This window comes from bacterium, from assembly GCA_024228115.1.
In the GTDB taxonomy this organism is placed as follows: Bacteria; Myxococcota_A; UBA9160; order UBA9160; family UBA6930.
Genome location: JAAETT010000333.1, coordinates 1 through 44,605, shown reverse-complemented (window position 1 = coordinate 44,605; position 44,605 = coordinate 1). Strand labels below are relative to the sequence as shown.

General features: G+C 64.4%; 40 protein-coding genes. 32 read left to right on the top strand and 8 right to left on the bottom strand.

Going from position 1 to position 44,605, the window contains the following annotated elements; genetic code table 11:
* Positions 1 to 159: 159 nt before the first annotated feature.
* Positions 160 to 453, top strand: coding sequence for a DUF3626 domain-containing protein (locus tag GY937_14800; GenBank protein MCP5057972.1), 294 nt, complete (start codon positions 160 to 162; stop codon positions 451 to 453).
* Positions 454 to 491: 38 nt separating this feature from the next.
* Here the strand turns inward: GY937_14800 and GY937_14795 are convergent, their stop codons facing one another.
* The 4 genes from GY937_14795 to GY937_14780 all read right to left on the bottom strand — a co-directional run bounded on the left by GY937_14795 (position 492) and on the right by GY937_14780 (position 4,587).
* A complete protein-coding gene (locus GY937_14795; protein ID MCP5057971.1) occupies positions 492 to 1,229 on the bottom strand; it encodes an MBL fold metallo-hydrolase in 738 nt (245 codons plus the stop codon).
* Positions 1,226 to 2,149: an NTP transferase domain-containing protein gene (locus tag GY937_14790; protein ID MCP5057970.1), complete on the bottom strand. Its 924-nt coding sequence runs from the start codon at positions 2,147 to 2,149 to the stop codon at positions 1,226 to 1,228. The genes GY937_14795 and GY937_14790 overlap by 4 nt, the downstream gene beginning before the upstream one ends.
* The gene (locus GY937_14785) at positions 2,146 to 3,183 is read right to left on the bottom strand and encodes a phosphotransferase (protein MCP5057969.1); all 1,038 of its coding nucleotides are present in this window, start codon (positions 3,181 to 3,183) and stop codon (positions 2,146 to 2,148) included. Before GY937_14785 ends, GY937_14790 begins: the two co-directional genes overlap by 4 nt.
* A 147-nt stretch (positions 3,184 to 3,330) precedes the next feature.
* The gene (locus GY937_14780) at positions 3,331 to 4,587 is read right to left on the bottom strand and encodes a spore maturation protein (protein ID MCP5057968.1); all 1,257 of its coding nucleotides are present in this window, start codon (positions 4,585 to 4,587) and stop codon (positions 3,331 to 3,333) included.
* Between the two features lie 227 nt (positions 4,588 to 4,814).
* Here GY937_14780 and dacB point away from each other — a divergent pair, with 227 nt between their 5' ends.
* Positions 4,815 to 6,230: a D-alanyl-D-alanine carboxypeptidase/D-alanyl-D-alanine-endopeptidase gene (dacB, locus tag GY937_14775; protein MCP5057967.1), complete on the top strand. Its 1,416-nt coding sequence runs from the start codon at positions 4,815 to 4,817 to the stop codon at positions 6,228 to 6,230.
* 373 nt (positions 6,231 to 6,603) lie between these two features.
* A complete protein-coding gene (locus GY937_14770) occupies positions 6,604 to 7,155 on the top strand; it encodes a hypothetical protein (protein ID MCP5057966.1) in 552 nt (183 codons plus the stop codon).
* 187 nt (positions 7,156 to 7,342) lie between these two features.
* Here the strand turns inward: GY937_14770 and GY937_14765 are convergent, their stop codons facing one another.
* Both GY937_14765 and GY937_14760 read right to left on the bottom strand, forming a co-directional pair.
* Positions 7,343 to 7,729: a hypothetical protein gene (locus GY937_14765; protein ID MCP5057965.1), complete on the bottom strand. Its 387-nt coding sequence runs from the start codon at positions 7,727 to 7,729 to the stop codon at positions 7,343 to 7,345.
* Between the two features lie 119 nt (positions 7,730 to 7,848).
* Positions 7,849 to 8,088, bottom strand: coding sequence for a bacteriophage CI repressor (locus GY937_14760; GenBank protein MCP5057964.1), 240 nt, complete (start codon positions 8,086 to 8,088; stop codon positions 7,849 to 7,851).
* Positions 8,089 to 8,239: 151 nt separating this feature from the next.
* Between GY937_14760 and rsmD the strand changes: the two genes are divergently transcribed.
* From rsmD to hflC, 8 genes are read left to right on the top strand one after another with little or no spacing between them, the layout of a single operon-like run.
* On the top strand, positions 8,240 to 8,836 hold the full coding sequence (gene rsmD / locus GY937_14755; protein MCP5057963.1) for a 16S rRNA (guanine(966)-N(2))-methyltransferase RsmD: 597 nt from the start codon (positions 8,240 to 8,242) through the stop codon (positions 8,834 to 8,836).
* Positions 8,833 to 9,330, top strand: coding sequence for a pantetheine-phosphate adenylyltransferase (gene coaD / locus GY937_14750; GenBank protein MCP5057962.1), 498 nt, complete (start codon positions 8,833 to 8,835; stop codon positions 9,328 to 9,330). Before rsmD ends, coaD begins: the two co-directional genes overlap by 4 nt.
* Entirely contained in the window at positions 9,327 to 10,763 is a 1,437-nt protein-coding gene (locus GY937_14745) for a hypothetical protein (GenBank protein MCP5057961.1), read from the top strand. Before coaD ends, GY937_14745 begins: the two co-directional genes overlap by 4 nt.
* Complete coding sequence (gene coaBC, locus GY937_14740; GenBank protein ID MCP5057960.1) at positions 10,696 to 12,096, top strand: bifunctional phosphopantothenoylcysteine decarboxylase/phosphopantothenate--cysteine ligase CoaBC; 1,401 nt, start codon at positions 10,696 to 10,698, stop codon at positions 12,094 to 12,096. Before GY937_14745 ends, coaBC begins: the two co-directional genes overlap by 68 nt.
* Positions 12,093 to 13,466 (top strand): nodulation protein NfeD, encoded by a 1,374-nt coding sequence (locus GY937_14735; GenBank protein ID MCP5057959.1) that lies wholly within the window; start codon positions 12,093 to 12,095, stop codon positions 13,464 to 13,466. The genes coaBC and GY937_14735 overlap by 4 nt, the downstream gene beginning before the upstream one ends.
* A 48-nt stretch (positions 13,467 to 13,514) precedes the next feature.
* Positions 13,515 to 14,297, top strand: coding sequence for a slipin family protein (locus GY937_14730; GenBank protein ID MCP5057958.1), 783 nt, complete (start codon positions 13,515 to 13,517; stop codon positions 14,295 to 14,297).
* Entirely contained in the window at positions 14,298 to 15,245 is a 948-nt protein-coding gene (hflK, locus tag GY937_14725; protein ID MCP5057957.1) for an FtsH protease activity modulator HflK, read from the top strand.
* Positions 15,245 to 16,207, top strand: coding sequence for a protease modulator HflC (hflC, locus tag GY937_14720; protein MCP5057956.1), 963 nt, complete (start codon positions 15,245 to 15,247; stop codon positions 16,205 to 16,207). Before hflK ends, hflC begins: the two co-directional genes overlap by 1 nt.
* 246 nt (positions 16,208 to 16,453) lie before the next feature.
* On the opposite strand, the gene GY937_14715 is transcribed toward hflC, so the two are convergent.
* Positions 16,454 to 17,533: a YjgP/YjgQ family permease gene (locus GY937_14715; protein ID MCP5057955.1), complete on the bottom strand. Its 1,080-nt coding sequence runs from the start codon at positions 17,531 to 17,533 to the stop codon at positions 16,454 to 16,456.
* Between the two features lie 20 nt (positions 17,534 to 17,553).
* Here GY937_14715 and GY937_14710 point away from each other — a divergent pair, with 20 nt between their 5' ends.
* The 15 genes from GY937_14710 to GY937_14640 all read left to right on the top strand — a co-directional run bounded on the left by GY937_14710 (position 17,554) and on the right by GY937_14640 (position 36,682).
* Complete coding sequence (locus GY937_14710) at positions 17,554 to 18,504, top strand: bifunctional riboflavin kinase/FAD synthetase (protein ID MCP5057954.1); 951 nt, start codon at positions 17,554 to 17,556, stop codon at positions 18,502 to 18,504.
* Positions 18,501 to 19,586 carry a flippase-like domain-containing protein gene (locus tag GY937_14705; GenBank protein ID MCP5057953.1) on the top strand — a complete coding sequence of 362 codons (1,086 nt, stop codon included), beginning with the start codon at positions 18,501 to 18,503 and terminating at the stop codon, positions 19,584 to 19,586. Before GY937_14710 ends, GY937_14705 begins: the two co-directional genes overlap by 4 nt.
* Positions 19,587 to 19,704: 118 nt before the next feature.
* Positions 19,705 to 21,405 carry a type IV-A pilus assembly ATPase PilB gene (gene pilB, locus GY937_14700; GenBank protein ID MCP5057952.1) on the top strand — a complete coding sequence of 567 codons (1,701 nt, stop codon included), beginning with the start codon at positions 19,705 to 19,707 and terminating at the stop codon, positions 21,403 to 21,405.
* A 9-nt stretch (positions 21,406 to 21,414) separates the two neighbouring features.
* Positions 21,415 to 22,512, top strand: coding sequence for a type IV pilus twitching motility protein PilT (locus tag GY937_14695; GenBank protein MCP5057951.1), 1,098 nt, complete (start codon positions 21,415 to 21,417; stop codon positions 22,510 to 22,512).
* A gap of 15 nt (positions 22,513 to 22,527) precedes the next feature.
* A complete protein-coding gene (locus GY937_14690) occupies positions 22,528 to 23,739 on the top strand; it encodes a type II secretion system F family protein (protein ID MCP5057950.1) in 1,212 nt (403 codons plus the stop codon).
* Between the two features lie 45 nt (positions 23,740 to 23,784).
* A complete protein-coding gene (locus GY937_14685; protein MCP5057949.1) occupies positions 23,785 to 25,476 on the top strand; it encodes a PAS domain S-box protein in 1,692 nt (563 codons plus the stop codon).
* On the top strand, positions 25,473 to 26,858 hold the full coding sequence (locus GY937_14680; protein MCP5057948.1) for a sigma-54-dependent Fis family transcriptional regulator: 1,386 nt from the start codon (positions 25,473 to 25,475) through the stop codon (positions 26,856 to 26,858). The genes GY937_14685 and GY937_14680 overlap by 4 nt, the downstream gene beginning before the upstream one ends.
* A complete protein-coding gene (locus tag GY937_14675) occupies positions 26,859 to 28,382 on the top strand; it encodes a HAMP domain-containing protein (protein ID MCP5057947.1) in 1,524 nt (507 codons plus the stop codon).
* Between the two features lie 163 nt (positions 28,383 to 28,545).
* Entirely contained in the window at positions 28,546 to 29,256 is a 711-nt protein-coding gene (locus GY937_14670; protein ID MCP5057946.1) for a prepilin-type N-terminal cleavage/methylation domain-containing protein, read from the top strand.
* The gene (locus GY937_14665) at positions 29,244 to 29,702 is read left to right on the top strand and encodes a hypothetical protein (protein ID MCP5057945.1); all 459 of its coding nucleotides are present in this window, start codon (positions 29,244 to 29,246) and stop codon (positions 29,700 to 29,702) included. Before GY937_14670 ends, GY937_14665 begins: the two co-directional genes overlap by 13 nt.
* 9 nt (positions 29,703 to 29,711) lie before the next feature.
* The gene (locus GY937_14660; protein MCP5057944.1) at positions 29,712 to 30,839 is read left to right on the top strand and encodes a prepilin-type N-terminal cleavage/methylation domain-containing protein; all 1,128 of its coding nucleotides are present in this window, start codon (positions 29,712 to 29,714) and stop codon (positions 30,837 to 30,839) included.
* A gap of 17 nt (positions 30,840 to 30,856) precedes the next feature.
* Positions 30,857 to 31,468 carry a hypothetical protein gene (locus tag GY937_14655; protein ID MCP5057943.1) on the top strand — a complete coding sequence of 204 codons (612 nt, stop codon included), beginning with the start codon at positions 30,857 to 30,859 and terminating at the stop codon, positions 31,466 to 31,468.
* A gap of 30 nt (positions 31,469 to 31,498) precedes the next feature.
* Positions 31,499 to 32,506 (top strand): hypothetical protein, encoded by a 1,008-nt coding sequence (locus tag GY937_14650; GenBank protein MCP5057942.1) that lies wholly within the window; start codon positions 31,499 to 31,501, stop codon positions 32,504 to 32,506.
* A gap of 188 nt (positions 32,507 to 32,694) precedes the next feature.
* The gene (locus GY937_14645) at positions 32,695 to 36,297 is read left to right on the top strand and encodes a hypothetical protein (protein MCP5057941.1); all 3,603 of its coding nucleotides are present in this window, start codon (positions 32,695 to 32,697) and stop codon (positions 36,295 to 36,297) included.
* Between the two features lie 55 nt (positions 36,298 to 36,352).
* On the top strand, positions 36,353 to 36,682 hold the full coding sequence (locus GY937_14640) for a hypothetical protein (GenBank protein ID MCP5057940.1): 330 nt from the start codon (positions 36,353 to 36,355) through the stop codon (positions 36,680 to 36,682).
* Positions 36,683 to 36,834: 152 nt separating this feature from the next.
* Here GY937_14640 and GY937_14635 read toward each other — a convergent pair whose 3' ends face one another.
* Positions 36,835 to 38,208 (bottom strand): sigma-54-dependent Fis family transcriptional regulator, encoded by a 1,374-nt coding sequence (locus GY937_14635; GenBank protein MCP5057939.1) that lies wholly within the window; start codon positions 38,206 to 38,208, stop codon positions 36,835 to 36,837.
* A gap of 227 nt (positions 38,209 to 38,435) precedes the next feature.
* Here GY937_14635 and GY937_14630 point away from each other — a divergent pair, with 227 nt between their 5' ends.
* Genes GY937_14630 through pilQ form a run of 6 tightly spaced genes read left to right on the top strand, consistent with a single transcriptional unit; the run spans position 38,436 to position 44,471 of the window.
* Complete coding sequence (locus GY937_14630; GenBank protein MCP5057938.1) at positions 38,436 to 38,684, top strand: helix-turn-helix transcriptional regulator; 249 nt, start codon at positions 38,436 to 38,438, stop codon at positions 38,682 to 38,684.
* Between the two features lie 21 nt (positions 38,685 to 38,705).
* Positions 38,706 to 39,773: a type IV pilus assembly protein PilM gene (pilM, locus tag GY937_14625; protein ID MCP5057937.1), complete on the top strand. Its 1,068-nt coding sequence runs from the start codon at positions 38,706 to 38,708 to the stop codon at positions 39,771 to 39,773.
* Positions 39,773 to 40,363, top strand: coding sequence for a PilN domain-containing protein (locus GY937_14620; GenBank protein MCP5057936.1), 591 nt, complete (start codon positions 39,773 to 39,775; stop codon positions 40,361 to 40,363). Before pilM ends, GY937_14620 begins: the two co-directional genes overlap by 1 nt.
* A 9-nt stretch (positions 40,364 to 40,372) precedes the next feature.
* Positions 40,373 to 41,044: a type 4a pilus biogenesis protein PilO gene (locus GY937_14615; GenBank protein MCP5057935.1), complete on the top strand. Its 672-nt coding sequence runs from the start codon at positions 40,373 to 40,375 to the stop codon at positions 41,042 to 41,044.
* A complete protein-coding gene (locus tag GY937_14610) occupies positions 41,044 to 41,574 on the top strand; it encodes a pilus assembly protein PilP (protein MCP5057934.1) in 531 nt (176 codons plus the stop codon). Before GY937_14615 ends, GY937_14610 begins: the two co-directional genes overlap by 1 nt.
* Before the next feature lie 2 nt (positions 41,575 to 41,576).
* Positions 41,577 to 44,471 carry a type IV pilus secretin PilQ gene (pilQ, locus tag GY937_14605; protein ID MCP5057933.1) on the top strand — a complete coding sequence of 965 codons (2,895 nt, stop codon included), beginning with the start codon at positions 41,577 to 41,579 and terminating at the stop codon, positions 44,469 to 44,471.
* Positions 44,472 to 44,605 lie beyond the last annotated feature (134 nt).

Below are 44,605 nucleotides of genomic sequence, written 5' to 3'. Positions count from 1 at the left end.
GGCTCTCGATCGCGAACTCGACACCGATCCGACCGACACCGATCCGACCGACACCGATTCGCCGTTCTGACGAGAAACCAGCACTCGCGCGCGACCACGGCTAGATGATCAGATTTCTACGGTTTCTCGTGATCGCCAACAACCGAGGAGGCGCTTGCTGTGCTCTGTGAGCGCTACGACGTGCAACTGCTGTGGCATGGCGGCTTCGCACTGCGGGTCCAGGATGTGCCCACCGATTTTCGTGGTCCGAGGATGCCGGCGTTGGCCCGGCGGGTCGCGCCAGCGGGTGTGGTCACAGCTGCTGAGATCGGTGTTGCAGCGGCCGAGCTGGTGCACGCTCCCGATCCTTGGGCGGCATTTGGGCCCCCTGCAGATGCGTTGCAAGCCCTCAAGCTGCTGTGGCATGTCCTGCTGCGCTACGGCCACTACGGCCGGTGCTTTGAAAAAAACTGAGCGAGCGCTGGCTGCTCGGAACTCACGAGCAACGTCCCCTACAGCTTGATGACCCGGCCGTCGTCGGCGATGTCGAAGCCCATGTGGTCGGTGAGGTTTCGCATCTCGTCGCCCATGTGGGTCAGGATCAGATCCTTGACGTCGAAATTCCGGCGCTGCTCGGCGAGTTCGTCGAGAGAGAGGTGGTACTCGAAGCTCTGGCTGACCTGGGTGCATTCGCAGAGGAAGAGATCCGTGCCGGCGACTTCTCCGGGAAGCTCGTCGAACCAGCCCGTATCGCCGGAGTACGCAATCCGGTGAGCGCCCGTATTGATGATCAGCCCGTGGGGGCAGGAATCCGGCGAATGTCGGGTTTCGAACGCGCGTGCGCGGATCGGTCCGAGCTCCGTCTCGGAGCCGGCCACCAATTCCTGGAACTGGATCGGGAAGCTCCACTCGTGGTCTTCGATCCCGTGGCCCAGGGCCATGGCGACCCGTCGTACCCGCGTCTCGACGGTCGGGGGGCCAACGATACGGATCGGCTTGCGACGGGCATCTTGATATTCGGCGGCGAGCAGGAAGAGCGGGATGCCGCCGAAGTGGTCGGCATGGAAATGGGAGATGACGATCACGTCGATCTCGTCGCGAGAGATACCGAGAGCGGCGAGGCCGGAGCCCGTGGTCTGGCCACAATCGATCAACGCGCCACCGGAGGGAGCGCGCACCAGGTAGGCGGATTGGCGCCGGCCGCCAGAGCCGAAAGCGTCGCTCGTGCCGATGAGTACGACTTCGCTCATGCCGCTGCCCCGCAAGGATGGAAGGTGCCGCCCGCAAAGACACCGTCGTGGCCGTGGAAGCCGTCGGGCAGCTGTTCGTTATCCCAGACCACGACCCGATCGAGCTCGGCGTTGGCAGGGACCCCTGCGCCGGCTCCAATGACACGATCCTTGGCGAGCACGACTCCCCGGGCCCGGGCGAGAGCAGGGACGTCGAGGTATCGCAGCTTCGGCTCGGCGAAATTGGCCACCAGGTACTCCTCGGCCGTCCCTACCGGAATCCAATGCGTGTCCGCCTCGCCCCCGATTTCGGCACCGACATCGCCTAACGCGCCAGCTCGCGGGGCGAGCCAGTCGTCGAGATGGTTGAACACCTCGCGATCGGGCAGGCTGTCGAAGGCTTTGGGCGAAAGGATATTGAGCCAGGTGTAGACCCCTGCCGCCTTCTCGCCGCCCAGGTCGAAGCGCCCGGCGATGCGCCGCAGGCGTCCCTGGCCGTCGACTCCGATCGTCCCGAAGCGAGCCGCACGGGGGTCGTCGCGCAACGACAACGTTGCTGCCCAGCCGCTCGCCCTGTGACGCTCGATGAGCGCCGCCAGGTCGAGATCGAGAATCATGTCGCCCCCGAGAACCAGGCAGGGATCGCTCTCTCGGAGGAACTCCCTCACGCGGCGGATCGCTCCCCCGGTATGGAGGAGGCTCTCCTCGTGGGAGAAGTGCAGCTCCATGCCCCCCGGACAGTTGGCGATACACGCCTCGCGAAGTGCCTCGGGCAGGTGATGGGTGTTCACGACGACTTCCCGCACACCCACCGATGCGAGCAGTGCCAGCGGGTAGGCGACCAGGGGCAGACCGCGCACCGGCACGGCCGGCTTGGGGAGCAGGTGGGTCAACGGCTGTAGCCGGGTTCCAAGTCCAGCACCGACGATCATCGCCCTCATCGCGGGGCACCTGCGTCTTCCGGCAGGGTCCGAACCAACTCGGCCAGTCGGGAGAGTTCCGGTGCGAAGCCCGCGCAGGCGTCTGCTGCACGGTGCAGCATGCGAACCGTGGCGGGGACGTGCTCGAGCTCCGCATCTCGACCGCGATTCGCCGCCGCATACAGGAAGCGCGCGTGATCCTTCCCCTTGCGGGTGAGCGTCAGGAGATCGAAGCGTTGCCGGAGCGTGCCCGGCAGGACGGCCTCCGGGAGCGTCGACGCGACCTCCCGGAGCAGCGTGTCGACCTCGGGTTCGGGCACTGGCAGATAGGAATCGCGAAGCAAGCAGACCAGGTCGTACTCGGGCGGAGCGAGAAACGCGCCCTGCAGGTCGATCCATGTGATGCGTGCGTCCGCCGTGGGGGCGGAGAGCAGGAGATTGCGGCTCTGGAGATCGCGATGCGCGAGCCGCATGGGAGCGTCGGCGACCTGCCCGGCAATCCACTGGAACGCTTCACGTACGACCGCGGCTTCGCTCTGGGTGGCGGTACGGCCGAGGCCCGTGGGCAAGCTCCACTTCTGGAAGAGCTCGGCCTTGTAGCGGAAAAGGGCTTCGTCCAGGCGCCGACCGAAGGCCGGAATGGCGGGATCGGCGGGCACGGACTGGAGGCGGGGAATCGTGTCGACGACACGGCGCGTCCAGACGGCGCGATGCTCGGGAGCGAGCGTAGCGGCGCGTTCGAGGCTGAGGTCGCCGCAATCTTCGAGGAGTTCGATGCCCAGGTTCGCGTCGCCACCAAGCCTGCCCGGTACCGGGAGGCCATGCTGTTCGAGGTGGGAGCGCAGCGGCTCGAGCGGGGGCTCGGGCACTGCATTGGCGGGGCGCCCGGCCGGGTCTTCGGCAGCTTCGACCCGGGCGATGACCGAGGCCGGAGTTCCACGAACCTGAACCCGGTAGAAGCGACGCAAGCCGAGGCCGGCCGGGATTTCCTGGATCGAATCCACATCGCTTCCGAGACACTCGGCCGCGAACGCTGCAACGCGTTCAGGAGTCATCGTATGACCGGAGGAAGGCGGCTCCGTCATCGGCACGTTCTGCGACTGGGGCGAAACGATATGCATGGCAGCCGAACTTCCGACCCCTCCGCCGCTTGCGGGTACAACACGGGCTCCGCGCTGAGCTTCTCCCATTTCGGCCGGCTGTCAGCCGAAGAAGAGATGGCAAGCCACCACGGCACCGACGAATCCTGCAAAGTCTCCCGCCAGGCACGCCGGCAGGATGTGACGTGCATCACCGACTCTCGCCGCACCCAGGTAGACGGCGAGCACATAGAACGTGGTTTCGGTCGAGCCCATCAGTGTGCTCGTCACCAGGCCGGTGAAGGAATCCGCGCCGTGCGTCTGGAGGATCTCTGCCATGACCCCAAACGAGCCGGAGCCGGAGAGGGGGCGCAGCAGCGCCATCGGCAGGCTTTCCGCTGGAACGCCCACGGTAGAGGTCAGGGGTTCGAGCCAACCAATGAAGAGATCCAGAGCACCCGAGCCGCGGAACATGCCGATCGCGACCAGAATGGCGACCAGGTAGGGAGCGATGCGGACGGCCACATCGAGGCCCTCGCGCCCAGCGTCGACGAGTACGTCGTAGACGCGTACGCGTCCCGCGACGCCAACCAGCACCATTCCGGCGATCAGCAGCGGGAGCATCCAATGCACGATGAGTTCATCGCGCACGAAGCCCCACGCACCGATTTCCGGGATGCGTTCGTTCAGGCGCCACACCAGGCCCGCGAACAAGGCGATTCCGAAGGTGGTCAACACGACCGCGCGCTGTCGGCCCATCGGCTCCGCCGGTGCGTCGACATCCGGCAGTTCGATGTCGGGAAGATTCTCCTCCTCCGGCGGCTCCTCTTCGACAGCGTCGCGCCGTTCCGGTGGGTTGGGACGGAACATGGGGAGCCGTTGGAGCATCAAGCACACCGTGATGGCGACGGTGGTCGAGCAGAAGGTGGCGAATAGCGTCGGAACCCAGATGGCGAACGGCATGCTGGAGCCGGCCTCGACGCGAGCGAAGACGGTGCCGGTGGGCGGGAAGAGGACGATCGAGGAGGTGTTGATCGCCAGGAAGAGCGCCATCGTGTTGGTGGCCGAGCCTTGAATCGGATTGAGCTTGTTCAGCTCCACCATCGCCTTGATGCCAAAGGGCGTCGCTGCGTTTCCGAGCCCCATGATGTTCGCGGCGAAGTTCATGATCATCGCCGCCATGGCGGGATGGTCGGGCGGAACGTCCGGGAAGAGCCGGCGCAGGATCGGCCGCAACCCTCGCACCACCCAGCGCAACATGCCGCCATCCGCCGCGACGCGAACCAGGCCGAGAAAGAGCACCATGCCGCCCGTCAGCGTGATGACGAGCTCGATCGCGCTCTTGGCGGCTTGCAGGGCACCGTTCGAGACCGCCTCCATGCGGCCGGTAAAAGCAGCCGCGACCACGGAGACGAGCACGAGGCCGATCCAGATGACGTTGAGCACCGCAAACCCCCCATCGGTGCGGACCCCCAAGAGACAAGCGGGCAACGGGCAAAGGTGCAAGGCGAGACGACCGAGGGGCTCCCGGACGGCCCTGCATCGCGAGGCCCGATTGCAGGCGGTCGGGCCCGTGGATAGGTTCGGCAACGCAAGGGAGGTTGGGCATGCGGCGACGATCGTTCGGACAGGGTTGGGTGCTCTTGCTCCTCGGGCTCATCGCTTCGAGCGTCGATGCCTCGGAAACGATCGATCGGGCCCTGGCGGCTCCGGGCCTGAAGAGTGCGCGTCTCTCGGTGCTGGTGGTCGATCGCGAGAGCGGTGAGCCGCTCTATTCCCGGCACCCGAATCGGCCGCTGGTGCCGGCTTCGAACCAGAAGCTGCTGACCGCCGTCGCCGCCCTCGCGACCTGGGGCCCCACCCACCGCTTCGAAACGGAAGTGCTCGCGCCGGGGCCGGTAGGGGCCCACGGCGAGCTTGCCGCACTCTATGTGCGGGGTGCCGGCGATCCCTCGATGACCTCCGAACAGTGGTGGAGGTTGGCGGCCGATCTTCGTGCGCTCGGCGTCGTCCGGATTCGTGGGCCGCTCGTCCTGGATGATCGGGCCTTGGATGACGAGCGCTGGCATCCGAGTTGGCAGCCGATTTCCGCGCGCGCGTACCACGCACCCGTTGGCGCCTTGTCTGCGAACTACGGAGCGTTCCGCGTGCGGGTCGCGCCGGGTGCCAAGCTGGGGGAGGCGGCCCGAGTCACCCTGGATCCCCCTGTTCCGTATCTGGAGCTCCGCAGCCAGGCGCGTACCGGTCCATCCGGTAGCCCTGCGGCGCTGACGGTGGATCGGGTTGCGCTCGGAACCGCCGAGGAAGTGCGCGTCTCCGGCTCGCTTCCCTTCGGCGGGGACGCGAAGGACGTCTACCGCTCGGTTGCGCACCCCACACGCTATGCCGCGGCCGTGCTACGCCAGCAGCTCGCCGCCAATGGGATCGCATTGGAGGGGGCGACACGGCGAGCACCGGTGCCAGAAGATGCGCAACCCCTGATGGCTTTCGAAGGGTTTGCGCTGGGTCGCATCGTCACGCTCTTCGTGAAGAACAGCAACAACATGATTGCCGAAGCCCTCGTGAAGTTGCTTGGCCGCGGGTCTGCAAGCGAGCCCGGAACCTGGCCGCGCGGGCTAGCCGCCATGCGTGCACAGCTCACGAGCATGGGAATCGACCTGGAGGGGATGCGTCTGGCCGACGGTTCCGGGCTCTCTCGTGACAACCGGGTCTCGGCCCGCGTTCTTGTCGAGGTCATGCGGGCCGCAGATCAACGCTTCGAAATGGCTCCGGATCTGCTCGCGGCCCTGCCCATTGCGGGACGGGATGGCACCTTGAAGAAACGCGCATCGACCACGCGAGATCGGATGCGTGGAAAGACGGGGTTGCTGACCGGCGTCACCGCCCTGACCGGGATCGCCCAGACTGCAGGCGGGCGCGATGTGGTCTTCTCGATTCTTGCCAACGGCTACACCCGTGGCGACCGTGCGGCCATGAACGCGGTGGATGCGTTCGCTGAGGCGGTGGTTGGCGAGAGCTGGTAGGGGCTGGCGGCCGGTCGCGTGAGCGGTTCGATCGCCACCTGCGGTGCGCGGTGATTGGCCGGCCTGGTTCTCGCGGGGCTGGTGAGGGGGGACGGGTTGGGGGTGACGGCATCCTTTCATCCTGCGGTGGGTACTCGTCCGGCCGACGCGTAGGCGCGGCGCTCTAGCCCGCCTGGTCCATGAGTTTTCCTTGACATCAAGAACAAACAATGCCAATATCAACACCATGGTGCGTCGGACTTCTCAGCTTGATCTTCCTCTTCATGGCTGGGGTGGAAGGCGCGAGGGCGCGGGTCGCAAGCGCGGCCCGAACCCGCGAGTGGCCCATCTCCAGCGAGCGCCTTTGGCTTCGCGGCATCCGTGCCACGTGACCATGAAGGTTCGACCCGATGTCCCGTCACTTCGCGATGGGCGGCTGGTGCGGGAGGTGGAGCGGTCGTTTGCCTGTGTGCTCGAGCGCACGGACTTCCGGCTCGTGCACTACTCGATCCAGTCGAATCATCTGCATCTGATCGTCGAGGCCAAGGATGCGGGGGCGCTCGGCAGGGGGATGAATGCGTTGGGGGCGCGTCTGGCGCGGGCGGTGAATCGGGTGTTCGGGCGAAAGGGGCGTGTCCTGTTGGACCGCTTTCACCATGTGGTGCTGCGGACGCCTACCCAGGTACGGAATGCGATGCGCTACGTGCTTCTGAACGCTCGTCGACACATGAAAAAGCAGCCCAGGACAACGAGGATCGACCCCGCTTCTTCAGGGCGTTGGTTCGAGGGTTGGCCGCGCGCTGCCATGGGACTCGTCGCTCAAGCACGGGAGCGGCCTGGGGGAAATGTGGTGGCGGTCGCCACGCCACATACGTCGCTCCTGGCCGAGGGCTGGCGTAAGGCTGGCCCCCGCCTCGATCCGGCCGAGATCCCGGCAGCCGTCTAGCGGACCCACGGGCCAGAGCCGGCATCCGCTTCATCTATGTGGGCCAAGGCGCCGCGCCCGCCCGTCGGCCGCCCGGAAGAGCCCCGCAGGATCGAAGGAACCCCCGCACCCCCCGACCGATCCCCCTCAACAGCCCGCGATACCCAAGCTGGCCAACCACCGCAGCTGGCAGGCGGCAGAAACTCCTCTACCCGCCGAGCACCGACAAACCCAGCTGTTGGATCGCGCCCAGATTGTTGTGCACTGCGTAGCCGGTGCCGAACAACACCACGCTGAGGAACAACACCTTCAACTCTTCGGGGACGAGGGGGGTCTTGACCAGGAAGGTCATGCCGAGGAGGGTGACCAGGCTGTCGAGCCAGAGTCCGGGTGCCAGGCCGATTCCCGCGAAGAGCCAGCGGGAGATGGGGTTGGCTTCCGTGACGCCTTCCAATGGGTTCTGGAGGCAGACGAAGGTGGTCCAGTGGTCGGCCGCGGAGGCCAGCAACACGAGGAGAGCGAGAACGACGACCATGAGCGCCGGGAGTTCAAGTTTCGTGCCCCGAAGTGGCCCGTATTCGAAGTTCCCTGACACGACACTTGCTTGTGCCTGGGAGCTGCTCGTTCGTGAAGCTATGCAGTCGCTTGCGAGGCCCGCACGAAAGGAACATGGATTACCCATGAGCGCCGTTGGGATCGCTCCTGGCGATCGGCTCAGCGTCCGCGACGCATTCGCCCCTTGCCGAGGAGCAGCCAATCGATGGAGACATTCTCCTTCAATGCGAGCTGGATCAGGAAATCGGTATGGGGGGTGGTGCCACTCTCGTAGCGGTTCACGTTCTGTTGGAAGACGCCGAGGTCGCGCGCGAATTGTCTCTGGGAGCGAATGCCTCGCACCTGGGAGAGGCGCTCCGGCAGGTTCTTCTTTGCGCGATCCACCGTCGTCTTCGACATCCTGTTCTCCTGGCCGTGCCAACGCCGCAAGGGTTCCGCGATTGCGTCACCGAATAGTGTCAACTCCGAAGGCCGCGAATTCTAGGCAAGGCTGTTGGCTTGCTGCAATTCAGAAGTTGTGCATCCAAGCCGCTCGCGCGAAGTTTTCCGAGTGCGCGTGACAGGAGGAGAGCTCGTCGGCCGACGTGTCGAAATGCCGCGTCGCGGGGAAGTGCGTCCCACTTCCGATCGCGTCCGCGAATCCCTGTTCATGCGCCTCGGATCCCAGCAGGGGAGACGTGTACTCGACCTCTTCGCCGGCTCCGGCGCGCTGGGCATCGAAGCGCTCTCGCGCGGAGCCGAATCCGCGGTGTTCGTGGATCATGCCGCCGTCTGCGGGGCGACCGTTCGCGCCAATCTGGAGGCGCTTGGCCTCGAGGAGAGGGCCCGGGTTGTGCGGAGTCCGGCGCGAGCTGCGCTGCGCCGTTTCGCTCGCAGCAGCGATTGCTTCCAGCTGATCCTCGTCGATCCGCCCTACGCCTCCGGGGAAGCGCTGGAGGCGCTACAGGCGATCGCCAGGCTTGGGCTCCTGGATCCCGCGGGAACCCTGGTTCTCGAAACAGATCGCCGGCATGATCCCGGTTCCGTGGAAGGGCTGCGGCGAGTGGACGAGCGGCGCTACGGTGACACCCTACTCCTCTGGTTCACGTCGGACCTGGAGTCGACGCATCCCGGGGCGGAAGACCCAGGCAACGAAGGAGCCGCATGAGCGACGACGCGAACCAGTTGGCCCTGTTTCCCGCCAGCTTCGACCCGGTCACGAATGGACATCTCGATCTGGTTCATCGCGCACGGCGCGTGTTTCCCCGGCTGGTGGTGGCCGTTGCCCACAACGTGGACAAGAGTGGGACGTTTACCGTGGAGCAGCGCCTGGAGATGCTTCGCGCCTCCATCGGTGATCTGCCCGGCGTCGAGATCACGTCGTTCGCCGTGTTGGCCGTGGATTACGCCGCCGAGGTGGGAGCGAAGACCGTGATCCGGGGCCTGCGGGCGACCGCGGATTTCCAGTACGAGTTCGAGATGGCACTCATGAATCGGCACATGAACCCGGACGTCGAGACGCTCTTCCTGATGACGGGCCAGGAGCACTTCTACGTCAGCTCTTCACGCCTGAAAGAACTGGTCTCCTTCGGGGTCGACATCAGCGAATGGGTGCCGCCGCTGGTCGAGAAATATCTCCGGGAGAAGTTCCAGAAAAAGTGAGCCAGCAACGTTCCGCCCCCTCGGGAAGTTCGCGGCCGCCCATTTCGTTCGGCACCAGCGGCTGGCGCGGCATTCTGGGGGAAGAGTTCACACTCCCGAAAGCCCGTGCCCTGGTTCGCGCGGTGGCCGAGAAGGTGCGCTCCCAGGGGGGAAGGGGCTCCGCGGTTCGCGTGATCGTCGCCCATGACACTCGTTTCATGGGCAAGCGTCTCGCCGATGAGGCGGCCGAGGTCCTCTCGGGTGCCGGCGTCCGGCCGGTTCGCACCGCAGGCCCAACACCCACACCTGTTGCCACCAGCAGCGTTCGTTGGAAGCACGCGGCGGCCGGGATCTTGTTCACGGCCAGTCACAATCCGCCGGAGTACCAGGGAGTCAAGCTCGTCGGCAGCGACGGAGCCCCCGCACCTCGGCCGTGGGCCGAGGCCGTCGCCGGCCGGGCGGCGGAGATCCTGGAGAGCGCCCGCGAGCCCGCCCGCAGGAAGGCCCCGCCGCCGACCGATCTCGTACCGGCCTACCTGAGCCGTCTCTCGAAACGGATCGACTGTGGCGCGCTCCGACGCGCCCGACTCCCCATCGTCTACGACGCGCTTCACGGAACCGGAGCGGGAGTGCTCGATACGTGGCTGCGCGCTGCGGGCGCTCGGGTGAGCACCCTTCACGCCGACGCGGATCCGCGCTTCGGTGGGTTCGCACCGGATCCGGAACCCGCTCGGCTCGTCGCCCTGAGTCGGGCGGTGCGCGCGCAGGGCGCCGCCCTGGGCCTTGCCAGCGACGGTGATGCGGATCGGTTCTCTGTGGTCACCGCGAGTGGCCGGCGGCTCTCGGAGAGCGATGCGCTGGCCCTGCTGATCGACCATCTCGGCCGACACGGAAGGATCCTGCGGGGTATCGCGCTCTCGGTCGCGACCGGCAGCTTTCCCGAACGCGTGGCCCGAGCCTACGGGTGCGAGGTCTCTCGGCTTCCGATCGGCTTCAAGCCGCTCAGTGAAGAGTTGGTCGCCGGACGCGCGGATGTGGCAGGAGAAGAGAGTGGCGGTTTTGCATGGGCTCCGATGGCTCGGGACAAAGACGGCATCCTGGCCGCCGCCCTGTTGGTAGAGAGGCTCTCTCTCGACCGGCGCTCCCTCGCGGTCCAACTCCAGGAACTGCGGCGTCGCCACCGCGGTTCGGCCTGCGGCCGAATCGCCATGCCGGCAACCCCGGCCCGGAATCATCGCCTCCGGAAGCTCTCTCGCACTCCGCCGAAGAGCATCGATCGGCAGCGGGTAACCGGGGTTCTCCGCCACGATGGCCTTCGCTGTCAGTTGGCCGATGGTGGTTTCCTGATGCTCCGAAGCTCTGGAACCGAATCCGTTCTCCGGGTGTATGCCGAAGCTCCTACCGCCAAGGCGTTGGCTCAGCGCCTGGCGCGCGGTCGGGCGCTCCTGGGCTAAGAACACGTCCCCTCGCCCGGGCTGGGAGGTTCGGTACCCTCCCGCCTTACATGGTTGTTTTCCCTTGGCTTTCTCCGATTCCGGACTCCCCGGCGGGAGGCGCTTCGTGAACACTCAGCCCTCGGCTCGGCCCGGCAACGTGCTTCTCGCCGTGGCGGGAGGGATCGCGGCGTACAAGATCCCGGAACTGGTCCGTCTGCTCCGGCGGGCGGGGCACTCTGTGCGCTGCGTGCTCACGAAGGCCGCGGGAGAGTTCGTCTCGCCCCTCGTGCTTCAGACGCTCTCGGGAGCGCCCGTGCGCAGCTCGCTCTTCGACCCGGGAGAAGAGGGAGAGATCTCGCATATCGAGCTGGCCGATTGGGCCGATCTGGTGGTGGTGGCTCCGGCCACCGCCGACCGCATGGCGAAGCTCGCCCAGGGGCTGGCCGACGATCTGGTTTCGACCGTGCTTCTGGCGACGCAGGCGCCGGTGCTGCTCGCCCCGGCGATGAACGTGAACATGTGGTCCCATCCAGCAACGCGCGCCAATGCCGAGCTGCTGCGTGAGCGGGGCGTCCATTTCGAGGGGCCGGAAGCCGGTGAGCTGGCCTGTGGTTGGGAGGGCGAGGGCCGCATGGCCGAGCCCGCAACGATCGCCGGACGCGTGGCCCTGCTTCTCGGAGGTGGGACCTGGAAAGGCGTCCGTGTGCTCGCGAGCGCGGGCGGCACCCGGGAGCCGATCGACGCCGTCCGCTCGATCACGAATCGCTCGAGCGGCAAGATGGGTTTCGCCGTTGCGGAGGAGGCGGCCCGACGCGGCGCCGAGGTCGTGCTGGTCGCCGGGCCTTGTCCGCTTGCGACGCCGCCTGGCGTTCGGAGGATCGATATCGAGACGGCCCTCGAGATGGCTTCGGCCGTCGAGGCGGAGTTCGAGGCCAGCCAGGTCGTCGTCATGGCGGCCGCGGTCGCCGACTTCCGACCGGCGGATGCCTCCGCGCGCAAGATCAAGAAGGAAGATCTCGAGCCCGGCGCTGGCCTTCGGATCGAACTGGTTGCGACCCCGGACATCCTCGAGGGGATCAGTGGGCGCAGAGGTGACCGCGTCGTGGTGGGCTTCGCAGCGGAGAGCCACGATGTGGTGGAAGCCGCCCGTCGCAAGCTCGCCCGCAAGGGCTGCGATCTGCTGGTGGCAAACGATATTTCTCGGAGTGATACGGGCTTCGATACGGACACCAACGCCGTGATGTTCGTGTCTCCCGGAGGTGAGGTGGACGAGTTGCCGTTGTTGTCCAAGGCCGAGGTGGCCGGGCGCATTCTCGACCGCGTGGAAAAGCTGCGTGAGGGCACCCGATGAAGACTCTCCGCCGTGCACGCCTTGCCATTTCGGTGGCGTTCTTCCTGCCTTGGCTGGCGATGGGCCTGGCGGCCCAGGACGAGGCGGGCGAAACACCGACCCGTGACAGCGGTCCGCTGACGGTCATCCGCATCGATGGCTCGATCAATCCCGCCAGCAGCGACTACATCCAGCAGGCCATTCGTGAGAGTGAGGAGGCAGGAGCCCGGGCGTTGCTGATGGAACTCGATACCCCCGGCGGCCTGGTTACATCGACCCAGGACATCATCCAGGCGATGCTGCGCTCGAAGGTTCCGATCATCGTCTATGTCTCGCCCCAGGGTGCCTGGGCCGGCTCGGCAGGAACGTTCATCACGATCGCGGGCCACGTGGCCGCCATGGCACCTGGCTCGACGATCGGCGCCGCCCATCCCGTGGGCATCGGCGGCGGCGGTACGCCCGAGGGCGAAGAGGGCAAGAGCCAGGATCACGCCGCGGCGAAGGCAGAGAACATGCTGGCGGCCTACATGAAAGCGATCGCCGAGGAGCGGGACCGCAATGTGGATTGGGCTCAGGACGCCGTCCGCAACTCGGTCGCGATCACAGCGGATCGGGCAGTGGAGCTGAACGTGATCGATCTGGTCGCAGACGATCGGGCCGACCTCCTGAAGCAGCTCGAGGGGCGGGAAATCAAGGTCGGCGGGAAGACCCAGCGGCTGGCCTTCGCGGGCGCCCCCACCCAGGAAATCGAGATGGACCTCCTCACGCGCATCTTCGATGTGCTGGCCAGTCCTGATGTTGCCGTGCTGTTGTTCATGGCGGGCGTGCTCGGCCTGTATGTGGAGATGAACCAACCGGGGATGATCTTTCCCGGTGTGGCCGGCGCCATCTGCCTGTTGCTGGCCTTGATCGCATTCCAGATCCTGCCTTTCTCCTGGGTGGGCGTCCTGTTGATGCTGGTCGGGCTCGGTCTGATGGTCGCCGAAGCCTTCGTGACATCGTTTGGCCTGCTGTTTGCTTCCGGTGCGGCCTGCATGTTGCTCGGTGGCTCGATGCTCTTCGATCGTCCGGAACTCTCGGACCTGAACGTGTCGTTCTGGCCGGTGCTGGTACCCGCCGTGGGTGGAATGGGGGCCTTCGGAGCCCTGGTGGTCTTCGCGGTGGGGCGCTCGATGGGACGTCGTCAGGAATCCGGTGTCTACGAGCTGGTCGGAATGGAAGGTGTGGCCCGTACAGCCATCGATCCATCCGGTACGGTCTTCATCCGCGGTGAATTCTGGACGGCCCGATCTACCGAGCCGATTCCAGCGGAAGCGCGGGTCGTGGCCGAAAGTATCGATGGGCTGACGCTTCACGTGCGTTCGGCCGACGGGCAAGCAGGGCCGAGCTGAGAAGAGAAGAGCAGGGCGCGTCCTTCGGCGCCCTTGGAGGAGGGGAGCATGGGTCTGTCACCGCTGATCATCCTGGTCGGCATTCTCGGATTGATTGGCGCCGCCGGCATCCGCATCTTGCAGGAGTACGAACGGGGCGTGCTCTTTCGCTTCGGCCGCTACGCCGGTGTCAAGGAAGCGGGCATCCGCTGGATCATTCCGATGGTCGATCGCATGGTGCGGGTCAGCCTGCGCGAGATCGTGATGGACGTGCCGCCGCAGGAAGTGATCACCCGTGACAACGTCTCGGTGAAGGTGAACGCGGTGATCTACTTCCGGGTCCTGCACCCGGAGAAGGCCGTCATCCAGGTCGAGAACTACCTCTACGGGACGTCCCAGCTTTCCCAGACCACGTTGCGAAGCGTCTGCGGTCAGGCCGAGCTCGATGAACTCCTGGCGGAGCGCGAGAACATCAATCGGCAGTTGCAGGAGATCATCGATCTCCAGACCGAGCCCTGGGGTGTGAAGGTGCGCGCAGTGGAGCTGAAGCAGATCGATCTACCCAGCGACATGCAGCGCGCCATGGCCAAGCAGGCCGAGGCCGAGCGGGAGAAGCGCTCGAAGATCATCCACGCGGAGGGTGAAGCCCAGGCTGCCGTGCGGCTCCGGGAGGCGGCGCAGGTTCTCTCCGGTGAGCCCGCGGCGCTTCAGCTCCGCTACCTCCAGACGCTGGCGGATATCGCAACGGAGAACAACTCGACGACCGTCTTTCCGATCCCGATCGACATCCTGAAGCCTTTCTACGATTTGCAGCGGAATGCGGACGTGGGTTCCGGAGAGGGGAGCGGCTAGATGGCGAAGGGGGGCGCGCCCGAGGAACGCAAAGCCGGACGTCTGATCCGGAGGTTGTCCACAGGGGTACTACTCATCGTCGGGCTCGCCGTATGGGTCGGGTACACGGGGACGTTCCAGCTCGATATCGGCGAGCAAGCCGTGATCTTGCGGCTCGGGGCCTACAACCGCACGGTGACATCGTCCGGCCTCGGCTTCCATCTGCCCGCACCGATCGAGACCCACGCCATCGTCCAGACCCAGAAGGTTCGTCGGGAGGAGTTCGGCGATGTGGATCGGCCGCTCGAGACCAAGGCCGAGACGGTCATGCAGACCGGTGACAACGCCATCGTCCATCTGGAGTTCGTGGTCCGCTACCGGGTCGTCGATCCGCGGCGGGCGCTCTATTCCGTTCGGGATATCGATGCGATCGTGCGGGACGCCGCGCAGGCGGCCATGCGCGAGGTCGTTGCCCTCAACCACATCGATGGCGTGCTCGCCGATGCGCGGTTCTCCGTCGAGAGCGAGGCCGCGACCCTTCTGACCGCATTGCTCGACCTCTACCAAACCGGGATCGAAGTTTTCCAGGTCGAGCTGCAGGAAGTGCAACCGCCGACGGAGGTGCGAGGTGCTTTCGATGATGTGGTCGCGGCCAACCAGGATCGCAATCGCCAGGAAAACGAGGCGCGGGCCCACCAGAATCAGGTGCTGCCTCGCGCCCAGGCCACCGCGGCCGAGCTCCTCGAATCGGCGGAGGCCTACAAGCAGAGCCGAATCGCGAAGGCGGAGGGAGAGAACGCCCGTTTTCGTTCCCTGCTGATCGAGTACAAGAAGGCACCAGAGATCACCCGCAAGCGGCTCTATCTGGAGACGATGGAAGAGGTGCTCTCGAAATCCCAGAAGGTCATCGTCGAGCCCGGATCGGTGGTGCCCTACCTGCCCCTCGATCAAGTTGGGAGGAGTCGCTGATGGCCCGTCTTCTTCTGTTGTTGTTGATCGGTGTACCGCTTGTGACGAGCTACCTGGGCTACGGCCCGTTGGTGCTCAATCGCGAAGGAGAGCAGCGTATCGCGCTCTTCCTGGGCGACGTGCGCTCGGTGATCACCGAGCCCGGCATCTCGTTGGCGTTTCCGGTGACGGAGATCCGCACCTTCGATAGCCGTTGGCTGCATCTGAGCTCGGGGCCGGAACCGAAGCCCATCCAGACCCTCGACAAGGAGCCGCTGGTCGTCGACAACTTCGCGATCTGGCGGATCAGCGATCCGCTCCAGTTCTACAAGAGCTTTCCGGCGGGCATCGAGGAAGCCGAGCGTCAACTGAATCAGTTGGTGAAAGGCCGGGTGCGTGAGGTGATCGGGCGCCTCAAGCTCGAGCAGGTATTGGCCCGCGAGATCCCGGATGGCGTCGATCTGGCCCCCGCACGGGCATCGGGTTGTGTGCCGGTACGCAAGGACCTCGACGGGAACGAGCTACCGCTGACCTTGACCGACGTGATCACGGCGCGGTCGTGCCAGAACATTCGAGCCAACGGAATCGAGCTCGCCGAGGTTCGCATCAACCGCACGGAGATCCCATCCGGTGAGCCGGAGTCGAAGGTCTACGGTCGCATGCGCTCCGAGCGGGAAGAGCTGGCCAAGAAATACCGCGCCGAAGGTGAAGAGGGGGCGCGGAAGATCCGCGCGGCAGCCGATCGGGATGCAGAGATCACCATCGAACGTGCCCGGGGTGATGCCACGCGCATTCGTGGTGAGGGTGATGCGGGCGCAGCAGGTGTCTATGCAGACGCCTTCTCCGAGGATCCCGAGTTCTACGATTTCGTCCGAAGCCTCGAGGCCTATCGAAAGACGCTAGGCGAGGGAACGACCATGGTCCTTCCGCCGGATCACCCGTTCCTCAAATACCTGGACGAAGCCGGAGCCACATCGCCCTAGACGCGAGCCACTCGACGCTGCTTCGCTTCTCACGCGAGGACGGGAGTCGCCGGGGCTGGGCACAGGTCGGGTGGAATGGCTCGGCCGGGGATCGGGTGGCCGCGTAGGGGCTCGTTGCAGGTTCGCTTACGCGGCTTTCGCCGCTAGCGAACGAGCACACGCTGGAAGTCGCCTCTGCCTGCGCTTTATTTCCACCCGACCTGTGCCCCGCCCCGCGATCCGCAAGGAGAAGCGAAGCGGCCCCCCCTATTGGTGGACGCGGGAGAGGCGCCAGCCTCCGAGGGCGAAGAAGACGAGCAGGGTGATCCAGGGCGCGAGGGCGGCGGAGAGCTCTCCGCGGGCTCCGAAGCTTGCGCTGTATTCTCGCAGCAGCAGGAAGATGAAGAGCAGGCCCACGCCCTGGAGGGCAGGCATGGCAAGGCTCCGGGTCTGCTCCACGGAGAGAGCAAGCGGCACGGCGAGGAGGGCGAACAGGAGCACCAGGAATGGAATCGTAAGCCGGCTGTGAAGGAGCGATCGTGCGCGTCCCGCGTTGCCGCCCTCGCTGAGAACGTCGCTCACGTACTCCGCGAGCGTGGCGAGGGGCAAGACCACGAGCTCGGCCTGTTGGAGGTGGGGTGTCCGGTCTTCTCCCAGTTCGAGGACGATCTCCTCGGCCCGTTCGACGATCGGCGGATTCTTGGCATCGACCGGGTCGAAGCTCCGAATCGTGGCTCCGACGAAACGCCATTCATGGGGCGCCAGGCGCTCCGCTTCGCGGGCGTGGATGAGCCGGACGAGGCGGCCGGCCTCGTCTCGTTCGAAGACCCGCACGTCGAGGACCGTCTGGCCTTCAGGGCGCGGGTCTCGGATGTTGTAGATCATCTTGCCCGTGTGATACCAGATCGAGCCGGATCTCAAGGTGACCTCGCCGACCGAGGATCCGGTACTCGCATTCATGGCGCTGGCGGCTCGAAGGGTGACGGTCTCGTTCAGGATGAAAGAAAACAGGGCGATGCCTGCCGAGATCGCGAAGATGGGCAGGAGGGCCCGAAGGGGAGAGACGCCTCCCGCCTTCGCGGCGACGATCTCGCGGTGGCGAGCTGCCTGACCTACGGAGAACAGGACCGCGGTGAACGTCGAGACCGGGATCAGGTAGGGGAGGTAGGTGGCTGTGGTGCGCTGGAGGAGCAATCCGATCGCGCCCAGAAAGCCGCTCTCGGCCTCGATCACATCGCCGAGATTCAGCAACATGTCGACGACCAGCAGAACGAGCGCCAGAATCACGAGTGATCCGGCAAAGGCCGTGAGGAAGCGGACAGCGGTATAGCGCCAGAGGGTAGGCATCCGGCGCGGGAGTCTAGCGATTGCGGGTGGTTCGAGGCAGTGAGAACGTTGGAGATCCGCTCGTTGGCTCAGCGCTGACGGTCGGCAATTTCGATGGTCTCCACCTGGGGCACCGGGCGATCATGGATACGGTGATCGACCGGGCCGGGAGTCTTGGCGGCCCGGCCGTCGTCTACACCTTCGAACCCCATCCGCGAAAGGTCCTCCGCCCGGATCAGGCGCCGAGGCTGCTCACGACGTTGGAGCAGAAGCTCGAGCTGCTCGAGGCCCAGGGCGTCGATGTGGTGATCGTCGAGCCCTTCACCCTGGAGTTCGCCCGGCTCCCCGCAGAGCGTTTCGTGCGGGGAATCCTCCATGAGCGCATCGGGCCCCGGGAGGTCTACGTCGGCTATGACTTCCACTACGGTCGCGACCGCGAAGGGTCGATGCGGACCCTCACCGAATTGGGCCCGCGCCTGGGCTTCGCGGTGACGATCATTCCCGAGGTCACGGTGAGAGACCTGGATGTCAATTCAACCCGGATTCGTGGGTTGTTGGAGGAGGGAAAGGTGGAGGACGCGGCTCTCCTGCTCGATCGGCCCTACGCTGCGCGCGGCCGCGTGGTGGAGGGCGACCGGCGTGGCCGGAGCATCGGGTTTCCAACCCTGAACCTGGATCCTGAGAGCGAGATCCTGCCCGCATCCGGCGTGTATGCGGGCCACGTGTCCTTTCTGGATGGGGGAGAGCCAGCAGCCGGGAAGGTCTATCCCGCGGTCGTGAACGTCGGGCGTCGCCCGACGTTCAAGGACGACGATCCGGTGCTGGCAGAAGCCCACGTGCTCGATTTCGACACCGACGTCTACGGTCGTCGCATCGACCTGAGCTTCGAGCACTTTCTACGCGGTGAAGAGAAGTTCCCGGATGTGGACGCTCTGAGGGCACAGATCGGCCGCGACGCGGAGGCGGCGCGGGAGCGCCTGGGCAGGGAATGAGCGATTCCAACCCGTCCACCGGTGCCGCCCGACGGCGCTGGGCCGATCCCCGCTTGTGGGTCGGTTTCGCGATCACCGCTGCGGCTCTGGTCTTCGCTTTTCGGGGCGTCGATTTCCCGGTACTTGTGGCGGAAATGGCCCGGGTGGATCTCGCCTGGCTGCTGCTGCCCTCGGCCGTCGGCTATGTGCTCTGCACCTGGAGCCGGGCGTTGCGCTGGCGCCATCTGCTTCGCGCCTTCGGCGAGATCGAGACCGGCACGCTCTTTCGTGCCACCGCCGTCGGCTACATGGCGAACAACCTGTTCCCATTTCGGCTGGGCGAGTTGGCTCGTTCGTGGTTTCTCGCCCGAGAGACGGGCATGTCCGGCGCGGCGATCTTCGGCAGCGTGATCGTCGAGCGCGTGATCGACGCCATCGGTTTGTTGGGGCTCGCGGCGATCGTGTTGGGCAGCCAGGGTGCCGAGGCGTCCGGTCTGGACGGCCGCCAGGCGCTGGTCGCTCTCTCCATCGTGGCCTCCGTGCCCCTGTTGGGCGTCATTGCCCTGCGTCAGGCCCCGGATTTCTTCATCGGTCTGGTCCGCTGGGGGCTTGGCTGGGCTCCGCAGGGGCTCACCGATCGGATCTGTGGGCTACTCGACCAGATTGCGCACGGGCTCCGGGGAATGCGCAACGGCAAGGACCTCTTCTGGGTCTTGTTCCACTCGGTGACTTTCTGGGTCCTGATCAACATCATTCCTTACTACGCCGCGCTCCGGGCCTTTGGCATCGATCTCGGGGGGCTGTGGCCGGATCTCCAGGCCAGCTGGACACTGATGGTCTGGGTGGGCGCAGCCGTGGCCCTGCCTTCGGCCCCGGGCTTCGCCGGCACGTATCACGCGGCTTGCCGGGCGGCCCTCGTTCCCCTCGGGGTCTCCGAGGAGCTCGCGCTGGCTCTTGGCACCCTGGCCCACGCGCTCTTCTGGGTGAGCCTGACGGCTCTGGGCCTCGCTGTACTCCGCTTCCGCGGTACGCGGCTAGACGAGGCGATGGCTGGCGCCGAAGGTGGCGATGACACGGCCCCCGCGGGTGGCGCCCCGGAGTAAAGATCCCTCGGAGTCCCGCCGATAACCGGGCGGGTTCGCAGGGGTTTCGCACGTGCAGGGGAGGGGGCCAAGTCCTCGCCGGCGTTGGAAGCTCGCGGACCCGAGGGGAGAATCTGGGTTGAACGAGCGGATCGGCGAGCTCCTGGTCAAGGAGAGCCTGCTTACCACCGAGCAGCTGAAAAAGGCGCGCGCAGAGGCGCGGGACCATGGTGGCCGCCTCGGAGCCCAGATCACCAAGCTCGGCTTCCTGCAGGAGAACGAACTCTCCGGCTTCGTGGCGTCGCAATATGGTGTGCCGGACATCGACCTCGAGGAGTTCGATGTCGACCCGGCCGTGATCCAGTTGATCCCAGAAGAAGTCGCCCTCAAGCACAACGTGCTGCCGGTGAACCGCGCCGGCTCGACGCTGATCCTGGCCACGGCCGATCCGTCGAACATCTTCGCGATCGACGACATCAAGTTCCTTACCGGGTACAACGTCGAAGTCGTCGTCGCGTCCGAAGAGCAGATCAAACGGGCCATCGATCGGCACTACGACAAGACTGCCAGCATCGACGACATCATGGGCGACTTCGACGACTCGGATGTCGAGGTGCTCTCCGAGGACGACGATGTCGATGTCCTCGAGCTCGCCAAGGAATCCGAGGACGCGCCCGTCGTCAAGCTCGTGAACCTGATCCTCACCGACGCCATCAAGAAGGGTGCGTCGGATATCCACATCGAGCCCTATGAGAAGGCTTTCCGGGTTCGCTACCGCATCGACGGTGTGCTCTACGAAAGCATGACGCCGCCCATGAAGCTGCGGAACGCGATCACCTCACGCCTGAAGATCATGGCCGAGCTCGATATCGCCGAGCGGCGTCTTCCCCAGGATGGACGCATCAAGCTGAAGCTCGGGCGGGGCAAGGAGATGGACTATCGCGTCTCCGTCCTTCCGACCCTCTTCGGTGAGAAGACCGTGCTTCGGCTTCTGGACAAATCGAACCTGCAGCTCGACATGACCAAGCTGGGCTTCGAAACAGAACAACTCGATGTCTTCAAGGAAGCGATTCACCAGCCATTCGGAATGGTACTGGTCACCGGCCCGACCGGTTCGGGTAAGACGACCACCCTGTATTCCGCGCTCTCGGAACTGAACCAGAGCTCGGAGAACATCTCCACTGCAGAGGATCCGGTCGAGTTCAACCTCTCCGGCATCAACCAGGTCCAGATGCATGAGGACATCGGTCTCAACTTCGCGGCCTCGCTGCGTTCGTTCCTTCGCCAGGACCCGGACATCATCATGGTCGGTGAGATCCGGGATTTCGAGACCGCAGAGATCGCGGTCAAGGCGGCACTCACCGGTCACATGGTGCTCTCGACCCTGCATACCAACGACGCGCCTTCGACCGTGAATCGCCTGCTCAACATGGGCATCGAGCCGTTCCTGGTCGCTTCTTCCGTGAACGCGATCGTCGCCCAGCGTCTTGCCCGGCGGATCTGCGTCGAGTGCAGCGAGCCCGATCCCGACGTGAATGCCGAGGCCCTGATGGAAGCCGGGATGGAGGAGGACGAGGCGAATTCCACCACCGCCAACAAAGGCCGAGGGTGTCACGTCTGCTCGGATACGGGTTTCAAGGGGCGGATCGCCCTCTATGAAGTCATGCGCATCGGCGAAGAGCTGAAGGAATTCATCTTGAACGGTGCCTCGACGACCGAACTCAAACGAGAGGCGATTCGCCTCGAGATGCTGACCTTGCGACGGAGTGCCTTGAACATGGTCAAAGAGGGCACGACGACCCTCCCCGAGGTCTATCGGGTCTCGGCTGCGGATTTCTAGGAGCGAACCATGGCGAACCTGCATCAATTGCTGAAGGCGATGATCGAGAAGGGGGGGAGCGACCTCCATGTCACGACCAGCTCGCCGCCTCAGCTTCGAATCGATGGGAAGCTGCATCCGTTGAAGATGCCGCCCCTCTCACCTCCGGAGACGAAACAGCTCTGCTACTCGATTCTGACGGACTCCCAGAAGCATCGCTTCGAGGAGAACAACGAGCTCGACCTCTCGTTCGGCGTTCGGGGGCTCTCGCGGTTCCGCGCCAACGTCTTCATGCAGCGCGGTGCGGTGGCTGGTGCGTTTCGCGCCATCCCCTACAAGATCAAGTCGTTCGAGGAGCTGGGGCTCCCGAAGGTCATCTCCGAGCTGGCGCAAAAGCCCCGTGGATTGATCCTGGTGACCGGGCCGACCGGATCGGGAAAGTCCACGACGCTGGCGACGATCCTCGACAAGATCAATACCGAGCGGAACGAGCATATCGTGACGGTCGAGGATCCGATCGAGTACCTGCATCCCCATAAGGGCTGCCTCGTCAATCAGCGAGAAGTCGGTGCCGATACCGATTCATTCACCAAGGCCTTGAAGTACATCTTGCGCCAGGACCCGGACGTGGTGCTGATCGGTGAGATGCGAGACCTCGAAACCATCGAGGCCGCTTTGACCGTCGCGGAGACGGGCCACCTGGCCTTCGCAACGCTGCATACGAACTCGTGCGTCCAGTCGATCAACCGGATCGTCGACGTATTTCCGCCCTACCAGCAATCCCAGGTTCGGGCCCAGCTTTCGTTCGTGCTCGAGGGCGTCGTCAGCCAGACCCTGATTCCGCGCGCGAACGGGCCGGGCCGGGCGCTGGCCATGGAGATCATGGTTCCGAACTCAGCCATCCGAAATCTGATGCGCGAGGACAAGCTCCACCAGATCTACTCGCAGATGCAGATCGGGCAGGACAAGTTCGGCATGCAGACGATGAATCAATCGCTCGCTTCGCTGCATCAGAAGCGAATGATCAGTCTCGATGATGCAATGGGGCGCAGCGGCGATACCGACGAGCTGCGTCAGATCATGTCCAACGGTGGTGGGTCGGTCGCACGACGCGCCGGCGCTGCTTAGGCAAGGGGGTCTCCAATGCCTGTTTACGTATGGGAAGGTCAAACCCGTCAGGGGGGTACCAAGAAGGGCTCGATCGAGGCCGCTAACGAAGCGGCGGTGATGACACAGCTGCGCTCGCAGATGATCATGCCCGTGTCCGTAAAGGCAAAGCCCAAGGACATTCTCGAGAACATCAACCTCTTGAAGCCGAAGGTGACGATTCGGGACCAGGTGATCTTCACGCGACAGTTCGCGACGATGATCGATGCCGGTCTTCCGCTCGTCCAATGCCTCGACATCTTGTCCGCCCAGAATCCGAACAAGACGATGAAGGCGATCCTGCGCGAGATCAAGGTCGACGTGGAGCAGGGCTCGACGTTCGCCGACGCTCTCGAGAAGCAGCCGAAGACCTTCGACAAGCTCTACGTGAACCTGGTTCGCGCAGGCGAGATCGGCGGTATCCTCGACACGATCCTCAACCGCCTGGCCGTCTACCTGGAGAAGGCCGACTCGCTACGCCGCAAGGTGAAGGGCGCGATGGTCTACCCGACCACCGTGCTGGTGGTATCGATTGCGGTCATTGCGCTGCTGCTGGTCAAGGTCATCCCGGTCTTCCAGAAGATGTTCGAGGATTTCGGCGGCGCGCTTCCCGGACCCACCCAGATGGTCATTACGATCAGTGAGTTCCTGCAGGAATGGCTGGTGATCATGGTGGCCGCAACCGTGGGTGTCCTATGGCTCTTCATGCAGGCGCGAAAGCGCTTTCCGAAGTTCCGCTTCCGGACGGACGCCATCTTCCTTCGGACGCCGGTGTTCGGGCCTCTCCTTCGAAAGGTGGCAGTGGCCCGTTTCACGAGAACGCTCGGCACCATGGTCTCCAGTGGTGTTCCCATCCTCGATGCTCTCGAGATCTGCGCCAAGACCGCCGGAAACCTGGTGATCGAAACCGCGATCATGAAGACGCGCTCGGCGATCTCGGAAGGCCGGACGATGGCTGAGCCTCTCGAAGAAGCGGGCGTCTTCCCCGGCATGGTCGTCCAGATGATTGCCGTCGGTGAATCGACCGGTGCGATGGATACGATGCTTGCAAAGATCGCCGACTTCTACGACGAAGAGGTCGACAACGCCGTCGATGCATTGACCGCCCTCCTGGAACCGCTGATGATGGTGTTCCTCGGTGGAACGATTGGCGGCATGTTGATCGCGATGTACCTCCCGATCTTCAAGATCGCCGAGAACATTGGCTAACATGGCGAACTCCTGGCACGCCGCCGGCGCCAGGTAGGCGCGAACATGGAACGACGGGGGGCGGACGCCCTCCACGCGCGCGTCCTGCGCGTGATGGCCGCACGGCTCGGTGTCTGTGTGGGGGCCTTGGCACTTGCCCTCACGCTTGTCGGGGCAGGCCGTCTGACGACAGAGGTCGCCGAACTCGGCCTGTATGGGACCCTTGGCGTCGCGTTCTTCGCGACGGCGTTGTACGCGGCGCTTCTACCGTTCGTGCGGAACCTCCGGCGCTTCGCGGCCGTCCAGTTGGTGGCGGATCTCGGCCTGGTGACGGCCCTTGTGATCTTCACGGGCGGTGCCGAATCGATCTTCAGCTTCCTCTTTCTGCCGGTGGTGGTATTCGGAGCACTGCTCTTCGACCGGCGGGGTGGTTACGGCACCGCAGGTGGCGCCTCCATCGGTTTCGGTGCGGCCACCCTGGTAGGCATCGGCTTCCCCATGGGTGGGTTGGCCGCCACGCCGGCGGATTTCGCGTTCACGCTATGGGGCGCGCACACCGGGGCCATGTTGTTGGTTGCGCTTTTCGGCAGTGGCCTCGCCCAGGAACTGCGGATCGCCGACGAACGCCTTGAGGCAAGTGCCTGTGATCTCGCGGAGCTTCGCTCGCTGCATGAGCGGATCGTGGAGAGCTTGACGAGTGGTGTCTTGACGACCGATGCCGAGGGTCGGGTGACGTCATTCAATCCGGAATCAGGACGGATCACGGCGACATCGGCGGAGCAGGCGTTGGGTGCCCGGCTCGAAGACGTGTTGCCGGGAATCGCAGAGGTGTTGCGCGAGTCCGACTCGTCAGGCCGCCGCCGCGCGCGGTTCCGATTCGAGAGGTCGGACGGCGAGGAGCGTTTCCTGGGGGTGGCCATCTCCAGCCTGAAGAACGAGGATGCTCCGGATTCGGGCTGCGTGGTGATCTTCCAGGACGTGACCGAAGTGGTCCGGCTGGAGGGCGAGCTCGAACGGAATGCCAGGTTGGCGGGAATCGGCCAGCTCTCGGCGTCGATCGCCCATGAGATCCGCAACCCTCTGGCGGCCATCTCCGGCTCGGTGGAGATGTTGCGGTCGACACTTCCGCCGGAAGAGGATGGCGCCGACCAGAGCCGACTCATGGGAATCGTCCTACGCGAGATCGAGCGTTTGAACCAGTTGATCACGGACTTTCTCCAGTACGCGCGGCCGGCTCCTGCAAAGATGGAGCCTCTTGATCTCGGACGGCTCGCAGGAGAAGTCGCGGAAGCCTTCGAGACGGCGCTGGACCGAGATGTCCTGCTCGAGGTGGAGGTGGCTTCCCCGGCGATGGTGGACGGGGATGCGTTGCAGCTGAAGCAATTGCTCTGGAATCTGCTCGGAAACGCCCAGCATGCGGTAGAGGGTCCGGGCCGAATTCGGCTGTGTGTGGGAAAGATCGAAGCGGATGCTGGGGGCGAGCCTCAAGAGGGCGTCGCCGGGCGCCGAAACACCTCGGAGGAGGCGTCTGGCGTCGTGGAATTGGTGGTCTCGGATACGGGTGTGGGGATCCCCCACGACGTTCTGGAGCGGGTCTTCGATCCGTTCTTCACGACGCGAAGCGAAGGCACGGGCCTTGGCCTCGCGGTGGTTCACCGGATCGTCCAGAACCACGCGGGCACCGTACAGATCGAGAGCCGCAAAGGAGCGGGCACGCAGTTTCAAGTGCGTCTCCCGCTGCAGGCCCTGGACTCATGAGCGATCACCCCGCCCGAATCCTCGTCGTCGATGACGAGCGCAGCATGCGCGAGTTCCTCGAGATCTTCTTTGCACGCGAGGGATACGACGCGGTAACGGCCGGAGACGTCGATACGGCTCTCCTGGCCCTCGACGCGGACGACTTCGACGTCGTGATCAGTGACGTGCAGATGCCGGGCAAGGGCGGCCTCGATCTCCTTCGAGAGATCAAGGATTCCGCGCCCGACACCGTCGTCATCATGATCACTGCATTTGCCACCACCGAAACCGCCATCGAAGCCATGAAGGGAGGCGCCTACGACTACGTGACCAAGCCCTTCAAGGTCGATGAACTGCGCCTGGTCGTGGAAAAGGCTCTCGAGAAGAAGCTTCTTTCGAGCGAGAACCGGCGGCTCCGCTCGGAGCTCGAAAGCCGCACACGCCCGCGCACGATGGTCGGGACGAGCTATGCCATCCAGCAGGTCTATCAGCTCGTCGCCCAGGTAGCGCCCACCAAGACGAATGTCCTGATCAGCGGCGAGAGTGGCACGGGCAAGGAACTCGTCGCCCGGGCGATCCACGACCAGAGTGACCGGGGCGAACACCCGTTCGTCGCGGTGAATTGCGGTGCGATTCCCGAAAACCTGTTGGAATCCGAGCTTTTCGGCCATGTCAAAGGTGCGTTCACGGGTGCCGTCGAGAACCGCGCGGGTCTCTTCGAAAGCGCGGAGAAGGGAACCATCTTCCTCGATGAAATCGGGGAAATCCCGCTGCCCCTTCAAGTGAAGCTATTGCGTGTGATTCAGGACAGGAAGGTCCGACGCGTCGGCGATAGCACGGACGAGCCGGTCGATGTCCGGATCGTGGCCGCCACCAATCGGGATCTGCAAGAGGAGGTGGTCGCCGGTCGTTTCCGTGAGGACCTCTTCTATCGATTGAACGTCATTCAAGTCCATTTGCCGCCTCTTCGGGAACGCATGGAAGATGTGCCGCTGCTGGTTCAACACTTCGTGGCGAAATTCGCCCTCGAACTCGATCGGCCCGTGGATCGCATCGGCGACGATGCCATGGCGCTCATCCAGAACTACGCATTCCCCGGGAACGTGCGGGAACTCGAGAACACGATCGAGAGGGCCGTGGCCTTGAGCCAGGGGGGCACGGTCCATTCGGATGTCCTTCCGCCTGCGATCCTCACTCCCCGCTCCGCCCCGGAGGCCAGCAGTCGGCTTCCGGAAGAGGGTGGGGATCTGGACGGCATGCTGGCCCAGGTCGAACGGGAACTTCTTCGTGAAGCGTTGGGCCGGACGGGTGGTGTCAAGAAGAAGGCGGCGATGTTGCTCGGCGTCTCCTTCCGTTCCTTCCGATACCGCCTGGAGAAGCTGGGCCTCGACGATTCACCGTAGGTGATGGCGACGGCCCGGCCGACGACGGCTTCTTCGCTGGGCTTGCGCAGCGAGGTCCTGCTGAGCCTGGGGCTGGTGATGCTCCTGGCGACGATCGTGCTGGTGGCGGTGTTCGTGACCCACCACGAAGGCAGTCTGGAGCGCGTGCTCGGACGCTCGTTGCTTGCGGAGGCTGCACGGCCGGCCGCGCCCTTCGACGCTGTGGTTGCCGGGACCGAATGGTGGTCGCTCGGAGCAGACGGACGTGCGCGAACCCGTGGCCCGGTCGCCGGAGAGATCGACGAGACGACCCTGGCATTGGCGGAGCAGGTTCGTTCGGAAGGTGTACCGCTTCTTCAACTCGGAAGGCTTGGTGGCCGGATCCGATTCGCCGCGCCGCTCGACAACGGTGGGGTTGCGATGGCCCGGCTCCCGGAACATGCCTCGTTTCAGCTGCGCTCCGCACCGCTCACGGTGGTTGCGACGTTGGGGTTCGTCAACGTCGCGATCTTCACGGCTTTCGGAAGCTGGCTGCTCCGGCGTCGACTGATTCGTCCCCTCGAGGACGTGGCCCGGGCCGCGGTCGCAATCGGGCAGGGCGAGGAGGAGGTGAGGGCGCCTGAAGAAGGCCCCCAGGAGGTCGCCGCCGTCGGTCGCTCACTGAACGAGATGACCGAGGCCTTACAAGAGCGCAGCGGCGAGTTGGAGAAGGCAATCACCGATCTTCGCGGTGCCAATCGCGAGCTTCGGCGAACGCGGGAGGGCCTGGATCGGGCCGAGCGGCTGGCATCGGTCGGGCGTCTGGCGGCAGGTGTGGCGCACGAGGTTGGCAATCCGATCGGCGCCATGCTTGCATTCATCGATCTCGCGGCACGAGATGCCGCCCTCGGTGAGGGGAGTCGGGAGCACCTCCGCCGGGCTGGGAGCGAGGGGGAACGGGTTCGAATCATCCTCCGTCAGCTCCTCGATTTTTCGAGGCCTCAGCGTTCGACACCACGGCCTATGGAATTCGCCGAGATCGCGCGAGAGACCCTCGTGCTGGTCTCCGCCGGGAGACGCCACCACCACATCGCATTTTCGCAAAGCCAGGAGGGCGAGCTGCCGCTCGTTTCGGCGGACGCTTCGACGGTGACCCAGATTCTTCTCAACCTGCTCCTGAACGCTGCGCACGCAGTTGGAGATCGCGAGGGTGCACGTGTCGAACTGCTCCTGCGGCCGGCGCCCCTCGTGGCTCGCGGGGAGGAGGGCATCGAGGGGGCCTTCGGTCGAGCGCGTCTGGATGCGGTCGAGTGCCTGGTTTGCGACGACGGCTGTGGAATTCCCGAGAAGGACCGGGAGCGCATCTTCGACCCGTTCTACACGACCAAGCCCCCGGGCGAAGGCACCGGGCTGGGATTGGCCAACAGCGCCCGGCTGGCCGAGGAACTCGGAGGCGTCGTGGAGTGTGTGACGCCGCCGGAGGGTTTCGCCACCGCGATGGCGCTTCGGTTGCCGGTGGTTGAACGGGAAGAGGGGCGAGAAGTTCGGGAGCCGCCGCGGGTGTGAAGACGATTGCGGACCCCGCAAGGTGCTGCGCAGCCTGGACGCTTCTTCCCCGGCCTTCCACCTACCGAAAGCTCAAGAAGAACCGCGGCTTGGCCGATTTCCTCCTTCGGCATGACGCTTGCGTGACGCTTGGCGTGTGCCCCCAGGCGAGAGGAGTCAACAGGTGATTCGACGACGAGGTGATCTTCGTATGAATCGGCGCGAGGCCGGTTTCACCATGCTCGAGCTGCTCCTCGTCATGGGCATCGCGGCCGTCGTCATTTCGATGGGCGTGACGAGTTGGCGCCAGACCCAGCAGAACAACAAGACGAAGTTCATGGCGCGACAGATCGCTGGGGCCTTCGAATTGGCGCGTACCCATGCCATCCAGGAAGAATCCGTGTACGGCGTGTACGTGAACATTGGCGCGCCGCGGAACCGCGATCTCTGCGGGACGGTGCTTCCGGCGAACCAGCCGATCATCGTCTTTCTCGACAACGTCACCCAGAACTGCTGCATCGACGCTGGCGAGACCCAGGTCAATTTCCCGGAAGACACGGCGGTCGCAACCAGCCTGGCATGGGGTGCAACCTGGGCCGCCGCTCCCGTACCGACCGATCAGGGCTCGACGCCTGCCAATATGGCGGCCGGAACGACGTACCCCTTCATCGGGGCCGGCACCGCACCGCTCGTGCTGATGCGGCCCGACGGTGTGCCTGTGCTTCCCGACAACGTCTGCAACCAGGGGAACGTCGGAACCGGAACCGGCGGCTTCTACCTGACGACGAATACCACCACCGCAGCTCAGGCGCGTGATTTCTCTGTCGTGATCTCACCGCTCGGTGCCACGCGAATCCACAGCTTCGAGCGGGGGAGTGCCACATGGACGAACTGAAGCACGAGCGCCGCACGCTGGCCGGCTTGTCGATGGTCGAGGTGATGATGGCCCTGACGATCCTGGCCGGCGGGTTGCTCGTGATGTTGACGATGCAGATCCAGGCCATGAAGGGCGGCCGCCACGGTCGGAACGCGACCGAAGCGGCCCGCTTCGCCCAGAATCAGATGGAGGTTCTGCACCACCAGCCCTTCGCCGGATTGGCACCGACGGGTGGCTGGACGGTTGCGGTTCCGCTGACGGGCGTGACGACAGGTGGTGGAGGCGCGGCTCAGGCCCAGCAGTATCAGCTCGATTGGACGATTGCGCCGTTCGTCGATCCGAATCCCGCGCTCCAAGCCGACACCTTCCAGTTCGACGTGCGTGTCCAATGGGCGGATCCGAATGCCCCAGCGGGCGCTCCGCTTCGTTCCTACGTGATCTCCAGTGTCCGATACAACGACTGAGGGAATGGTGTGACCATCGAACCCACGACCCGCAGACATCAGGCCTTCTCGTTGATCGAGATGATGGTCTCGATGGCAATCCTCGCCTTGATCACTGTCTACCTGACGGACATGCTCGTTCGCCAGAGCCGCACCTACACGGTCGTCGACCAGGTGACGGAAGTGCAGCAGAACATGCGCATCGTCTCGGACATCATCGAACGAGAGATGCGGACGACCGGCTTCATGACCGGCGAGGGAGGCGTCTTCTGCGCGGTCGATCTCCTGGGTGCACCGGACATCCTGGTCGTGAGCGATGACGGGCCTTTTGACCCCACGGACCAGCCTGCCTCGAACATGGTGGTGGACATCACCGACGTCGAGTACACGGGGACCGGGACGGATACGTTCATCGTGAACACCGTGCTGGAGGGAGCGCCGTTCTACGATGTGGACGGCGACGCGACCCTGGATAGCGATTTCTTCGATGTGCAACCGACGGCCGGGCTGCCCATGCCCTTCAGCCAGTCGGGAGGTGTGATCGTCTACGACCAGACGAACGCCGGAGCAGGCGTTGCTTGCGGCCGGGTCGTTCCCGGCTCCGTGACGCCAGTGAGGCTTCAGGTGGACTGGACGTTCGGCCTCCCCGGCGGCACGTATGCTCCCGGCGCGGCGAATCTGGTCCCTCCCGGGGGCGATCTCGTGATGGTTCCTGCCACCGTGTACCAGATCGACCAGGGCGGCGCGGTCGCCGTGCCTCCCGTGGCGTCCCAGCTGCTTCGGAACGGGCTCGTGATCGCCCAGGATGTGGAAGACCTGCAGATCGCAGCCTGGTTCGACCTGGACATCGACGATGTCCAGGACCCCGGCGAGTACTTCGGGGCCCGAACAGCGGCTCCAGCCGACCCGTTGGCTGGTGCGCAGTACGTGCAGAACCAACGGAACAACCAACTCCTTCGTGAGATCCGCGTGAACCTGCTCCTACGCACGCGAGCCCAGGACGCGAACGTGCTGGCAACCGGCGCCACGCCTCAGGGCCAGTACCCGAACCTGGAAAATCGCAACACCGCCCAGCCGGCCGCCGATGCCTTCGTCCGACGCGTTCACACCCTTGCCATTCGCCCGCGCAACGTGGGCCATCGCATCAACAGCCTGTGATGACAGGAGCTCGACCCATGAACGATCTGAAGCCGCGACGACAAGCCGACCCGGCGAACGAACCGAAGCGGCGACGTGAGAGCGGCGCAGCGATGTTCGTTGCCGTGCTGATGCTGGTTCTGATGGGCTGGATGGGCATGGCGGCGATGAACACGGTGACCCGCGACAACCAGGTCGCAGGCTTCCAGAATCGCAACCAGAACGCGTTCTTCGCAGCCGAGGCTGGCGTTGCGTACGCGCGGGCCGTCGTCGAGCACGAAATCGGCGATACGACGGATCTTCCGGGCGTTGGCCCGGTTCCGGCCTTCCCGACCCAGGCGGCGCCCACGCGGATCAGCCAGGTTGCGAACTACGCGGCGTGGCAGAGCGGAATCGCCGGCAACGAGCTGCCCCGCTACTACGCGGACCCGAATCCGCCCGACCCGACGAATCCGCAGCCGATCCACTACTTCGGCCCGGGCGAGATCATGGACGGCGACGACCTCCAGGTGGGCGGAACCCATCGACAGGGAACGCTCTGGCGGATCACGGTGGTCGGGCAGAGCCCCGCCGCTCTTGGCGCGGGCTTCGGCGCGGGTGGATCGACCTCCCGTCTCGATGTGGTGACGGTCAAGCCGATGATGAGGTAGCGCGCCGACGCGCGCGCTGGGGGAGGGGATATGGACGTAGCGAAACATGGTCGCTGGCTCGTTCTTGGCGGGGCGGCCCTGGCGCTTTTGGCTTGTAGTGCTGAGGAAGCACCCACTGGCGTGGGGAGTCGACCGATGGTCGAGCAGCAAGCCGAATCCGACGCCGTGGGCGAGTACGCGGCCGCCGGTTCGGCACCTACGATCACTCGACTCGACGTCTCGCCTCGAGAGATCCTCGCCGACCGCGAACTTCACGTGATCGCAGAGGCAGCGGATCCGGACGGCGAAGCGGTCCGCTTCAGTTTCCTCTGGCAACGCAACGGCCAGGAGATCCTGCGGACCGAACAGCCCGTGATGGTGCTTCGGGACATCCAGAAGGGTGACTCGATCACGCTGACGGCGACCGCAACGGATGGTCGGAACGAGAGCACGCCCATGGTGCTTCGGCTCGGCGTTGGCAATCGGGCGCCCGTACTCACCGCTCTCAGCCTCGAGCCGCATCAGGACCTGCGAGCTGGCATGTCGGTCACGGCGACTCCCGAAGCGGAGGACCCGGACAACGATCGCCTGACCTACCGCTACGAATGGTCCGTGAATGGCTCCGTGCGCGGCGAAGAGCGCGTATTCGAGACCAAGGGCCTGCGTCGCGGCGACAAGATCGCGCTGGAGGTGTTGGCGGATGACGGGGACCGGCTGAGCCAGCCCTACACGATCCAGACCGAGCTCGGGAACACGCCCCCCTCCATCGCTTCCGAAGGAGAGAAGAGCGGAGCCGACGGGGCCTACCAGCATCAGTTCGCGGCGAAGGACGCGGACGGTGACAGGAACCTGCGCTTCTACCTCGACAAGGGTCCTTCGGGCATGAGCATGGACGGCATCACGGGCATGTTGCAATGGAAGCCTGGTGCCAGCCAAGGCGGAAAGCACGAGGTGATCGTCGGTGTTCGGGACGCAAGTGGAGATGCCACCACGTTCGGCTTTTCCGTCGATGTCGCGTTGGGTAGTGAAGACGCTCCCCCGGCTTCTCCGGCGCCCTGATGGTCGGAGGTCAGGCACGTCGCAGATCTCTGCGTACCTCGCACGGAACTGCACAGCAAAGGCTGCGGCCGGTTTCGGTCCGAGGGTAAAAACTCCCAAGAAATCAAGGAGTTGGAGGCGAAGCCGGGCCGGCACGCCGCTTGCTCTACAGGACGTCGCGCGCTGACCGCGCAAGCCAGGAGATCGCCATGCAGGCTCCCACGTTCCATAGAACTCTGACCCTCACGCTTCTCGCCGCCGTCATTCTGGGCGCCGGAAGCGCTACCGCTCAGGGCGACGATCAGGCGCTCTTTACGACGGCGGTTCCGCCCAACGTCGTGCTGATGGTGGACAACTCCGGCTCGATGCATCACGTCGTCTGGCATCCGAACTACGATCCGTCTGTCTCACCGCCTTGCGGCTATTTCACCGACGGCGATTCCTACTTCGTCAATTCGACCGATGCGAACACCTTCCCCGACCCGGGCGAACACTATTTTCGTGCGGGCACCCACGCCATCGTTGGAGCCGGCTGCACGACCTCGGCTCGCGAGATCTTTCTGGATCCGGCCGTTGATGCTACGGGCAGCCGGACTCGCTGGTCGGGCCGGTACCTCAACTGGCTCTACAGTACTGCATCCGCGAGCGATATTGCAGAGATTGTAGCCTTGGACAACGGAGTGCTCTCGAGCTGTGTCGGCGGTGGTACGTATCACATCTACCGCCGGGCCCGGATCAACGCCTCGAAGCAGATTCTCAAGGAGGTCATCTGTCAGGTCAACGCGGCAGGAGCCGTGCGTTTCGGAATGGCCCAGTTCCGACGCGGCGGGGACCCGAACGGCGGTTATGTGGTTGTCCCAGCCGAGGACTACAACACCACCGGCGGCACACCCAACGTCTACAACCTGAATGGTGTCAACCAGGCGCACGGCTCCCACCTGGACGATGCCATCGCGAATCTCACCGGTGAATCGTGGACCCCGCTCGCGGAAACCCTGTTCCAGGTCTACACCTACTTCCAGAGCCGCGTGCTCTCAGAACGCGTCCCCGGTGCCGCTTCGGGGACCTTCCCCGAGTACGAGTACGAGCCCGACCACCCGAACAACGGACCGTACAACACCTCGGGCGCGCCGACCGTCCCGGATAGTCCTATCCAGTTCGAGTGCCAGAAGAACTTCGTCGTGATCATCACGGACGGTGAGCCCACCCGCGACGATTTCACGCCCCAGGGCGGCAATACCGATCAGGGGTTCGCGAATTACAACAACCTGATCGGTGACTACATTCTCGGTGACGAGACCGAAACGCCTGGCTGGTGCTGCAATGGCAGCATGCTCCTGGACGATATTGCCAAGTTCATGCACGACAAGGATTCTCGTCCGGACCTGCCTGCCCATGCTGGCCAGGAACAGACGATGGACATCTATACCGTCGGCTTCACGACGTCGCCCTTCGCGGATGACATCCTGCAGCGGGCCGCCAACGCGGGTGGCGGCCAGTTCTACCGGAGCAATGATCCGCAGTCCCTGGCCAACGACATCGTTCTGGCCATTACGGACATTCTCCTGAAGTCTCAGGCTTTCACGTCCGCAACTGTCCCGGCGGGCCGGGCAAGCGCCGACGAGCGGCTCTACACCAGTGACTTCATCCCGAGCGCGGCCGACGGGTTCTGGCAGGGCCATCTTCGCGCCTGGAAGATCAATGCGGCCGCCCAGATCCTCGACAAGAACAACAACTGCGCACTCAACGATCCGGAGTGCCGTTCGGGCGACTTCCTGAGCTCGGCGGTTCCCCTCTGGGATATCGCGCAGGTGGCCGTCAGCAATGGTGAGGCCGGCCGAAATCTTTACATGTCCCATCTCAACGGGGCAGGCACGGCTCCGATCATTGCACCCTTCGATCTCGGTTTCGTCACGGACGTTGATCTGGGCGTGACGGTTGCGGACATCGGCACGTACGATTTCGGGGCCAACCTGGTACCGACGACCTCCGTGAACCTGGCGAACATGATCGTCGAGGCTGTCCGAGGTTGCGAGCTGGGCACGATGTGGGTGGGCTGTGTCGAGCGGACGTGGCTGCTGGGCGACATTTTCCACTCGAACCCGACCGTGGTGAAGTTCCCGTCCGACTTCAACACGAAGCTCTCGTACAAAGCCTTCGCCAGCAACTACGCGACGCGCAAGAAGGTGATCGTTGCCGGAAGCAACGGCGGTTTCTTCCATATCTTCGATGCGGGCACCTGGGACCCGGCGTTGAATTCCGGCAAGGGCGGATATGACGACGGAACAGGCGACGAGATCGCCGGGTTCATGCCCTATCAGGCGCGCAAGAATGCGAAGGAACTGCCGCGTGATGACAACGGGCGGGACTTCTACTTTGTCGATGGCGCTGTCGCCGTGGCGGACGCCTACCTTCCGAGTGATCCGCGGACCGCGGACTTGAACGATGCGACGACCTGGACGGATTGGCACACCACCGCGGTGGCAGGCCTTCGTCAGGGCGGACGGCACTACTACGCTCTCGACCTCACGGACCCGAGCGGTGCACAGGCGTGCAAGGAAACGACGTCGCCGAAATACCCCTGCTACATGTGGGAGTTCCCGAACGAGGTCGATACTGGCACCCACGTGGCGTACATGGGCCAGACCTGGTCCGAGCCGGTCATCGCGAAGGTCAGGGTCGATGACGGCACCGTGGCCGGCGGTTACGGCCGCTACGTGGCGATCGTTGGCTCTGGTTACGATCCGACGAGCGATCCGAACGCCCATACGAGCTACGACCCGACCGCCAAGGCAGGCCGAGCGATCATGATGATCGACCTGGCCACGGGCAAGTTGCTGGCCATGAAGAAGTTCGATCCCACGGGCGTCGTCGCAACGACAGATCCGTCGGCCGTTACCTACGACCCGGCGAATCCGGAGAAGAGCATGTTCTTCTCGGTGGCCTCCACACCCGGCGTCTTCGACGTCGATTTCGACGGCTTCGTGGATGTGATCTTGATTGGCGACCTGGGCGGCAACATGTGGAAGTGGGTGGTCGAAGATGTGGGAGAAGATCCCATCCTGAACACGGCCCTGACCACGACGCAGCCGAACTGGCCGTTCGCTCGCTACTTCCAGGCGCCCAGCCATCTGGATGCGGGCAGCGGAATCCGGTACTGGAAGAGCATCTTCTTCCGAGCCGGCCTCACCCGGATCAGCGGCAAGTACTGGATGGCCTTTGGAACGGGTCAGCGCGCGAACCTGCAATGGTCTGGCCTCCAGCCGACCACGCTGGAAGATTCGCGCCTTTACTCCATCAAGGATGTGGACCTGCTGATGAACGCGAACCCCACGCCGGCGACGCTCACGGAGTCGGACCTGGACGGTGGGGTGCCCGGCGCGGCGGACTACACCACGACCCTGGGAACCTGTGTGTCACCGACCGGCCAGGGCTTCTATGTTCGCGGTGTCGGAGATGGTGAGAAGTTCGTCACGCAAACGGTGGTGTTCTCGAAATTCATCATCTCTGCTTCCTTCACGCCAGCTCCTGTGGTGGCCTGCGGAGCCGTGGGAGACGCGACCCTCTACACCTACTCGATTACGTGCGGTGAAGGAATGGACGTGACGAATTCGGCAACCGGAGTGACCACGACGATTGTCAAGTCGGATATGGGAGACGGCATGCCGTCGAACCCGCAGGTGACGATGGACAACAAGTCCGGTGACACCACCGTGATCGTCCGGATGCAGGATGGTGCGCTCTGGCAGCCGCCGGGCGATTTCAACAGCGGGGGCGACGGCTACGGCCAGCACTTCTGGCGAGAAAACTAACGCCCCCTCAAAGGTCGAAGATCCCTAAGATCAAACGAAAATCGGAGATCGAACGATGATGAAGACGCTTCGAAACAGCCTTGTGGCTCTCATCCTGGCAACGAGTTTGTTGGCAGCGGGTGGAGCGTGGGCCTGGACGAACGAGACCATGGTCAAGAGTGTCACGACCGGAAGCCGAACATTGCTGCTCGAGGAGAACATCACGGTCAAGGCAGGCGACCAGACCGAGATTCGCGATACCGAAGGTGCACGCATCGACTTTTCCGAGATCCCGAACCCGGTCGACGTGGCCCCTGGACACGTCGTCGTGAAGGTCGTGGGCGTACGTTCAGGAAACACGGTGAATGCAACCGCGATCACCGTGCGGCCGATCGTCGCCCAGTAGAACCCTCCCGTCAGGCAACATGCGATGGCCGGGCCCTTTGCCTTTGGGGTTCGGCCATCGGTGCTTCTGGCGCACGTTCGATCTCCGGGTCCAAAGCTGGAATCCGGAGGACAGGGCGGTCACTCGCATCCCCTGAGCGGAAGGGCAGGCTCCTACCCCTCGCGCTTCCGGAGGCCGTACTCCTTGATCTTGTAGAGCAGGGCACGGTGGCTGATCTCGAGGAGACGCGCCGCATGTGTGCGGTTTCCGCCGGTCGCCTCGAGTGCACGGAGGATGTGGTCCGCCTCGAACTTCCTTCGGGCGCGTTTCAAGCACAGATTTCCGGATTCCAGCGAATCAGCAGGGGAGGCCGCGTCGTCGGCGACCGTTCGAGGCAGCTCCCGCAGGGTGATCCGCTCACTGTCGGCGAGGATGACGGCCCGTTCGATCACGTTCTCGAGCTCCCGGACATTCCCAGGCCACGCGTAGTTCGTGAGCCGCGCCAACGCGTCGTCCGCGACACCTCGGATCGGCTTTCCGAGGCTGCGGCTCGACGAGTCCACGAAATGATCCACGAGCAGGGGGATGTCCTCCCGACGGTCTCGGAGGGCCGGAACCTCGATGTGGAGGACATTCAGACGGTAGAAGAGGTCCTCGCGAAATCTGCCCTCCGCGACTTCCTGCTGGAGGTTGCGGGCCGTGGCCGCCAGGACGCGAACATCGACCTTGCGCGGTTTCGATTCGCCGACGGGGCGGACCTCTTCCTCTTGGAGAACACGGAGCAGCTTGACCTGGAGTGCAAGGGGCATTTCGCCGATCTCGTCGAGGAAGAGCGTTCCGCCATTCGCCTCGACGAACAAGCCTCGTCTCGCACGGTCCGCACCGGTGAAAGCTCCCTTGGCATGACCAAAGAGCTCGCTCTCGAGCAGTGCCTCTGGAATGGCCCCACAATTGAGTGCCACGAAGGAGTCGTCGCGGCGGCCGGATTGGGAGTGAAGCGCCCGCGCCAGGACTTCCTTGCCCGTGCCGCTCTCGCCGGTCAACAAGATGGTTGCCTTGTATTCCGCGGCGCGTTCGACGAGCTCGAGGACTCGGATCATGGCCTCGGACGCAGCGACGATCGGGCGGGTACCGATGACCCGATCGACATCGCGTTGCAACAGGGCATTGGCGCGGCGCAGCCGTTCCCGCTCGCGGGCCTTGCGGATGGCCAGGAGCACCTCGGATGGCTGGAAGGGCTTCGCCAGGTAGTCGTAGGCGCCTCGCTGCATGGCTTCGATGGCAAGATCCGCAGAGCCGTAGGCGGACATCATGAGGACCGTGACCCCGGGCAAACGCCCGTGGATCTGGGGAAGAAGCTCCAGGCCGTCGGTTCCGGGCATCCGGAGATCGCAGAGCACGAGATCGACCGGGGCGGCTTCCAGCAGCTCCAGAGCCCGGATCGCACCGTCCGCCAGGACGACATCGAACCCTTCGGCAGCCAGGAACATGCCGAGGCTATCCCTCAGGGCGTCATCGTCGTCCACGATCAGAATGCGCTCGGACATCCGTTCTACGGCCTCCCAGCACGCCCTATCGGCGGTTGGGTGGAAGGGCGTGAGGCCCTCTCGGTTCCAGCCTCTACGGAGCCCGGAGATGCCACCTGGAAAAAGTGACGTGCGACACCACGAAGCCCCCACTCAGCGGCTCAAGTCCCTGAAAGCACGGGACGATAGGGGAATCGTTCGGGCGGGGGCGCCCAAACAGGCATCCAGTCGACCTTGGGGGGAAGACCGTGCCCAGCAACAACGTACAGCGCATTCGCGAGGCTCAGATGATGAGCAAGGCAGAGCTCGCCCGAAAGGCGGGTCTGTCCACGCTCACCATCGATCGCATCGAAGCGGGTCGGCCTTGCCGCCTGGACACGAAGCGAAAGATCCTGGTCGCGCTCGGATTGAAGGTCGTCGACAAAGACAAGGTCTTCGGCCCGGCACCCAGCAACTTCCCCGCTTCTCCGGTGCACGAAGTGCCGGAGCGGTACTAGCGGCGATTAGGAGGAGAGACGTTGGCTTTCTCGTTCGGCAAGTCCAAATCGATCGTCGGTCTCGACATCGGCTCTTCCTCAGTGAAGGTCGTCGAGCTCGTCAAACGCAGCAAGGGCATCGAGTTGCAGCATGTCGGCATTGCGCCGCTGCCGCCCGAGGCCATCGTTCAGGGCGCATTCCTGAACTCCGGGGCGATCGTCGATGCGATTTCCCAGGCGGTTGACGAAGCCGGTATCAAATCCAAGAACGTCGCGACTGCGGTCTCCGGCCACTCGGTGATCGTCAAGAAGATCAGCCTCCCGATGATGACGCGCGACGAGCTCGAAGAGTCCATCCGCTGGGAGGCCGAGCAGTACATCCCGTTCGATATCAACGAGGTCAATCTCGATTTCCAGATCCTCGAGTCCGGCGAAGCCGAAGGCCAGATGGACGTTCTGCTGGTCGCCGCCAAGAAGGATCTCATCGACGACTACGTCCAGGTGATCAGTGAGGCCGGTCTCACGGCTTCCGTGATCGATGTCGCGGCCTTCGCCGTCGAGAACGCCTTCGAGGTGAACTACGACCCGAACCCGGAAGAAGTCGTTGCGCTGGTCAACATCGGAGCCCAGGTGGTCAGCATCAACATCGTCGATCACGGGGTTCCGGCCTTCACCCGGGACGTCTCGACGGGCGGCAACGTGTACACGGAGGAGATCCAGAAGGCGCTCTCCGTGGGTTGGGAGGAGGCCGAACGCCTGAAGATCGGCGGAGGTCCGGAAGAGGAGAGCCAGGAAGTGGTTCCCCAGGAAGTCGAGAAGGCAATGCGCTCGGTCACCGAGACCGTCCTCGGGGAGATCAGTCGCTCGCTCGACTTCTTCTCCGCGACGGCAGCTGAGGCTCGAATCGGCAAGGTCGTGCTCTCCGGGGGTGGTTCCCGGGTTTCCGGTCTGGATACCGCCTTCCAAGGCAAGACGAACCTGCCGGTCGAGATGTTGAACCCGCTGGCCCGGGTGATTCCCTCCAGCAAATTCGATCAGCAGTACCTGGACCAGGTAGCGCCCCTGCTTGGAGTGAGCGTTGGCCTGGGCCTGCGAAGGATGGACGACTAATGATTACGATCAACCTCCTTCCGGTACGCGAAGAGCGCCGCAAGGCGGGAGCCCAGAAGCTCGCAGTCGGCCTGGCTGCGACACTCGTCGGGGCCCTGGCGATTGCCGGTTTCTTCCACTGGAGCCTGCTGAACGAGCTGGCTGATGTGAAGGCGGCAGCCGCGGATACGCAGCGGCAGATCGACAAGTTCGGGCCTCAGCTCGCGCAGGTCGAGGAATACCGCCGGACCAAGGCAGAGATCGAGCAGAAGCTCGAGGTCATCGAGCGCCTGTTCGCGAGCCGTGCGGGCCCGGTCCACATGTTGGATGAGCTCGCTACCCACGCGCCGGATCGCCTCTGGATCACCCACGTGGAGACCTCGCGTGAGCAGATCAGCATCAAGGGGATGAGTCTCGACAACGAGCTCGTCGCGGTCTTCCTGACGGCACTGAACCAGTCGCCGTTCTTCTCCAACGTCGAGTTGCTGAGCACCGAGGCGAAGGAAAAGGAAGGGCTCAAGCTGAACGCCTTCGAAATCAGCGCCAGGGCTACAGCACCGAAGGCCCGCAAGGCCGTGTTGAAGACCGCGGCCGTGGATCTCGGGCAGTAGGAGAGTTCGTTGGAATTGAATCTCGACCAGTTTCAGGGGCAGCTCGACAAGCTGAACAAGCTGCCGCGTGCCTATCGAATGGCGATCGTACCGACGATCCTCATCCTGATCTCGGCGCTGTACGTCTACTTCCTCTACTTGCCAGCGAAACAGCAGCTGACATCCGTGAGCGATCAGCACCTGCAGCTCCAGCGCAAGCTGGCGGAGGTGCGGGCGGTCGCCAGCAACGAGGAAGCCGTGAAAGCGGAGATCGCGGCGCTCGAGCGCAAACTCGCCGTGGCATTGAGGCAGTTGCCGGATAGCAAGGAATTGCCGGTGCTGCTGACCGATATCACCAGCCTGGGCAAGAACGCCGGCCTCGATTTCAAGGGCTTCCGGCCCCAGGGCGAGGTGAACAAGGGCTTCTATGCCGAGGTCCCGATCAACATCGAGTTCACCGGTCAGTTCCATGACGCGGCCATGTTCTTCGACGAGGTCTCGCGGCTTCCGCGGATCGTGAACATGGGTGAACTCAAGATCGCCATCAACCGCGAGGACACCATTCGGACGGTTCTCAAGGTGAGTGGCGAGGCGACCACCTACCGCTTCGTCGAGGCCCCGCCGGAAGGCGCGGCGGCCGAGGAAGCCAAAGGCAAAGGCAAAGCCAAGGGCAAGCGTGCTCGGAAGCGAGGGGGCAAGTGATGAACCATCGAAGGTCCGCCATCGTGTGGTGCGCAGCGCTTCTGCTGCTCGCTCTGGGCTGTCAAGAGACGGCCACGGGCAACGCCGCAGCGCCGGCTTCCGCACGCAAGGCGAAGGCTGCTGCACCTGCCGCGGAGGCGACGCCTGACGGCGAGCAGGGCGTGAGCGTCGCGGATGCACGCGCCTACGTCTACGACCCGATCGGCAAACGGGATCCCTTTCGATCCTTCGTGCTCGATCGGATCAAGGAAGTCGACAAGGCTGCAAAGGGCCCGCTGGAGCAGTTCGATCTGAGCCAGCTGTCCGTCACGGGAGTGGTCTGGGAGGGTGGCAGCAAACGCGCTCTCGTCATCGACCCTTCCGGAAGAGCCTACATCGTTCAAGAAGGCGATCGCGTCGGCAAGAACGAGGGTCTCATCATCACGATCGGGGATAGCGAGATGATGGTCCGTGAGAAGTACGAAGACTTCCACGGAGAGCAGACGGAAAAAGAGATCGTGATGCGCATTCGGTTGTCTGAGGGAGGGTGAGCTTGATGTTCGCTAGCACCATGTACGGAAACTTTGGAAGGGTGGGGCTCGCGGTGAGCGCCATCTGCATGGCCTCCCTGCTCGCCTGCGCATCGACGCCGGTGCCGGCGCCTGTTGCGGAAGCACCTGCGGCGCTCTCGTCGGTGACGGTCGAGGCGGACAGCGATGCAACGGTCGTGAGCCTGAATGGGCTGACAGAGCCGGTCTACAACGCGTTCAAGCAGGACGAGCCGTCGCGGATCGTCATCGATCTCGCTGGGGTCTCCCCCGGTGACGTCGCCGAGGCGATCGCCATCTATGATGGAACGATCGACGAGGTCACGGTCGAGAGCTTCTCCCACGAGGGCGCTTCGTCCACGCGGGTCGAGGTTTCGCTCGCGGCCGCCGGTGACTACACGGTGGTGGACCTCGAGGATCGTCTCGAGATTCGCGTGAACGCAGCGGCCCCCGAAATGGCGGCTGCTTCGGCGGACGCCATGGCGGCGACGGAAGACACTCCCGAAGCGGACCCGTGGGCCACGACGGAAAGCGCCGAGGTCGCGTCGGACGATGCAGCCGCGGAGCTGGACACGCCTGCAGCCGCGCCGATGACGCCCGCTACGACGCTGACCGGTGTCGTCGCGAATGCGGATGGCAGCGGAGTGACGGTCCAATTCGAGGCGGATGGAAGCATCGAGGGCGCCACGTGGTTCGGCCTCGAGGATCCGGAGCGGCTCGTAGTGGATCTCCCGGGCCTCGTCAGCGAGGTGGAAGATTCTCGACTCGAGATCAGCGGTGACCGGGTCGCGCGAATCCGCCTGGGGCAGCACGAAGACAAGGTCCGCGTGGTGCTCGATGGTGCCGACGCAGCCCAGGGCTTCGATGACGTGCAGATCGTGACCGTCGCGGCGGGCCTCTGGCTTGGCCTCGGCGACGCAATTGCACCGGCTGACCAGATGGCATCTGCACCGGTGGAAACCGAAACAGAGGCCATGGAAGAGGTGGCTGCCGAGCCCGAGATGGCCGAATCCGAAGAGGTCGGACTCGAGACTGCAGAGACTCCGGTCGCTGAAGAGGCGACGGAGGCTCTCGTAGCCGAAGAGCCGACCGAGACGGCTGAGGTCTGGGCCGACGAGCAGAGCTTCGACGCAGCGGAAGAAGCTGCGCCGGCGACGCTCACCATGTTTGGCGTGCAGATCGAGAACGACGAGGCTCGCGAGCGGGTCGTCATCGTGACCGAGGGGCCGGCCGAGTTCGTGAAGACGCATCCGTCGCCCGACACGACGGTCATCAGCCTGAAGGGAGCCACGATCGATCCGGACGCCGCCGTTCGCATCGCGCCGACGGCACCCGCTTCCGTCTCGCTGGTAACCGCGTTCCAGCAGCCGGAGGCCGCCGAGCCCGAGGTTCGGGTCGTCATTCGAGCGCAGGAAGGGGCCAAGCCGGTCGTGAGCCAGGAGGGCGCGTTGCTCTTCGTGGATTTCGAGAACGGAACCCAGCAGGCCTCCGAGATCCCGATGCTCTCCGATGTCGCCTCTGCAGAGGTGCCGGCTGATTCGATGCCGGCCTCGATGGATCCGAATAGCGACGCGGTCGAGATCCTCGCCGAAGGTGGGCTGGTCGACGGCAAGGCCTACACGGGTCGCCGTATCTCGCTCGACTTCAAGGACGTGGAGATCGACGATGTCCTCCGCCTGATTGCTGAGGTCTCGGACCTCAACATCATCGCGGGTGACGAGGTCAACGGAAAGGTCACGATCCGCCTGGTGGATGTGCCCTGGGATCAGGCCCTGGACGTCGTGCTCCTGACGCGAGGCCTTGGCTTCGTTCGGGTTGGCAACGTGCTTCGCATCGCGGCCGCGGATCTCCTGAAGACCGAAGAGGAATCTCGCCTCCAGGAGCGTCGTGCACGGGAGAAGCTGGAAGACCTGGTGGTCAAGCTCCAGCCGGTGAACTACGCCGATGTGGATGAAATCGAGAAGATGGTGAAGAGGCTCCTCACCGCCCGCGGCAGCGTGGACGTGGATGAGCGCACCAACACCGTCATCCTGAAGGACATCGCATCGGTGATCGACGAGGCCACGGCCCTCATCAAGGCGATCGACACGCAGACGCCGCAGGTGATGATCGAGGCGAAGATCGTCGAAGCGAATCTGGACTTCACGAAGGAACTGGGTGCAACCTGGGCCTTCGGTGTCCAGCCGCTCACCGACGGATTCGATGACACCAGTCCGGCCAAGACGAACGAGCGGTTGGGTCTGGGCAACGACATCGTGTTCCACGACAACTCGTTGCTCACGAGCTTCACCGACACGTTCAATCACGTGCAGGTCTCCAACCCGATCACCTCGGTCCCGAACGGTCTCCTCGACCTGGGCGCCTTCATCCTGGATGAGCGCCTGAACGTGGAAGCCCGGATCGAGGCGGCGGAGAGCTACGGCGAGGGCAAGGTCATCTCGAGCCCGCGCATCGTCACCCTCGACAACCGGAAGGCGAGCATCGAGCAAGGTGTCTCGATTCCCTTCCAGACGTTCGAGAACGGCGATGCCAAGCTGGAGTTCATCGACGCGGTCCTGCGCCTGGACGTGACGCCGCACATCACCGCAGATCAGAGCATCATCATGCAGATTGCGGTGCAGCGGAACGCGCCCGACACCAGCGTGGAGACGCCCACGGGCTCCCCGGCCATCGCCAAGAACGAGGCGGAGACCGAGACCCTGGTGAAGGACGGTCAGACACTCGTGATCGGCGGCATCTACGTCGTCGACAAGAGCGAGACCGAGAGCCGCGTGCCGTACTTCCACAAGATCCCGTTGCTGGGGAACGCGTTCAAGAACAACGAGGTCCGGGATATCCGCAAGGAGCTCCTGGTCTTCGTGACCCCGCGCATCGTGGTCAACCCGGAGCTCGGCAGCTAGCCCCAATCCGTCATTGGATCCGGGCCCCTGAGGGTATCGGTCCGGGTCAGGCGGCGAGTTGTTCGATGGCCCGATTGAATCGTTGGCGGGTGGAGGCCTCGGCAGCGATCCGCAGCTCGGCGCGCCCCTGAGGC

Bases quoted from the DNA above. Each gene is read 5' to 3' on its own strand.
- GY937_14680 (MCP5057948.1), top strand. From the start codon at position 25,473: ATGAGCGATCACCCCGCCCGAATCCTCGTCGTCGATGACGAGCGCAGC.
- GY937_14790 (MCP5057970.1), bottom strand. From the start codon at position 2,149: ATGAGGGCGATGATCGTCGGTGCTGGACTTGGAACCCGGCTACAGCCG.
- GY937_14705 (MCP5057953.1), top strand. From the start codon at position 18,501: ATGAGCGATTCCAACCCGTCCACCGGTGCCGCCCGACGGCGCTGGGCC.
- GY937_14780 (MCP5057968.1), bottom strand. From the start codon at position 4,587: ATGGAGGCGGTCTCGAACGGTGCCCTGCAAGCCGCCAAGAGCGCGATC.
- GY937_14770 (MCP5057966.1), top strand. From the start codon at position 6,604: ATGAAGGTTCGACCCGATGTCCCGTCACTTCGCGATGGGCGGCTGGTG.
- GY937_14735 (MCP5057959.1), top strand. From the start codon at position 12,093: ATGAAGACTCTCCGCCGTGCACGCCTTGCCATTTCGGTGGCGTTCTTC.
- GY937_14640 (MCP5057940.1), top strand. From the start codon at position 36,353: ATGATGAAGACGCTTCGAAACAGCCTTGTGGCTCTCATCCTGGCAACG.
- GY937_14650 (MCP5057942.1), top strand. From the start codon at position 31,499: ATGGACGTAGCGAAACATGGTCGCTGGCTCGTTCTTGGCGGGGCGGCC.
- GY937_14685 (MCP5057949.1), top strand. From the start codon at position 23,785: ATGGAACGACGGGGGGCGGACGCCCTCCACGCGCGCGTCCTGCGCGTG.
- hflC (MCP5057956.1), top strand. From the start codon at position 15,245: ATGGCCCGTCTTCTTCTGTTGTTGTTGATCGGTGTACCGCTTGTGACG.
- GY937_14715 (MCP5057955.1), bottom strand. From the start codon at position 17,533: ATGCCTACCCTCTGGCGCTATACCGCTGTCCGCTTCCTCACGGCCTTT.
- hflK (MCP5057957.1), top strand. From the start codon at position 14,298: ATGGCGAAGGGGGGCGCGCCCGAGGAACGCAAAGCCGGACGTCTGATC.
- dacB (MCP5057967.1), top strand. From the start codon at position 4,815: ATGCGGCGACGATCGTTCGGACAGGGTTGGGTGCTCTTGCTCCTCGGG.
- GY937_14665 (MCP5057945.1), top strand. From the start codon at position 29,244: ATGGACGAACTGAAGCACGAGCGCCGCACGCTGGCCGGCTTGTCGATG.
- coaBC (MCP5057960.1), top strand. From the start codon at position 10,696: ATGCCGAAGCTCCTACCGCCAAGGCGTTGGCTCAGCGCCTGGCGCGCG.
- GY937_14730 (MCP5057958.1), top strand. From the start codon at position 13,515: ATGGGTCTGTCACCGCTGATCATCCTGGTCGGCATTCTCGGATTGATT.
- GY937_14785 (MCP5057969.1), bottom strand. From the start codon at position 3,183: ATGACTCCTGAACGCGTTGCAGCGTTCGCGGCCGAGTGTCTCGGAAGC.
- GY937_14795 (MCP5057971.1), bottom strand. From the start codon at position 1,229: ATGAGCGAAGTCGTACTCATCGGCACGAGCGACGCTTTCGGCTCTGGC.
- GY937_14655 (MCP5057943.1), top strand. From the start codon at position 30,857: ATGAACGATCTGAAGCCGCGACGACAAGCCGACCCGGCGAACGAACCG.
- coaD (MCP5057962.1), top strand. From the start codon at position 8,833: ATGAGCGACGACGCGAACCAGTTGGCCCTGTTTCCCGCCAGCTTCGAC.
- GY937_14645 (MCP5057941.1), top strand. From the start codon at position 32,695: ATGCAGGCTCCCACGTTCCATAGAACTCTGACCCTCACGCTTCTCGCC.
- GY937_14690 (MCP5057950.1), top strand. From the start codon at position 22,528: ATGCCTGTTTACGTATGGGAAGGTCAAACCCGTCAGGGGGGTACCAAG.
- GY937_14620 (MCP5057936.1), top strand. From the start codon at position 39,773: ATGATTACGATCAACCTCCTTCCGGTACGCGAAGAGCGCCGCAAGGCG.
- GY937_14695 (MCP5057951.1), top strand. From the start codon at position 21,415: ATGGCGAACCTGCATCAATTGCTGAAGGCGATGATCGAGAAGGGGGGG.
- GY937_14760 (MCP5057964.1), bottom strand. From the start codon at position 8,088: ATGTCGAAGACGACGGTGGATCGCGCAAAGAAGAACCTGCCGGAGCGC.
- GY937_14635 (MCP5057939.1), bottom strand. From the start codon at position 38,208: ATGTCCGAGCGCATTCTGATCGTGGACGACGATGACGCCCTGAGGGAT.
- GY937_14610 (MCP5057934.1), top strand. From the start codon at position 41,044: ATGAACCATCGAAGGTCCGCCATCGTGTGGTGCGCAGCGCTTCTGCTG.